The following is a 52,566-nucleotide window of genomic DNA, read 5'->3' on the forward strand; positions in this document are numbered from 1 at the left end:
GGCGACGCCATCCTGACCGGCGACGTGAACGGCGACGGCAAGGCCGATTTCGCCGTGCTGCTCGACGATGTCACCAGCCTCAGCAAAGGCTTCTTCCTGCTGTAAGGCGGGCCCGATCACCTGACAGGCCGGGGTTCTGCAGCAGAGCCCCGGCCTGCGGCGTTTCGGGCGGGACGGGGGGCGAAGAAATCAATTGCGGCAACCCGGCGCAGGTCGACATTTCGTGCGCAGGTGGGGCGCGCGGGTGCAACCAACCGTCGCACCGCCCGCCGGTGACCGATCGCGGGGACTGTCTGCCCCCGGACCCCCGAGGATATTTGGGAACAGATGAAGACTGGGGGCGGGAGGATGGATCGGTCACTGGAGGGGGATGGGATCGATCACCGGCTGACGCAAGGATCATGGATCAGCGGTGGAAGGTGCCTTTTCGGTGATGCCCATGCGGCACCAAGGGCAGACCCGGCACCAGTGCCAGGTCCGCAAGGAATGCCGTCCTGATGCCACGCCCCAGGGTCGACAGCATGGCGCAGGCGGCGTGGATCTGTCGATCCGGGCGCTGTCGATCCGGGGGCTGTCACGGCGGGGTCTGCCGATGAGCGGGCACACGGACGGTCGCCTCGGCGGCGGTATCCGGGCCGCATTGGCGCGCCGTGTATTGCCTCCGCCGCTTGCAAGCCGGAGGCAAATCCGTCAGCGTGGTGGGGCCACGCGTTTTGCGCCAGCCCATCCCATCTGGCCGCCTGCATCTGCTGGATCGCAGGCCCCGGCATCAAAGGCCGCCCGCGCGCATGAATCTGATCGAACCCCATCGTTTCACCCCTTTCGAGGCCGGTGCGCCGACCTCAGTCACGCTGCCAGGCGTGAAGCAGGGCACGCATGTCGATGTGCTGCGCCTCAATGCCGGACTGGTGCTGGCGCAGAGCCATTTCTCACCCGCGATCCGCCATGATGACGAGATCCGCCGCCCCGAGGATCAACTGATCCTCGCCTTCAACCTGTCAGGGCGCATGGTGCTGATCGATCCGCGCGGCCAGCACCATGTCATATCGGGCGGGCAGGGCTGGATCATCCGCTCGGGCGGCAAGCGGTTGCAGCGCATCGTGGAAAAGGGCGAGGGGTGTTCCAACCTCGTGATCGCGCTGGCCATCCCGCATTTGCCGCAGCCCTTGGCGGCCCTGCTGGGCACCACCCTGCCGGACCGCGATCCTTTCCGTAGGTTGCGCCTGCCAGTGCCGGGAAGCGCTGTGCTGGAGGCGCTGCTGGATGGCCGCACCGGCCCTGCGGCCCTGTTGCGCAAGGAGGGGCAATGCCTGTCGCTGATCGGTCACGCGCTGGAGGAGCTGGACGCGCAGCCGCGCGCGGCCGAGGCCGCCGGCGACCCCGCGCTGCTGGTGGGGCGTCTGACTGCCTTCCTGTCCGAACGGCTGACCGAGACCATCGCCATGGCGGAGCTGGAACGTGAATCCGGCCTGAGCCATGTGACGCTGAACCAGATCTTCCGGGCCGAGATCGGGATGACCGTCTTTGAACGGCTGCGTGCCCTGCGGCTTGAGGCGGCGGAACGGCTGGTCCGCCATACTGATCGCAGCTTTACCGAGATCGCCGGGGAATGCGGCTTTTCCGATGCAAGCCATCTGTCCAACGCCTTTCGCAAGCGGTTCGGCATGACCGCCAAGGCCTGGAGGCGCGCCGGGCGGCAAAGTTCGTAGCGGCTTCGCCAAATTCAAGACTGTTTTCGTCAGTTACAAGATTCGGGGCCGCGCGCGTGGCAGGGAGCAGTCCAAAGGAGCCCGTCCCATGCCTCGCACCCAGTTGTCTCATTCCCTGCTGCCCCATACCCCGCGGACCCGCGCCGCGATCTTTGGCGTGACCATGACCCTTGCAACCGGGCTGTTCCCCCTGCAATCCCGCGCGCAAGACGATGCCGTCCTGCTGGACGAGGTCACGCTTTACGCCAGTTTCTGGGAAGAGGTCGCGCGCAAGGCCGCGGTCAGTGCCACGGTGCTGGATGCGGGCGTGCTGGCCGATGCCGTGTCGCCCGATGCCGCGATTGTCGCGGCGCGTTCCGCCAATACCGTGTTCCAGCGCGCCAATTCGCAGGCGCGGCTGGTGGTGCGCGGCATGTCGGCCTTTGACAATGCGCTCTCCGATCCGGTTGGCTATCTGGTGAATGGTGTGCCGCTGCCGATGGGCACGATCCAGCTGCCGCATTTCTTCGGGGCCGAGAATGTGACGCTGTTGAAGGGGCCGCAGGGCACCACGCTTGGCCGCAATTCCGAGGCGGGGTTGCTGAGCTATGACACCATCACCCCCGGCAGCCGCGAAGGCGGCGAGATCAATCTGGGCCTGTCCGGTTCGGATGCCGGGGCGCAGCCCTTGGGCGGCAATGCCGCGATCAAATGGTCGGGGCAGGCGGCCACCGGCCCGGCGCTTGCCCTGGGGCTTGAGGTCGCGCGCGATCCGGGTGTGATCTCCAACCCGGTGACCGGGGCGGAAGTTGGCAGCAAAAGCCGCCGTGCTACCGGCTTTGCCGGCATCACATGGGATTTGCAGGATGGCGGCAGCGTGACGCTGCGCACCGTGCTCGAGGATCAGAAGTTCAACAAGGAACAGTTCCGCTATATCAGCGGGCCGCTGGCGACCGGGCGCTATGAAAGCGTCTATTCCGATCCGTCATGGGAAACCCGCCAGATAAGCGTGACCGCGCTGGAATATGGCAAAGGCTTTGACGGGTTCGATCTGACCGCGATCACAGGCTTCACCACATTTGATCGCGCCTTCGTGCTGGATTTCGACAGCTCGGCCCTGCCGTTGGGGGTGACGGAACTGGATGTGCGGGACCGCACATTTTCACAAGAATTGCGGCTGACTTCCAACATGGAAGGTCCGCTGAAATGGTCGCTCGGGGCCAATGTCTTCAAGCAAAGCACCAAGGCCGATTTCAACCTTGGCGCCATGTCGACCGACCGTCACACCGAGATCGACCAGAGGGGAGCGGCCCTTTACGGCTTTGCCGAATATGCGATCACCAGCCGGTTCAGGGTCGGGGCCGGGCTGCGCGCCGATCATATCTCCTCCGATGGGTGGCAAAGCCTGACCTCGCCGATGGCGGCGCTGCGCTATGAGGGCCGCGAAAGCGCGACCACGCTGCTGCCCAAGCTGACGCTGGCCTATGACCTGAGCGATACGACCTTGCTTCATGCAAGCTATGCGCGCGGCTATATGCCGGCAGGCTATAATTACGGCTTTGCCAACAGCGCCGCGAGCCTGGTCTACAAGGGTGAATATAGCTGGAGCGGCGAGATCGGCGTGAAGCACGAATTTTTCAATGGGGCGCGGGTCAATCTTGTGGCCTTCCACACCCGTGTCACCGACAAGCAGATCACCGAGACCATCCCGGGGGCGGCGCAGTTCATCTCCAACGCGGGTCAGGCGAAAAGCTATGGAATTGAGGCCGAGCTGGCCGCGCCCATCGGTGACAGCTGGCAGATCGGAGCCAATGCGGGCTGGCAGCGGGCGCGGGCGACCTCGTTCCTGACCACTTCGATGAACCCGGCACTTGGCACGCTGGTGCCGGTGGATTGGTCCGGCAATGACTTGCCGATGGCACCCGAGGTGACATGGGGCCTGTCGCTGGCGCATCAGGGCGATGTCTGGCGCGGTAAGGTCAGCCTGCAAGGCAGCGGCAGCTTCTGGTTCGACCCGGCAAATACTCTGCGCCAGCCCGGTTACATGACGGTCGATGCCGAGGTGACGCGCATGTTTGCCAGCGGCGAGCTGACGCTTTGGGCCAGGAACCTGCTGGATGAAGAATATTACAGCACCGCCGCCAACACCCTTCGCGGCGTGGTGGTCGAGGATGGCAGCCCCCGGACCATTGGGGTCAACTGGCGCATGACATGGTGATGCAGGATTTGAATCCCGATCCGGCCCCGCTTTCGCGGCGCGCGGGGGCGGGCCTTCTGCTCGACACGCTGGAAGGCCCGATCCGCCACGCCCTGCTGCACTGGGCGCTGGATTGCGGGGTGTTTGATCTATCTGCGGAGCCGCAGGATGAGGCCGCGCTGGCCGCGCGTCTTGGTCTGCCACCCGCAAGGCTGGGCATCGCCTTGCGGGCGCTAGTCGCGGCGGGGTTCATGATGCGCGAAGGTGCGGGGTTTCGGACATCGCCCGACATCCTGCCCTTTGTCGCCGAGGGCAGCCCGCAAAACATGGTGGCAACCCTGCGTGGCATGGCGCAGACCCGTCATGCGGGGCTTTCGCAGATCGCCGATCTGATCGGCGGCACCGCTGCGCCCGCTGGGCCGCGCCTTTTTGACGATGCGCATTGGGATGGCAATCACCGGGCCCTTGCGGGATTTCACGCGGCGATTGCTGCGGACGCCACCTTGCCCTGTCTGACCGCGCTGCCGGAATGGCCGAAGGTGCGGCACCTGCTGGATGTCGGGCCGGGTTCTGCCGTGCTGGCGCGCAGGTTGCTGGCGCAGCGCCCCGATCTGGCGATCACCCTGTTCGATCTGCCGCCCGTTGCACAGCGCATCGCGCAAGAGGCGGCTGACCTGCCGCTGTCCGTCATCGGTGGCAATTACAACAACGCCCTGCCGGAAGGGCTGTTTGACCTGATCTGGTGTTCGATGACGCTTTATTTCCACGATCAGGGTCTGCCTGCGCTTGTGGCCCGTCTGGCAGACCGGCTGGCACCGGGCGGTGTGCTGCTCAGCTTTCATGAGGCGCTGGAGGCGGATCGCACCGCCCCGGCCGAGCATGTGATTGGCCGCCTGATGCCCGCCTTGCGGCAGGGCGATGTGTCCTTTGCGGCAGGCCAGATGGCGCAGGCCATGGCGGTGGCCGGGCTGATCCGTGCGGAAAGCCGCATCCTTTCCACCCCTTTCGGGCGCTTCCGGCTGGATGCGGCCCGCCGCGAGGCCTGATATGCGTATCGCCCTGTTCCTGCTTGCCCTGCTGCCCGGCCCGGTTCTTGCGGAAGAGATCCTGCTGACCGGCCCGCCGATCTGGGAAAGTGCGCCTCTGATCGCGCTGGCCGAGACGCAGCCGGTGGAAGGGATCACTTTCACCTTCGCGCCATGGTCGACGCCCGAGGGGCTGCGCAAGGTTCTGGCCTCGGACGCGCCGGTGATGGCGGTGATGCCCGCGCCGATGGCTGCCATTCTGGATGCGACGGGGATCAAGGTTCAGGTCATATCGGCCACGGTCAGTGCGGGCAGTATCGCGATTATCGGGCGCGGCGCACCGATGACCACGCCGAAGGATCTGCGCGGGCGGGTGTTGGCCTTGCCGTTTCGCGGCCATCTGCCCGACCTGATGATGCAGCGCATCGCCCCGCCGGGGGCCGAAGGGTGGCAGCCGCATTACACCGGCACCCTGTTGGCCGGGATGCAGCTTTTGCTGGCGGGCCAGATCGACGCGGCCCTCTTGCCCGAGCCGATGGCGACATTGGCACTGGCGCAAGATCCGGGCCTGCAGCGTCTGGCCGATATCTGCACATTGTGGCAGGTGGCGACCGCGCTGGCCGATTGCCCGCCTGCCGGCGTCGTGGTGGTCAATCCGGGCTTTGGTGTGCGGTCCGAGGTGCTGACCGCCTATCACGCGGTCTTTGCGGATTTGGCCGGTGATCCGGCGCGGGCCGCCGGGCTGCTTGCCCATCATTTCCCCGATATGGCGCAGGCTGGTCCGGGTTTTGCCGGGATCAGAGCGCAGGATCTGGCCATGCCGGAGCAAGCACAGGCCGTCGCCGACTTTCTGGCCCAGATCCATGCTGTGGAGCCCGCCGCCATCGGTGGCAAGCTGCCGGGGCCGGGGTTCTACGGCCAGTGAGGCAATCGGGGATGCAGCACGCGATACCGCCGATGATGCGGCCGATGATACGGATGGCTGCCTTCGGGGCGGGGCTTGCCGGGTTGGTCGCGCTTTGGGCCTTTGCTGCGCAGCAGAACCTGCCCGCGATCCTGCCCGGGCCGCTGGCGGTGGCGCGGGCGCTGCTTGATCTTGTGCAGGATGCGGCCTTCTGGCGTGACGCGCTGTTGCCCAGTCTGGGCCGCGCGGCGGCAGGGCTTGGGCTGGCCAAGGCGCTTGGCGCGCCGCTCGGGTTGGTTGGCTGGCACCTGCCGCTGGTCTCGGCCTGCCTCGCGCCCGCGCGGCTGATCCTGATGGGTGTCCCGGCGCCGGTTCTGGCGATCCTGTGCATCCTGTGGTTCGATGGTGGCCCGATCACCATCGTTCTTTGCGTCTGCGCGCTGCTGCTGCCGGTGTTCCAGATCGCCGTAGCCGAGGGGCTGTCGGCCATCGACCCGCAACTGGCCGAGATGGCGCGCGTCTTCCGCCTGCCGCTGCGGCGGTGCCTGCGCTGGATCATCTGGCCCGCGCTCTGGACGGCGCTCGGCCCGGCCTTGCGGGTGGCGATGGCCAATGCGCTGCGGGTGTCCTTGCTGACCGAACTGCTATCGGGCACGCCGGGCCTCGGGGCCGAGGTGCAAGCGGCACAAAGCTGGTTGCAGACGGATCGGCTGTTCGCGCTGGTCCTTGTGATCCTTGCGCTGATCGGGCTGATCGAGGCCGCCCTGAGCGCCATCGCGGGGCGGAGACGGCCATGAGCGTGCTGTTCCATGCCGACCGCGTCGCGTTGCAGTATCGTGGCAGATCTGCGCCGACCCTTTTGGACCTGACGCTGATGATCCGGCAGGGGGAAACTCTGCGGCTGGATGGCCCAAGCGGGGCGGGCAAGACCAGCCTTCTGCGGCTGATCGCCGGGCTGGAACGCCCAACCTCCGGCCGGCTGCACCATCTGCCGCAACGGATCGGCATGTGCTTTGCCGAGGCACGGCTGATCCCGCAGCTTTCCGTGACGGGCAACCTGCAGCTTGTGGCCCCAAGGGCGGGGGCGATGATGGAGGACATGCTGCAAGCCCTCGGTCTGGGCGATGTGCAAGGTAGTCCGGCGCAAAGTCTGTCCAAAGGGCAGGCGCAGCGGGTGGCGTTGATCCGGGCGTTGCTGGTGCGCCCCGATATCCTGCTGCTGGATGAGGGGTTTGGCGGGCTCGATCCGAGGACATGGCAATTGGCGCGGGATCTGATCCGAAAGCATCACAATCAGACCGGCTTCGCCGTGGTCGAGATCAGCCATGATCCCGCCCGGCTTGTGGTGCCGGACGGGCCTTGCCTTAGACTGGGGCCTTAGACTGGGGCCTTAGACTGGGACCTTGAACCGGGGCCGCCACAACAGGGCGGCCCGGCCTGATCGGTCAGCGCAGGTGATGCGGTGCCTCCAGCCCCCAGACGGGGGTGTCGATGCCCGCATGTCGCGCCTTCAGTTGCAGCGACAGATAGCGCGAATAATGCCGTGACTGGTGCAGGTTGCCGCCATGGAACCACAGGCCCTCCTGCATCGTGGGCTTCCACATGTTGCGCTGCTCGCCCTCCCACGGCCCCGGATCCTTGGTGGTGTCAGAGCCAAGGCCCCAGCATTTGCCCACCTTGTCCGCCACATCCTGGCTGATCAGATCGGCCGCCCAGCCATTCATCGACCCATAGCCCGTGGCATAGACCACCAGATCGGCGGGCAGTTCGGTGCCATCGTCCAGAACCACCGCATTTTCCGTCAGATGGCTGATACCCTTGCCCGATTGCAGCTTGATGGAACCATCGATGATCAGATCGCAGGCACCGACATCGATGTAATAGCCAGACCCGCGGCGCAGATATTTCATGAACAGACCGGACTCGTCATCGCCGAAATCCAGCATGAAACCGGCCTTTTCCAGCGCCGCATAGAAGCCGGCATCGCGCTTCTTGATCTCGTCATATTGCGGCACATGGAAATCGGCCATGATCTTGTAGGGCACACTTGCGAAGATCATGTCGGCCTTGTCATGGGTGATGCCATTGGCCACAGCCTGTTCCGAATAAAGCCCGCCAAGGCAGACTTCCATCAGACTGTCCGATTTCACGATATGGGTCGATGAGCGCTGCACCATGGTGACATCGGCACCGTTTTCCCAAAGGGCGGCACAGATATCATGGGCGGAATTGTTCGCCCCGATCACCACCACCTTCTTGCCGCGATAGGCATCCGGGCCGGGATGCTGGCTGGAATGCTGCTGTTCACCCTTGAACACATCCTGCCCCTTGAAGACCGGCACATTGGCCTTGCCCGACATGCCGGTCGCCAGCACCAATTGCTTGGGGCGCAGGGTGACGGGCTGACCGTCGCGGATCAACTGCACCTCCCATTCGCCCTTTGCCGCGTCATAGCGGGCCGAGGTTGCGGTGGTCAGCGACCAATAGTTCAGCTCCATCACGCGGGTATACATCTCCAGCCAGTCCCCGACCTTGTCCTTGGGCGCAAAGACCGGCCAATTGTCGGGGAAGGGGATATAGGGCAGGTGGTCATACCAGACCGGATCATGCAGGCAGAGCGACTTGTAGCGATTGCGCCACTGATCGCCGGGGCGGGGGTGCTTGTCGATCACGATGGTCGGCACCGACAATTGCCGCAGCCGCGCGCCAAGCGCGATGCCGCCCTGCCCGCCGCCGATCACCAGAACATAGGGCTGCTCCTCATAGCCAAGGCGCGCGGCCTCGGCCTCACGCTTTTCCTTCCAGGTCTGACGTTCGGGGTCGTGGCCGTGCTCGGCCCCCATCGGGCGGCGCAGTTTGCGCGGCTCTTCATGGCCCTTCAGTTCGTGCAGGGTGGTCAGCAGGGTCCAGATCCGGCCGTCCTTCATGCGGATATAACCCTGACCGCGCCCGGTTGCGGTTTCCAGCAACAACCAGCCTTCGGTGATGCCGCCCGCCTCCATCACCGTTTCTGTGGGGTCAAGCATCAACGACCCCGGCACCACCTTGGGCAACTGCGCCCGTGCCATGGCGGCGATCTGGCTGCGCCCCTCACAGGTTTTCAGGTTCCAGGTAAAGGCCGCCAGATCGCGCCAGAAGCCGGTTTCCAGAAACAGATCGGCCACCGCATCGGCATCCTGTGCAATCAGCGCGCGTTCCAGATCGGCCACGAGCGCCGCAAGCGCGCCATGGGCTGTGGTATCAAGCATGGTTTCCTCCCTCATGCGTCATGATAAAGTTCGGCCTGCGCAAGCGGGGCCTCCCAACCCCGGTGCTTGCCTGCGCAGGCGGGTTTCGTCAGGTCAGATCGATCAGGATCTTCAACTGCGTTCCGGCGGGATCGAGCAGGGTGTCGAACCCTTCCGTCACCGCTTGATCGAGGCGGATCTTCGTGGTCACCACCTTCATTGCCGGGATCGCGCCGGTCGCGATCATGTCGATCACGCGCGGCCAGAGATGCGTCGGATAGGCCCAGGACCCCCGCACATCCACGTCCTTGAAGGTGACATTGTGCCAGTTCAGACCGGAATTGCCGGGATGCAACCCGACCTGCACGATGGTGCCCTGCTTGCGCACCGCATCAAGGCAGCTTTGCAGCGCCTTTTCATTGCCCACGCATTCCAGCGCCACATCGACGCCCACGCCGCCTTCGGTCTGCGCGCGGATCACGGCCCCGATATCGTCGCGCTTGGGGTTGAGGGTGATGACCTCCGGCAGGATCTGGCGGGCAAGCTCCAGCCGTGTGTCGTTCAGATCCGACAGGAACAGCTTGGTCGCACCAAAGGCCTTCGCCGTCAGCAGCGTCAGGATGCCGATGGGCCCCGCGCCGGTGATCAGCACCGAGTTTCCGGCGGTGACCTGACCCCGGTCACAGGCATAGACGGCAACCGCGGTGGGTTCGACCAGGGCCGCCTCTTCATCGCTCATGCTGTCGGGGATTTTCACCACGTTGTAATCGTTCAGCAGCGCAGCCTCGGCCATGCCGCCGGAAATCCAGCTCAGGCCCGCCAGTGCCAGATCCTCGCTCAGATGGAACAGCCCGCGATCGGCAAAGTAATCGCCCGAACGGGGCATGATCAGCGGTTGCACCGAAACCCGGTCGCCCGGTTTCACATGGGTGACACCCGCACCGATCGCCGTCACCACGCCGCCAAACTCATGGCCCAGAACCTGCGGCCCCTGCGCGCCGGTGAAGGGGTGGGGTGCTGTCGGCACGAAGATCGGGCCATAGGCATATTCGTGCAGATCGGTGCCGCAGATCCCGACAAAGCGGTTCTGGATCGCCACCTGACCGGGGCCGGGAGCGGGAATCGCCGCGATGTCTTCGATCCGCAAATCCTTTGCGGCATGGAAACGCAGGGCCTTCATCTTCTGTCCTCCTGAAATGCGGCTCTCAGGGTGGCCGCTCGGCCGGTTGCGGCGAACCGGGAAAATCGCGATCAATGATTTCAGGGACTTGGCGCAGCCCCCTGTTGCACCACCCGCAGCACCTGTTGCATTGGGCTGCAACACATTCGCTGCATCGCGGCGGAATGCTGCATCGCGCAGACACCCCGGTTCTGCACCGGGCGATTGTCGGCTAGGATCGGGGCGGTTCGGGCCACTTGGCCGGGCGGGAGGATGGATGCAGACCGATATCGACCATATCCGCGAGATCGAGGTCGTGGCGCAGCGGGGCAGCGAGACCCGCGATCCGGTTGTGGTGCAAAGCTGGCTGCGCTGTCTGGAAAAGCACGGGCTGGACCCGACCGCGCGGGCCGAGGCCTATATCGTGCCCGATGCGGCCCTGCGCCAGCATCGCCAGCGGTCCGAGGATCTGATCCGCATCGCCCGGTCGGGCATCGATGATCTTTACAAGCTGGTGGCAGGGCAGAATTATGTGCTGCTGCTGTCGGATGCGGCGGGGGTCACGGTCGAATATCTGGGTGAGGACGGCCAGAAGGCCGATCTGCGTCGATCCGGCCTCTATCTTGGCGCGGAATGGTCCGAGGCGCGGGCGGGCACCTGTGCGCTGGGTGCCTGTATCGAAACGGGCGAGCCGCTGATCATCCATCAGAGCGACCATTTCGACGTGACGCATGGCGGGCTGTCCTGCACCGCAGCCCCGATCTATGACACCGAGGGGCAGCTTGCGGCGGTGCTTGATATTTCGTTGTTGTCCTCGCCCTTGGCGCGGGCCAGCCAGTTCCTTGCGCTCAATCTGGTGCGCCAGACCGCGCGGCGGATCGAGATGGCCAATATCATGGCCGAGGCGCGGGCCGACTGGGTGCTGCGGCTGGCAGGCAGCCCGGATTTTCTGGATGTCGATCCGCAGGCGGCGTTGCGTCTGGATCAGGGCGGGCGCGTCATCGGCATGACCAATGGCGCAGCACGGTTGATGGCGCGCAGTCTGGGACAGGACTGGCGTCGGGGCGGCGGCCTGATCGGGCGTCATATCTCCGATGTGTTCAATCTGGATCTGGAGCATCTGGAGGACCTGACCCGCCAGCGCGCCCCGCAGGATCGTCTGATCGAGACACGCGACGGCTATCGCCTTTTTGCGCACGCGATCGAGCCGCGCCGCAGCCCGATGCCGATCCTTGCCCCGATGCAGGCCCGTGCACCAAGGATCCCGGCGGCATTGCGGGCGCTGGCGGGGGATGACCCATCGATGCGGGAGATCATCGAACAGGCTGCGGTCCTGGCCGCGACCCGCGCGCCGGTGATGATCGAAGGGCCGGTGGGGTGCGGCAAATCGGCACTGGCCCGGGCCATTCACGATGCCGGGGGGCAGTCTGCCCGCGCGCCCTTTGTCACCGTGGCCTGCGAGACGTTGGCCGAGGACGAGGCGGCGATCCTGTTCGGGCGCGGCGATCCGCGCAGCTATCAGGCAGGGCTGATCGATACCGCCGAGGGCGGAACGCTGGTGCTCGACAATCTGGCGGAACTGCCGCTGCGGTTGCAGGCGCGGCTGTCCACCCTGCTGGCAGAAGGCAGTTATCGCCCGGTGGGGGCGTTGCGCGCGCGGGTCAGCCACGCGCGGATCATCGTCACCAGCCGCGGGGGGGCAGGCACCGGGCTGCGCGAGGATCTGCGTCATCGTCTGGCGGCGGGGCGTCTGGTGCTGCCATCACTTGCCCGGCGGCAGGATCTGTTGGCCGTGGTCGCGCAGGTCCTTGCCCAGGCGGCAGGCTGCCCTGTCAGCTTTGACCGCGCGGCTGTTGCGGCTTTGGCGCGCCACCCCTGGGATGGCAATCTGCACGAATTGACCGGGCTCGCCGCGGGCCTGACCGGCGCGGGGCAGGGGCGCAAATCGCTGGTCCTTGGGGTGGCGCAACTGCCGCTGGCCTTCCGGCAGGAGGCGGAGGCCGCCGCTGAAGGCCCTGCCGTTCTGGCGCATCATCTCGCCCAGCATGGCTGGAACATTTCGGCCGTGGCGCGCGCGATGGCGGTGGATCGCAGCACCATCCATCGCCAGATCCGCCGCTTTGGGTTGCAACGCGGCTGAACTGGCGCTGCGAAAACTGCGACTTGCCAAGGTAAGATTTCCTCCCTAGGTTGCCCGTCGAATACTCGTTGGGGTGTCCCGGGCAACCGGGGCTGAGAGGCGGCAGCCAACCCATCGAACCTGATCCGGTTCATACCGGCGGAGGGAACGGGTAGCTTGATGATGCGGGGCCGCAATCGGCCTGCGCAAAGCCCCCAATACCAGTCCGTCGGTGCATTTGGGGGCGACGTGACATCCATTGCATTGACCATAGCAGGGTCCGATAGCGGCGGTGGGGCCGGGATTCAGGCCGATCTGAAGACGTTTTCCGCGCTTGGCTGTTATGGGGCCAGCGTTCTGACGGCGGTGACGGCGCAGAACACGCAGGCCGTGCTGGCGGTGGCGGCGCTTGCCCCAGATCTGGTGCGGATGCAGCTTGAGGCGGTGTGCGACGATCTGCCGGTGCGGGCGGTGAAGATCGGGATGCTGGGCGGCCCCGATATCATCCGCACCGTGGCCGAGGTGCTGCGGAATCGCGATCTGCCTGTGGTCCTTGATCCGGTGATGGTGGCCAAATCCGGCGACCGGCTGCTGGCAGCCGATGCCATCGCAGCCTTGCGCGCCGAATTGCTGCCATTGGCAACCGTGCTGACCCCCAATCTGCCCGAAGCGGCGGAGCTGCTGCAAGCCGCTCCGGCAACCGACCTTTGGCAGCGGGAACAACAGGGGCAGGCCTTGCTGGGGCTTGGGCCCCAATGGGTGCTGATGAAGGGCGGCCATGCCGATGGCGCGATCTGTGAGGATTTGCTGCTTGGCCCGGCGCGCGTCGTGCTGACCGCGCCGCGTCACCCCACCCGCAACACCCATGGCACCGGGTGCACCTTGTCGGCGGCAATTGCGGCAGGACTTGCGCAGGGGCTGGCGGTCAAACCGGCGGTCCAGCGCGCCCATGCCTATCTGCAGGGCGCGATTTCGGCGGCGGACCGGCTGCGCATCGGGCGCGGTCACGGGCCGGTGCACCATTTCCATGCGCTATGGCGGCCCGAGGCATGAGGCGCGTTCGCATTCTCGGCGCGGGCGTCATGGGCCTTGCGATTGCGACGGAACTGACTGCGCGTGGGCATCAGGTGGAATTGGTCGATCCCGCCCCGGAGCCCGGCGCGCATTCCTGTTCCTGGTGGGCGGGCGGAATGCTTGCCCCCTGGTGCGAGGGGGCCTCGGCCCCCGAAGCGGTGGAGCGGCTGGGGGCGGGCGCGCTGGACTGGTGGGCGCAGCATACCGGCCTCGTGCAGCGCAAGGGCACGCTGGTGGTGGCGCAAACCCGCGATCAGGCGGAACTTGCGCGCTTTGCCCGCCGCAGCCGCAGGCATCAGACGCTGAACGGGGGCGGCATCGCCGCGCTGGAACCCGATTTGCAGGGGCGCTTTCCTTCGGCGCTGTTCTTTGAAGATGAGGGCCATCTGGCCCCCCGCGCGGCGCTGATCGAATTGCGGCGGCGGCTGTGTGCCAAGGGCGTGACAGTCCACGCTGCCGCGCCGGAAACCCAAGCCCAGATCATCGATGCGCGTGGCCTTGCCGCCCGCGACAGCCTGCCCGATCTGCGCGGCGTGCGCGGCGAGATGCTGGTTCTGCGCTGCCCTGACGTTACGCTGCACCGCCCGGTGCGGCTGCTGCATCCGCGCATCCCGCTTTATATCGTGCCGCGTGGCGACGGCATCTTCATGCTGGGTGCGACGATGATCGAAAGCGACCGGCGTGGCGGCGTCACGGCGCGGTCCGTGCTGGAATTGCTGTCCGCTGCCTATGCCCTGCACCCCGCTTTTGCTGAGGCCGAGGTTCTGGAAATGGGCGCGGATGCCCGGCCCGCCTTTCCCGACAACCTGCCCCGGTTGCGCAGGCAAGGGGCCACGCTTTTCGTCAACGGGCTCTATCGCCACGGATTTTTGCTGTCCCCCGCCATGGCAGAGATGGTGGCGGCGCATCTCGAAAGCGGCATTTCCCCTGAGTTTATGCACCCGGATTCTATCAACGAGGTTTCCGCATGAAGATCACCCTGAACGGGGCCACGCATGAGGCGCAGGCCCAGACCCTTGCCGATCTGCTGATCGAGGTTGGCATATCCGGCAGGGTGGCGACTGCCCGCAATGGCGATTTCGTGCCCGCCGCAGCCCGCGCCGCGACCCCGATCCATGACGGCGACCGGATCGAGGTTCTGGCCCCGATGCAGGGGGGCTGACCCATGCCGGTCTTCTATGGCGTCCCCGTCGAAAGCCCCCTGATGCTTGGCACGGCACAGTATCCTTCCCCCGCCATTCTGGCGCAGGCGTTTCAGGTCTCGGGCGCCGGGATCGCGACTGTCAGCCTGCGGCGCGAACAGGGCGGGGGCCAGGATTTCTGGGCGCTGATCCGTGGCCTGCAAACCCGTATCCTGCCCAATACCGCCGGGTGCCATACGGTGAAAGAGGCGGTGACCACCGCCCATATGGCGCGCGAGGTCTTCGAGACAAATTGGATCAAGCTGGAGGTGATCGGCCATGCCGATACGTTGCAACCCGATGTGTTCGGGCTGATTGAGGCCGCGCGCATCCTGACCGAAGACGGCTTTGCGGTCTTTCCCTATTGCACCGAGGATCTGACCGTCTGCGCCCGTCTGCAAGAGGTGGGCTGTCAGGTTCTCATGCCCTGGGGCGCGCCAATCGGATCGGGGCTCGGGCTGAACAACCCTTACGGATTGCGCAGCCTGCGGGCGCATTTTCCCGATGCGCCGCTGGTGATTGATGCCGGGATCGGCCTGCCTTCACATGCGGCGCAGGCGATGGAGATGGGGTTTGACGCGGTGCTGATGAACAGCGCCGTGGCACAGGCCGGTGATCCGGTGGCGATGGCGCGGGCCATGGCGCAGGCCATTGAGGCCGGGCGTCTGGCCTATGGCGCAGATCCGATGGGCGCGCGCGATATGGCCGCCCCATCAACCCCCGTTCTTGGAAAGGCATTTCTCGCATGATGCTGCCACGGTTCTATCCGATTTTCGACAATGCGGACTGGGTCGCGCAGATGCTGCCGCTTGGCGTGAAGCTGGTGCAACTGCGCCTGAAGGATCGCACACAGGATGATCTGCGGGCCGAGATCGCCCGCGCCCGCGATCTGTGCCGCGCAGCAGGGGCCATTCTGGTGGTCAACGATCATTGGCAGATCGCGATCGAGGCAGGCTGTGACTGGATCCATCTGGGGCAAGAGGATCTGGATACCGCGGATCTGGGCGCCATTCGGGCCGCCGGCTTGAGGCTTGGCATTTCCACCCATGACGAGGACGAGCTTGCCCGCGCGCTGGCCTTGCGGCCCGATTACATCGCCCTTGGTCCGATCTGGCCGACCATCCTGAAACAGATGAAATGGCATCAGCAGGGCACGGCAAAGCTGGCCGACTGGAAAGCCCGGATCAGGGATATTCCGCTGATCGCCATCGGTGGACTGACGCCAGAGCGCGCGGCCGAGGCCTTTGCCGCCGGGGCGGATGTGGTCTCGGTCGTGACCGATATCACGCTGAATCCGGACCCGCAGGCACGGGTGCGCGACTGGCTGGGGATCACGGCATGAGCCGCTATGCCCGCCAGACCATGCTGCCGGGGCTCGGTGCGGCGGGGCAGGCACGGATCACGGCGGCGCATGTGCTGGTGGTGGGGGCGGGCGGACTTGGCGTGCCGGTGCTGCAATATCTGGCCGGGGCTGGTCTGGGCCATATCGCCCTGATCGACCCAGATCTGGTCGAGGAAAGCAACCTGCACCGCCAGCCGATCTATGGCGCGCATCTGGGGCAGCCCAAGGCGCGCGCGGCGGCGCAATATCTGGCGGTGCTGAACCCGCAGGTGCGGGTTGATCCGCGGGTCGACTGGCTGACGCCCGCCAATGCGCCGGGGCTGATTGCACAGGCCGATCTGGTGCTGGATTGCGCCGACAGTTTCGCGGCCAGCTACACGCTGTCGGATCTGTGCCTGCAGATGTCCAAGCCGCTGATATCGGCCTCGGTTCTGGGCTTCGGCGGCTATGTCGGCGGCTTTTGCGGCGGCGCGCCAAGCCTGCGCGCGGTCTTCCCCGATCTGCCGGAAACGCTTGCGACCTGTGCCACGGCGGGGGTGCTGGGGCCGGTGGTCGGCATGTTCGGCACGCTTCAGGCGCAGATGGCGCTGGCGGTGCTGACCGGCCTGCGCCCCTCACCGCTTGGCCAGATCCTGCGGTTTGATCTGGAGGGGTTCCGCATGGCGGGCTTCCGCTTCGACCATGCGCCGGAACCGGATTACAGGCATCCGTTCATCGCCCGCACCGATCTGGATGCGGGCGATCTGATCGTTGATCTGCGTGACGCAAGCGAGGCCCCGCAGGCCGTGCATCCCTCAGCACGGCGTTTGACTTTGGCGCAGATCACCCAGAACAGCCTGCATCCCGCAGCCGGGCAGCGCGTGGTCTTCGCCTGTCGCTCCGGCCTGCGGGCATGGCGCGCAGCGGACCGGCTGCGCGCCCATTGGCCGGGTTCCATCGCGCTGCTGGCCGACACACCCATCCTGACGACAAAGGACATTTCATGAAACAGCATAGCCTTACCCTTGGTCTTGCCCTCAGCCTCGCGCTTGCCTTGCCTGCATCGGCACAGGATCGGCTGACCCTGATCCTTGACTGGTATGTGAACCCCGACCACGCCCCGATCATTCTGGCGCGCGACAAGGGCTTTTTTGCCGAACAGGGGCTGGAGGTGGAGGTGATCGCCCCCGCCGACCCGTCGGAGCCCCCCAAGCTGGTGGCCGCTGGCAAGGCCGATCTTGCGGTCAGCTATCAGCCGCAACTGCATCTGCAAGTGCATGAGGGGTTGCCGCTGGCCCGTGTCGGCACGCTGATTGCCACGCCGCTGAATTGTCTGATGGTCAAGGCCGATGGCCCGGTACAGGCGCTGTCGGACCTGAAGGGCCGCAAGATCGGCTATTCGGTCGCGGGAGTCGAAGAGGCGGTGATGGGCGCGATGCTCGGCTCGGTGGGCCTCGGTCTTCAAGATGTGGAGATGATCAACGTGAACTGGTCGCTGACGCCCGCGCTATTGACGGGGCAGGTGGATGCGGTGATCGGCGCCTTCCGCAATTTCGAGATGACACAGATGCGGCTGGCGGGTGCCGAAGGGCGTTGCTTCTACCCCGAGGAAGCGGGGCTGCCATCCTATGACGAGCTGATCTTCGTGGCCAATACGAATGCCGTGGATCGTGACGGGCTGACGCGCTTCATGGCAGCAATCGAAAAGGGCAACGCCTACATGCTGAACCATCCGGACGAGGCCTTTGCGATCTTTGCCGCCAGCGGCCCGGATCTGACCGATGATCTGAACAAAAGTGCATGGGCCGATACCTTGCCGCGGTTTGCCCATAGCCCGGCGGCGCTGGATCACCGGCGCTATGCGCGGTTCGAGGCGTTTCTGCACGAGGCCGGGCTGATCGACAGCACCCTGCCGGTGTCACGACTGGCGCTTGATCCGGGGGCGGCGGAATGACGGTGGAAGGTTACGGGCGCAGCTTCGCGCTGTGGCGGGCGGCCTGTCCCGTGCCATGGGCGACCTATACGCGGCACGCCTTTGTCGAGAGGCTGGGCAATGGCACCCTGCCAGGCGCGGCTTTCCTGACCTATCTGCGGCAGGATTACCTCTTCCTGATCCATTTCGCCCGCGCCTGGTCTTTGGCGGTGGTCAAGGCCGGATCGCTGGCCGAGATGCAGGCGGCCAGTGCCACGGTCCATGCGCTGCTGCATGTCGAGATGGCGCTGCATGAAGGGGTCTGTGCGGCTGCCGGCATCGGCCGCGATGCGCTGGAGGCGACCGAGGAAACGCCCGAGACCCTCGCCTATACCCGCTATGTGCTGGAGGCAGGCTATAGCGGGGATTTTCTGGATCTGCTGGCGGCGCTTGCGCCCTGCGTGCTGGGCTATGGCGAGATCGGCGCGCGGCTTTTGCCGCAGGCCCGGGGCAATCCCTATGGTGACTGGATCCGAACCTATGGCGGGACGGCGTATCAGCAACTGTGCCGCGACACCGGGGCGATGATCGACCGGGCGGTGGCCGACCGTCTTGGCCCCGCGCCGGAGGCCTTGCCGCGCTGGCAGGGGATCACGGACCGCTTTACCACCGCCACCCGGCTGGAGGCTGCGTTCTGGAACCTTGGCCGGGCATGAGCGGCAAGGTTGTCCTGACGGGTCAGGTGCATCTGGGTGGGCGGGCACTGTTCGCGCCGCTGCGTCTGGTGCTGGCACCGGGTCAATGGACGGCGTTGCTCGGCCCGTCGGGCGTGGGCAAATCCACCTTGTTGCGGCTGATCGCCGGGCTGCCCATCGGCGGAACGTTTGCGGGGCAGGTGGAGAACCGCCTGCCCGTGGCGCTGATGGCGCAGGATGCCGGGTTGTTGCCCTGGCTGACGGTGCGGCAGAATGCGGGCCTTGGAGCAAGGTTGCGCGGCGGGCAGATCGATGCCGCGCGGCTGGAGGATATCCTGCAAAGCTGTGGCCTTGCCGACCATGCTGGCGCCTATCCCGCCACGCTGTCGGGCGGGCAACGCCAGCGGGTGGCGCTGGCGCGGACCTTGATGGAGGATCGCCCGCTCGTGCTGCTGGATGAGCCCTTTTCGGCGCTGGATGCCCGGATGCGGCTGGCGATGCAGGATCTGGCAGCGCGGTTGCTGAAAGGCCGCACGGTGCTGATGGTGACGCATGACCCGGCCGAGGCCGCACGGCTGGCCGATCATATAGTCCTGCTGGATGAGACCGGGCTGACCGAATTGCCCGCGCCGCAGACACCGGCACCCCGTGCGGTGCTGGATCGCGGGGTGCTGGACTGTCAGGCGGCGCTGTTGGTGCGGCTCGTCGCATGATGCGCGGGCTGTGGCTGATCCTTGCGGTTCTGGCGCTGTGGCAGGGGCTGATCTGGGCCACCGGCCTGCCACCCTTCCTGCTGCCTGGCCCTGTCGCGGTGGCGCAGGCGCTTTATGGCCATCAAGCGGTGCTGGCTACAGCGCTTGTGCAAACCGGGGTCGAGATCGTGGCGGGATTTCTGCTTGGGGCCGGGGCCGGGGCAGGGCTTGCCGTTGCGATGGCCGCATTCCAGCGTCTGGCTGTCACGTTGCGCCCGGTCCTGCTGTTGTCGCAGGTGATCCCGATTTTTGCGCTGGCCCCGATCCTGACGCTGTGGCTGGGCTATGGCATGGCCCCGAAGATCGTGGTGGCGGCGCTGATCTGCTTCTTTCCGGTGGCCTCGGCCTTTCTGGACGGGTTGGAGCGAACCTCGCCCGCCTGTCTGGATCTGGCGCAGACCATGGGGGCCAGCCCGGCCGGCACCATGTGGCATATCCGCATTCCGATGGCGCTGCCGATGCTGGGAAGCGGGTTGCGGCTTGCCGCGGTCTATGCGCCGGTTGGGGCGGTGATCGGCGAATGGGTCGGCGGATCGGAGGGGTTGGGCGCGGTGATGATCCATGCCAATGGCCGGATGCGGATCGATCTGACCTTTGCGGCGCTGACGCTGGTGACGCTGACGGCGCTTGGCTTTCATGCCCTGATCTGCCTGCTGGTCGGGCGCGGCTTGCGTCGCTTTCACTAGGGTCGTGCGCCGTCCGGCAATGGAATGCCGCATCTCGTGAAGTGCCAAAAGAACAGGCCGCAGGACATGCGTGGCGGATGGTCCAGACCATGCGGCGTCTGGATCGCGATCCGAGCCAGATCGTGGAATGATCTACTGCGCGTGGGCGCTGCGCCCTGCATGGGTGACAATCCGCGATCTCTTGCCGGGCAGGTCGCCCAAGCCTTTACACCGTCTGCGCATTTTGCGATTCCTTGACCGGCGGGTTTCCCCGTCCGAGGAGCATTGAGATGCGCGTCGCTGCAGCCGGTCTAACCCTTTGTCTTGCCATGATGGCCGCACCCGCCATGGCCGATTGCGACGAAGGGTTCGCGCTGTTGTTTGCTTGCAGCTTTCCCGAGCGCAATGCCGAGGTGGAGCTGTGCCGCCGTGACGGACTGGGCCAGACATCGGCCCTGCGCTACAGCTACCGCACCGCGGGCGAGGCAGAACTGGAGTTCGAGACCAGCGAATGGACCAGTTTCTTTCGGGAACAGGTGCGCGGCATCAACGGCCTAGGCTATGGCACCGCCGCCTCCAACAAGGGCACATGGTATGGCATTCTGGTGGATGAACGCCTGATGTTCCGGTCCTCCGAGGGGACGCCCTCGCCCAACCCGGCAGTTCTGGAAGTCTATGCCAGCGAGGCGCAGATGCAGGATGATGCCGCCGCGCCGATCGCGCGCAGGGTCTGCGACCCGAACAGTATCGAGATGGATCATGACAGGTTCGGGCCGGGTTGAGCGGGGAAAGGTGATGTTGAAAGAGATGGGCGTCGCGGTGGCCCTGGTCGTGGCTGACGCAGGCATGGCTGCGGCCAATTGTGTGCCGCCTGCCTCGACCATGTTTGCCTGCACCCTGCGTGACAGCGAAAGGCGGGTGGAGTTCTGTCAGGGTCCCGCCCCGCAAGACGGGGTGCCGGATTTCTACAGCTATAATTTTGCCGATGGGGCGGCCCCGTCAGAGCTGTATTTCACCACCGACGCGCCGTGGTTCTCGATGAAATATTATCGCGGCACCCAGAATTTTGCGGGCGAGACGCTGGGCATGGCTCTGGAACACGAAGGGTATTTTTACGCCTTCTACATTGCCGGGGCCTTTGGCAGCCCGATCCGCTCGGCGCAGCTGCATGTCTTTGACAGTCAGGACGCGTTCCAGAGCGAGGCGGGCGAGACCGAGATGCTACGCTATTATTGCAAGCCGGAAACGGTGCTGGTCGACTGGACCTTTATCGGTCCCTGACCCCCACGCATCGGTGGGGCCAAATGCACCGGGGCCGCAATGCGGCCCCGGCTTGGGTTTTGACAGGGGGGCGATCTCAGGCGGCCAGCCCGCCATGCGGATCAAGCACGAATTTCTTCGCGACACCCTGATCGAAGCTTTCATAGCCCTGCACCGCCTCATCCAGCGGGATGATCGTGGCATTGACGATATCGGCGATCGGCAGACGGTCATGCAGGATGGCCTGCATCAGCTGACGGTTATACTTCAGCACCGGGGTTTGTCCGGTATGGAAGCTTTGCGCCTTGGCCCAGCCCAGACCGAAACGCATCGACAGGCTGCCTTCCTTGGCGGCGGCATCCACAGCACCCGGATCGGCGGTGACATAAAGGCCCGGAATGCCGATATTGCCGGCGGCGCGGGTGATCTCCATCATCTGGTTCAGCACGATGGCGGGCTGTTCGCCGCCGGAATGGCCGCGCGCCTCAAAGCCCACCGCGTCGATGGCCGCATCGACCTCGGGGCTGCCGGTGATCTCGGCAATCATGTCGCCCAGGCGGTCGGATTTCGACAGATCGACCGGCTCGAACCCGACCTTCGCGGCATGGGCCAGACGTTCCTTGTTGAAATCGCCAACCATGACCACGGCGGCACCAAGAATGCGAGCCGAGGCCGCCGCCGCCAGACCAACCGGGCCCGCGCCTGCAACATAAACCACCGAACCCACGCCGACGCCTGCCTTGTAGGCACCGTGGAAGCCGGTCGGCAGAATGTCCGACAGCATGGTCAGATCGCGGATTTTCGACATGGCGCGATCGCGATCGGGGAATTTCAGCAGGTTGAAATCGGCATAGGGAATGGTGACATAGCGCGCCTGCCCGCCGATCCAGCCGCCCATATCGACATAGCCATAGGCACCACCGGCCCGCGCCGGGTTTACCGTCAGACAGACGCCGGTATCGCCCGAACGGCAGCAACGGCAACGCCCGCAGGCCACGTTGAACGGCACCGAGACGATATCGCCGATCTGCAACATCTCGACATCTGCGCCCTTTTCGATCACTTCGCCAGTGATCTCATGGCCAAGGATCAGCCCGGCCTCGGCGGTGGTGCGCCCGCGCACCATATGCTGGTCAGAGCCGCAGATATTGGTGGAAATGACCTTGAGGATCACCCCGTGTTCAATCCGGCGGCCATCGGGGGCCTCCAGCTTGGCATCGGGGATATCCTGAACCTCGACCTTGCCGGGGCCAATATAGACGACGCCTCTGTTGGTGCTCATGATCCGCTCCTCCCTTGCGGCGGGCGCGCGGGCCTCCTCGCCCTTTGGCCCAGATCAAACTGCCTGCATCGCGTCAGGCCCGCTTAGGCTACGCGCAAAGCCGGGGCAAAAGGGTGCAGATGCGACGCCCTGCGGGGAAAACCTGACATGCACGGCCCGATGTGGCGGCTGTGACGGGCGCGCCATATGTCCCTTGCCAGTGCAATCCACGCCATGCACAACTGCGCTGATCGAATTCATCTTCTGTATCCGACGTTTCGTGCCGCAATCGGTCTATCCAATCTGCAATGTCGAAAGGGACGGTCGCATGGCTGACAAAAGCGCGCTGCACCTGATCGCCATGGGCGACAATTGCCTGGATGTCTATCTGACGAAGGGCCGGATGGCGGTCGGCGGCAATGCGCTCAATGTTGCGGCGCATTGGGGCCTGCAGGGCTTTTCGGCGCGCTATTTCGGCGTGGTTGGCGATGATCTGGAAGGCGAGATGATCTTGGCCGCGCTTGCCGCTGCCGGATTGAACCCTGCGGATTGCGCATCTCTGCCGGGTTCCACGGCGGTGACGCTGCTGCGCGATCATGACGGGGATCGGCATTTCGTGCTGGAGGATCTGGGTCTCGGCCTGGGCTATCTGCCCGATCCTCCACGATTTTCAGCAATGGTTGCCGCGGATTGGTTGCATCTGGGAACGAATACCGATGCAGGGCTTGTCCGCCGTCTGGTCGAGGCGGGTGCGCGGTTCAGCCTTGATCTGTCCACCCGGCATGACGGGACGGACTTGCAGGGTGTGCCGTTTGTCTTTGCCTCTGGCCCCGAACTGGAAGATGATCCGGTGGCCCCGGTTTTCGATCATCTGCGCAGCCTTGGGGGGCGGCGGATTCTGCTGACCTGCGGCCGACGGGGGGCGTTTTACAGCGATGGCGGTCCGATCCTGCACATGCCGGCGCGGGCGATTGCCGTGGTCGATACCTGTGGTGCGGGCGACAGTTTCATCGCGGCATTCCTGGCTGCGATGGTGGTGGATCAATTGCCGCCCGAGGCTGCATTGCAGCGCGCAACAGAGGCAGCTGCCGTGACCTGCCAGCATGAGGGCGGATTTCGGCAAGTTCTGCGCCCGATCCCCGCATGGCTTCTGGCAAAGTATGCCGATGTGATCGCCGCCGCGGGTTAAGTTTGTCTGACAAGCCTTGTGCTACTTGCGCACGAAGCTGAAGGAAAACGCCGATCCGCGATGGTAATCCATCGCATAGATCACCCGCGTGCCATCGCTTGCATAGCAGATTTCCTCGATCAGCAGGGCGGGGCCAAAGCCGTCCAGCCCGTGCAGCGTGCTGACTTCCTGAGGCAACAGGGTGGCGCGGACATTGGCGGTGGAAGCCACCGGCCCGCGCTCGATTCCCGCCAAAAGCGCCACGATGGAGCCGCTCCAGTCCGGCGTTGTGGCGGGATCTGCATCGAACAGGGCCTTCGGCAGCCAGTCCAGCGAATAGACAAGCGGCTGGCCGTTGCTGTGGCGCAGCCGCTCTACCCGGATCAGCGGGCTGCCCGGCGGCACCGACAGTCGTGCGGCAATGTCCGGATCGGCGGGCACGGTCGCAAAGCCCAGCAACCTGGTTTGCGCGCTATATCCGTGGCTTGCCACCATTTGTGACACGCTTTCGAATTTGGTGATCGGCCGCGCGATGCTGAGAAGGGCCCCCGCTGCCAGAAAGCGGCCCTTGCCCTGATGCACATCGATCACCGCTTCCTGTTCCAGAAGTTTCAGTGCCTCGCGCAGCGTCGGGCGCGAGACCTGAAAGCGTTCCGACAGCTCCTTTTCGGTGGGCAGCTTGTCCCCAAAGGACAGATCCAGATCGCGGATCAGATCCAGAATGCCGCTGCGCAACCGTTCCACGCTGCTTTCCTTCGGCTTTTCCATGGTCGTCTCCTGGCTGGGCGTCGGCGATCATCGCCCAATCTGCGGTGAATTTCGCCTGCTGGCCAGCCTGTAATCCGGGGGCTCGGTCGTGACTGCAGGGGGGCTGGCGGGAGGGATGGCGTTTGATCAACGGTTCAACGAATGGGGTGTCTGACAAAAACTCAAGGAATGCATCATGTGTTTAGGTCAATATATATAAATAGTTCAAGGCGATATATGCATTTCGCGAAGGGTGCAGAATTGTAGTTGACAGATGGGTCGTTCCATTTTCATTTACTTGTCAAACAAGATGATTCAGCCGTCCACCCTGACAAAACCTTGCCCAAGTCTGGGGCGTGCCTGGGGCCTGGCGGGTGTCGTGACGGTCGATCCGACCTGCCCGAAACCGGGTGGGGAACCAAAAGGACCCTTTATGTTCAACCTAGACGAAGCCCGGTTTCTGGCCATCCAGCAGGGGGCGGTCGGTCTGGCCCCGCGGATCGATCAGGCGATTTCCGCAGCGATCCGCGCGGGCGCGACCAATCTGTTCTTCCTTGGCACCGGCGGCGTCGCCTATCTGATGGAACCGGCGGTGCAATTGCTGCAACGCCGCTCCGGCTTTGCGGTTTACAAGGATTACCCAGCAGAACTGATCCTGACCGGATCGACGCATCTGACTGCGAAATCCATCGTCGTCATGCCCTCGCTTTCGGGCACCACCAAGGAAAGCGTGGCGATGCTGGCGCGTCTGCAAGAGGTCGGCGCGACCGTGATCACGCTGGTTGGCGATATCGACACGCCGCTGGGGCAGGGCGGCACCCCCGCGCTGGTGAATGCGGCAGCCGATGACACATCCTCGGAATCCTTCTACATCCAGTCGCTGCTGGTTGCGCTTTCTGTCATGAAAGCGAGAAGAGAGATTGCTGATTATGATCAGTTAGTTGGCGAGATGGCGGCCGTTCCGTCCGCATTGCTGGCCGCAAAAGCCACCTTCGAGCCGCAGGCCGAAGCATTTGCCAGGATTATCGCCGGTTCGGATTACCATATGTTCTGTGGTGCCGGAAACATGTGGCCCCAGGCGCTGTATTACGCGACCTGCATCCTTGAAGAGATGCAGTGGATCCGCACCCGCCCGGTGCACGCCGCGGACTTCTTCCATGGTCCGCTGGAGTTGATCGAGCCGGGTGTCAGTTTGATCCTGTTCCGCGGCGAGGATGCTTGCGATCCGTTGGCCGAACGCGTTGCGCAATTCGCCGCCCGCTACACGGATCGGCTGACCGTCATCAACACCGCCGATTACTGTCCGCGCAACCTGTCGCCCACATTGCGGGCACTGCTGTCACCTGCAGTCATGGCCACGCTGATGGAACGCCTGAGCGCGCATCTGGAGGTGATGCGCGACCACCCGCTGACCACGCGGCGCTATTACAAACGCGTCGCCTATTGATGGGTCAGGCCCGGTTTGCCGCCGGGCCTGATCGAACACGCCGGAAATGTCAGGACACAATCCCTTGCTTGACAGGATTTCCGGCCTCGTCTTCAAATGATCAAAAAAGTTGTCTGACAACGTGAGGTCGGAATCGGCCCGCATCCAACAGGAGGAATTCATGAAGAAACTGGCAACGGGCATTTTTGCGAGCCTGCTGGCGCTGGCAGCCACCCAAGCCGCCTTTGCGGGCGAGACGCTTGACCGCGTGATGGGCAAGAAGGAGATGGTGGTTGCAACCAATGCAAGCTGGCCGCCGCAATCCTTCCTCAATGACGCCAATGAACTGGTGGGCTTTGACATCGATGTTGCGCGCGAAATCGCCAAGCGTCTGGGCGTTGCGGTGCGGTTCGAGACCCCGGATTGGGCGACGCTGACCGGCGGTCGCTGGGCGGGGCGCTACGATATCGGTGTGGGGTCGGTGACGCCGACCAAGGCGCGGGCGCAGGCCATCGATTTTGCCGGGATCTACTATTACAGCCCCTATGTCTATGTCGTTCACAAGGATAGCGCGGCCACCGGCGTGGCCGACCTGAACGGCAAGAAAATCGGGGTGGAAACCGCCACCACCTCGGAAGACTTCATCAATCGCCGGCTGGAGATCGATGCCCCCGGCCTGCCGCCGATCGACTACAAGCTGGAGCCGGGCGAGGTGATGACCTATGCCGATTCCATGCTGCCCTTCGATGATCTGCGTCTGGGCGACGGTCTGCGCGTCGATGCAGTGATCGCGCCGGAACAGACCGCGATGAATGCGGTGAAAAACGGCTATCCGGTGAAGATCATCGAAGGCGAATACGCCTTCCGCGAACCGCTGGTGGTGATCGCCGAAAAGGTCGACCCGGATTGGACGGCCAAGGTTGGCGAGATCATCGAGGCGATGAAGGCCGATGGCACGCTGGGGGCGCTGACCACCCAATGGTATGGCAAGGATTACAGCGCCGATTGATCGGGTGCCGTGCCGCCCCGGTTCCGCAAGGATCGGGGCGGTTTGCTTTCACCGTCACCGCTGTTTGCGGGTTTTCCGGACATATCATGGCCTATCCTGATACCTATTATCGGCGCAGCATCGCCGATACCCATGCGCGTGCGGCGCTGAGTGGCCGCGCAGATTGCGATACCGTCATCGTGGGCGCGGGCCTTGCCGGGCTGACCACCGCGCTGGAGCTGGTTCGGGGCGGGCAATCCGTCATCGTGCTGGAACAGGAAAGCGTGGGCTTTGGGGCTTCGGGGCGCAATGGCGGTTTCGTCAGCCCCGGCTTTGCGGCGGGCGATGACCAGATCGCCCGGATTGCCGGGGCTGCGACCGCGCGCGATCTGTTCAAACTGTCCATCGAGGGCGTGGACTATATCCGCAAGGCGATCACCGAGATTGGCATGGCGGGTGTCGCACCCGAACCGGGCATCCTGAGCGTGCGGCGCCATGACGGCGATGGGGCCAGCCTGCGCGCCCATGCCGCGGCGATGCAGCGCGATTTCGGCTATCGGCTGGATTATCTGGAAACCCCGCAGCTGCGCGAACTGCTGCATTCGCGCCGCTATTTCCAGGCGCTGCGCGATCCCAATGCCTTTCATATGCATCCGCTGAACTATCTGCGTGGCCTTGCCGCCGAGATCGAGCGACTGGGCGGGCGCATCCATGAAATGACCCCGGCAACCGGCGCCGTGCTGGAGGGGGCGGAGAAGATCATCCGCACCCCGGGTGGCGAGGTGCGTGCGGCGCGTGCGGTCATCACCACCGGCGGCTATACCGGGGCGCTGGTGCCAAAGATGCAGCGCGCTTTCCTGCCGATTGCCACCTATGTGATGCTGTCGGAACCTGCGCCGGATCTGATTGCCACCGCGATTGCCACCCGCCATGCCGTGGGCGACAATCGCCGGGCGGGCGATTACTATCGTCTGGTTGATGGCGGGCAGCGCATCCTGTGGGGCGGGCGCATCACCACCCGCGCGGCATCGACCGAAGGGTTGGTGCGTGAATTGCGCCACGAGATGCTGACCGTCTATCCGCAATTGAAGGGGCTGAAGACCGAACTCGCCTGGTCGGGCCTCATGTCCTATGCCCGTCACCTGATGCCGCAGATCGGCGAGATGGCACCGGGCGTCTGGCATTGCACAGCCTTTGGCGGCCATGGCCTGAACACCACCGCCATTGGCGGCAAGGTGGTGGCCGAGGCGATCCTTGGCCAGTCTGACCGGGCGCGGTTGTTCAAGCCCTTCGGTCTGGTCTGGGCGGGCGGTCCGGCGGGCCTTGTCGCGGCACAACTGACCTACTGGAAGCTGCAGGCGCAGGACTGGTGGCGCGAACGCGGCTCGGCAGAGGTGGCATCATGATCCGGTCCCTGCTTCTGAACAACCCCGATGCCGTGCGGCGGGCGGGTCTTGCGTTGATCCTGTCCCTGGTGACGGCGGCGCTATATGGCATGGGCATCAGTTCCGCCTGGCTTGGCAAGATGGTGCCGCCATTGGCGGGCTGGCTGAGCGAAAGCCCGGCGCTGGGGCGTCTGCTGGCGGCCATGCTGCTTGCGTTGGCGATCTATGCCAACTGGAAGGCGCTGCGGCTTTTGTCGCGGGGCTGGCAGATTTTCGGCGTCTGGCTGGAGCTGTTCATCCTGCTGATGCTGTTCTTCTATTCCTTTGACCTGTCGCTCGGCTTCATCGCGAAGAAGATCGGCTTCATGATCTCGCAAGGCGTGGTGACCACGCTTTACATTTCGGCCATCTCCATCGCCATCGCCACGGTGATCGCGCTGGTGGGCGCGATCGCGAAACTGTCGAAGAACGGCGTGATCTACGGTCTTGCGACCTTCTACACCTCGCTGTTCCGCGGGCTGCCACTTCTGATGCAGATCTATATCATCTATCTGGGTCTGCCGCAGGTCGGCTATGTGATCAGCGCCATTCCGGCAGGCATCCTGGCGCTGTCGCTGTGCTATGGTGCCTATATGACCGAGATTTTCCGGGCGGGCATCGAAAGCATCCCGCGCGGTCAAAGCGAGGGCGCAACAGCGCTTGGCCTGTCGCCCGCCCAGACCATGGGCCTTGTGGTGCTGCCGCAGGCGATGCGGGTCATCATCCCGCCGACCGGCAACCAATTCATCGCCATGCTGAAGGATTCGTCGCTGGTCTCCGTCGTCGGCGTCTGGGAGCTGATGTATCTGGCGCGGACCCAGGGCCAGACCGAGTTTCGCCATATCGAGATGCTGATCACCGCCTCGATGATCTATTGGGTCCTGTCCATCGGGCTGGAACTGGTGCAATCGCGGATCGAGAAGCGCTTTGGTCGGTTCAATGTCCGTTGACACGCGGGTCCACGCGCCACAGCTGAAGACGGCGGGGCTTGCCATGGCGGGCTTCGGCACCTTCGCGGGAACCGATGCCATCGTGAAACTGATGGCGCAGGGCCTGTCGGTGCCGCAAACCACGGTGATGGTGACGGGTTTCGCGCTGCTGCTGACCCTTGGTTTCACGGCGGTCTGGGGCGATCTGCGGGCCTTGCGCCCGCACCAGCCCGGCCTTGCATTGGCGCGGGGCGGATTGCTCGCCACGGATTCCCTGCTGATCTATTACGCCTTCACCCGGCTGGATCTGGCCGAGGCCTATATGCTGGCCTTTCTGACGCCGATTCTTGTCGCGCTGATGGGGCTTGTCTTGCTGGGCGAGCGGGTCTCGACGCGTGGCTTTCTGGGCATTGGTCTGGGCTTTTGCGGGGTGCTGGTGGCCTTGCAGCCGGGGGCGCGGGCGTTGAACCTTGGCCATGCGGCGGCGCTGGGCTCGGCCCTGGTTTTTGCACTGTCGATTGTTCTGCTGCGACGTATCCGGGTCGGGGAATCCGAGCCTGCGATGATCGTTGTGCTGCTGGCGGTGCTGCATCTGATGGCGCTGGCGCTGATGCTGGCGGGGGGCGGCTTCGCTGCGATCACGCTGATGCAGACAGGCCTTGCCGCCATGGCCGCGCTCTGCATGGTGCTGGGGCACCTGTTCCTGATCCGCGCCGGCCGCAGCGGGGCGGCGGCGATCGTGGCACCCTTTCAATACACGCAGATCATCTGGGCCTGTCTCTTTGGCCTCTTGCTGTTCAACACACCGATCGAGGCCCATGTGCTGGCGGGGGCGGGGATCATCATCCTGTCCGGCTGGCTGGTGCTGAAATGAGGGATAAATTCATGACTGTGCAACCCGAAATCCAGCTTGAGAATGTCCATAAATGGTATGGCAAATACCATGCACTGGCCGAGATCAACCTGACGGTCCGGCAGGGTGAGCGGGTGGTGATCTGTGGTCCGTCCGGGTCAGGCAAATCCACCCTGATCCGCTGCATCAATCGGCTTGAGGCGCATCAGGAAGGCCGCATCACCGTGACCGGGATGGAGCTGACCGATGATGAGAAGACGGCGGGCCATATCCGCCGGGAGGTCGGCATGGTGTTCCAGCATTTCAACCTCTTTCCGCATCTGACCATCGTGGAGAACTGCATCCTTGCGCCGATGTGGGTGCGTGGGCAGCGTCGGGCCGAGGCGATCGAGCGCGCGCGCCACTTCCTTGACCGGGTGCATATCGGCGAACAGGCCGATAAATACCCGATCCAGCTTTCCGGTGGCCAGCAGCAGCGGGTGGCGATTGCCCGGGCGCTGTGCATGGCCCCGAAGGTCATGCTGTTTGACGAGCCGACCTCCGCCCTTGACCCGGAAATGGTGAAAGAGGTGCTCGATACCATGGTCGAACTGGCGCAAGAGGGCATGACCATGATCTGCGTGACGCATGAGATGGGCTTTGCCCGGCAGGTGGCGGATCGCGTGGTGTTCATGGATCGCGGACGCATCGTCGAAGAAGGCGCGCCGCATGACTTTTTCGCAGCCCCGCAAACCGCGCGGGCGCGCGAGTTTCTCAGCCAGATCCTGCATTGAGGCCGGACCGTCGCGCGCCTTGCGGGCGCCGACGCCGGGGATCCGGGGCACGACCATGCGGGGACCCAGTTATCGGCCAGCCGCGCCCGACGGTGCAGCAATGATCCGGGGGCCACGATCTGGCCTGCGGATCGGGCACCACGATGCGCAGATGATGCGGTGTCTGGTGATTGGCTGATCCGGTGCGGTCCGGTCGCGATGGGGCCGAAATGGGGGCAAGCCGCATCATGGCCATCGCCCCTGCCAGGGGCACGCCAAAGATATCGGCGGCAACCAAGCGTTCGGACGCGCTGGTCGCCGTTATGCAAAGCGCAGCTCTCGACCAAATGACCTGCGCCATGCGACGTGTTGACAAGTTGCCGGCCCCGATTTTCGGGCTATAAGCGGCATCGGAGGAGACCCGAGCTTGCGCGCATATCCGGCCAGACTGATCATCCGCGAGACCGGCATGGCCTTGGCTGTGCTGGCGCTCTGGATGTTGTCGTTGCTGGTGCCGCTGCATCAGACCTCGGGCCTGTTGCGCGATCTGGAACGCGCGGGGCACGATATTTCCGGCGCATGGTCGATCTGTGTGACGCTGGCGCAGGATGATGCGGCGGGTGATCAAAAGGTGCCGGTCTGTCCGGCGCAGGCGATCGGCAAGACCGGCCTTGCCATGGCACCGGCACCGCTGGCCCTGGGGCAATTTGCGCCGATGGCCCGCGATGTGCAGCTGGTCACGTCGGTCTCTGTCTTGGTGCCGGCTCGTCTTTGGCGACCGGATCAGGCAAGGGCCCCCCCTTTGCGAAGCTGACTTGTGCCCCCGATGCGGCCCGCCGCAGGGGGGAAATTTCAACAGAACCGCAATTCCGGGTCAGGCCGGTGGCAGCGTTGTCTGCCCGCCTGAACCTGGTCCTAAGACAGAGACAGAACATGATCCGTAATACCCTGATTTCACTGGCCTTCGCGGCCATCGCGGCACCCGCCTTCGCACATGTTTCGCTGGAACAACCCGAGGCCAAGGTCGGCGCAACCTATAAGGCGGTGCTGCGCGTGCCGCATGGCTGTGGCGATCTGGCCACCCAGACGCTGCGGGTGCAGATCCCCGAGGGCTTTTTCAACGTGAAGCCGATGCCCAAGGCAGGCTGGGTGCTGGAAACCGTGAAAGGCAAATACGCCAAGGCCTATGACAAGCACGGCACTGAAGTCACCGAAGGTGTGCAAGAGATCGTCTGGTCGGGTGGCGACCTGCCCAATGAATTCTACGATGAATTCACCTTCCGTGGCTCTTTCGCGGGGGATCTGCCGGTGGGCTCCACCTTCTATTTCCCGGTGGTGCAGGAATGCGCGGGCGCGCAAGAGGCATGGATTGACACCAGCGGTGATGAGAATGCCGAGCTGCCCGCGCCGGGCGTGGTGTTGATCGAAGGCAAAGCCCACTGATCCTGGGGCGCGCGTGGCGATGTCTTGTGGCCACGCGCGTCTGACCCCGGCGCGCAGGCAAATCTTGCGCCCAGTTCGGAAAGACCCCTTGCCATGCTTGGCCTTCTTCGTTCCGGCCTTTTCCGCATCGGAACCCTTCATCTTGCCGCCCTAGTCGGCGTGCTGCTTGTCCTCTGGGCCCCGGCCCTGCAAGCCCATGCCGTGCTGCAATCGGTCACCCCCGCCGATGGCAGCTTGTTGCAAACCGCCCCTGATGCGCTGCGCTTGCGCTTCAACGAGGCGGTGCGTCCCCTGTCGATCCGGTTGATCGGGCCGAATGGTGCGGTGCAGGATCTGACAGCCCAGGTGCCCGGCGCGGCAGAACTGGTGATCCCGCTGGAGGGGATCACGCAGGGCAGTCACGTCCTGTCCTGGCGGGTGGTCTCGGATGACGGGCATCCGATCCCCGGCGCGATGGTCTTTTCGGTGGGTGAGATCACCGGGGCGACCGCGCCTGAGGCGGATGATGGCACGCTCTATCTCGCGATCTGGTTGGCACGCTTTGTGATGGTGGCGGGCCTGATAGTCGGGGTGGGCGGTGCGGCGGCGCTGGCCTGGATCGGCGGTAAGGGGGGGCATCGATCCCTGCGGCTGATGACGATAGCAGGTTTGGTTGCGGCACCTGTCTATCTCGGGTTACACGGGCTGGATGCCCTGGGCCTGGGTTTTGCGGCCCTCGTCTCACCCGCGCCATGGCTTGCCGCGGCTGGGACGAGTTTCGGCCCTGCGATTGCGCTGGCTATGCTGGCCGGGCTTCTGGCGCTCGGTTCAGGGCGTCTGCGCGGGCTGGCCTGGGCCGCGATGGTGCTGCTGGCACTGTCCTTTGCGATCAGCGGCCATGCCGGGGCGGCCACGCCACGCTGGTTGACCCGGCCCATGGTGTTCCTGCATCTGCTGGCCCTCTTGTTCTGGATCGGGGCACTGATCCCGCTGGCGGCCACCTTGCGGCGAAGCGAAGGCTTGCGGCGCTTTTCCTCCCGGATCCCGGTCGCGCTGACGCTTCTGTTTGGCTCAGGCCTCGCGCTGGCGATGATCCAGCTTGGGCCAAAGCCCGCGCATTGGCAAAGCGCCTATGGAGCGATTCTGGCGGCAAAGCTGGGGCTGATTGCACTTTTGCTGGCACTGGCGGGCTGGAACCGCTGGCGGTTGACCGGGCCGGTGCTGGCGGGCGACGATGAAGCGGTGGCCCGGATGCGCCGGGTGATCGGGGCTGAAGTGCTGCTGTCGCTGGTGATCCTTGGCCTGACCGCAGGCTGGCGTTTCACCCCGCCACCGCGTGCCTTGGCGGCGGCTGAGCAGATCACCGCCCCGGCCTTTGCCCATCTCCATGCCGACCCGGTAATGGCCATGCTGAGCCTTGACCCCGGACGGTCGGGGCCAACCCGTGCCGAGATTGATCTGACCGATGCCGAAATGGCACCGATCGAGGCCTTGGCGGTGACGCTGCATCTGTCGCAGCCCGATCAAGGGGTGGAGCGCCTTACCCGGAGCGCCAGCCATGACCCTGCAACTGGCGGCTGGCGGATCGACGATCTGCTCTTGCCCCTGCCGGGCCTTTGGCAGCTGGAAATGGAAATTCGCCTGACCCGCTTCAAGATGATCCGGCTTCAGGGCGAGATCGCGGTGGAATAGCCCGCAGCATATGGCCTTCACCGCAAAGCTGCGGCATCCTCATCCGTGATGACCGCCTGGGGCGGGGGACAGTCGGGGGAAAGATGCGCCTGCTTGCGGTGGAGGATGAACCCGATCTCGCGGAGGCCATTGCCGCTTGCCTGCGCGGCGCGGGCCATGCCGTCGATCTGGCGTTGCGGCTTGAGGATGCGCGCGCGGCCCTTGCGGGCACCGATTACGATCTGGTCCTGCTGGATCTGCATCTGCCGGATGGCGACGGGCTGGACCTCTTGCGGCAGTTGCGGGCCGCAGGGCAGCGCATTCCCGTGCTGATCGTGACCGCGCGGGACCGCATCACCGAACGCATCGCGGGGCTGGAGGCGGGGGCGGATGATTACCTTGTCAAACCCTATGATCTGGACGAGATGCACGCCCGGATCCTGGCCATCCATCGCCGCGCGGCGGCCGCGGCCGAACTGGCGCGGCGCTTTGGCCGCCTGACCATCCTGCCAGAACGGCGCAAGGTGTTGCTGGATGATGCGCCGGTGCATCTGACATTGCGGGAATGGGCGCTGATCGAACGGCTGAGCCGCCGCCCGGATATCACCGTGACGCGGGCGCAGATGGAAGACACGCTCTATGGTTTTGGCGATGAGGTCGAAAGCAATGCGATCGAGGCCCATATCAGCCGCTTGCGCAGCAAGCTGGGGCGCGGTGCCATCGTGACCGAACGCGGCTTCGGCTACCGGATGGGGCAGGTATGAGGCGGCGGCTTCTGCGCGGGGCCAGCCTGTCCCGCCGGGTCACGCTGTTCACCACGCTGGCTCTCGGGCTGGTCTGGGCCATGGCCGTTGCCCTGATGGTCGCGGTGATGGGATCGGAGCAGGAAGAGCTGTTCGATCAGCAATTGTCGGAAACCGCACAGATACTTCTGCCGCTTTTGACGCAGGCCGAGGGGGCGGGGGCCGCCGAGACGGTCTTGCCTGCGGTGCCCAAACTGGATGAGGCGCTGGTCTATCGGTTGATCGGGCCGGATGGCACGGTGTTGCGGCAGGGGGCGCTTGCGGCGCAGGTGCGGCTGCCGGATGTGGCCCCCGGTGCTCGCAAGGGCTTTTCGCGCAGCGCGGATTACCGGATCTTTCTGACCGGCTTCGATGCGCAGGGCCATGCGGTGCAGCTGGCGGCACCGCTGGCCGAGCGGCGCGAGGCGTTTCGCGAAAGCCTGCTGGGGTTTCTGGTGCCGATGCTGGCGCTGTTGCCGCTGACATGGCTGCTGGTCGGCTGGGTCACCCGGCGCGCACTGGCCCCTCTGCGGCAGTTGCGGGCGCAGATCGATGCCCGCGACAGCAGCCGTCTTGACCCGCTGGAGGCCAGCGACTGGCCCGAGGATCTGGCCCGCATCGCGGCCACGCTGAACGGCTTCATGGCGCGGCTGTCGCAGGCGCTGGAGGCCGAGCGCGCCTTTGCCACCAATGCCGCGCATGAGCTGCGCAATCCGGTGGCGATTGCCTTGGCGCAGGTGCAGCAGCTGCGAAATGACGCGCAAGATCCCGCACATCGCGCCCGGATCGAGGCATTGGAGCGCGCCTTGCAACGGATGCGGCGGCTGGTGGCGCGGCTGCTGCAACTGGCCCGGGCCGATGCGGGGATCGGGCAATCGGCCGCACCGCATGATCTGGCCATGCTGACGCGGCTGGTCTTGGGCGATGTGGTGCCCCGTGCACAGGCCGACCGTATCGCAACCGACCTGCCGCCTGTGCCCGTGCCTGCGCGGATCGATCCCGATGCCTATGCGATCCTGTTGGGCAATCTGGTGGAGAATGCCTTGCAGCATGGCCCGGCTGGCGGCGTGATCGATCTGCGGCTCCGCCCGACCACCCCCGTGGGCGCGGTGCTGGAGGTCTGCAATGGCGGGGCCGCGATCGCGGCGCCCGAGACGCTGGCCCGCCGCTTTGACCGCCGCAATAGCGATGGCTTCGGCCTTGGATTGCATATTTGTGGTCAGATCGCCGCACAGGCAGGCGGGCACCTCGCGGCGATGTCGCCCTGTCCCGGGCGGACAGACGGGTTTCTGGCACGGGTGACCCTGCCGGGCTGAGGCCTGGGCATTTCGCGGGGCTGCGGTTTTTGTTTGCCAGAAGCGTCAGTTTTGTTAGGCAGACTCCCGAACCGGGGGGCGCGATGTATCGGATCTGGAATTTTATCACCCAATATTCGCTGCTGCTGGTCGGTGGCGCATTGGCCGCATTGATCTGGGCCAATATGGCACCCGACAGCTATCACCATCTCGTGCATCTCCCGCTTTGGATCGATGCCCCCATCGGCCTGATTGAACAGCATGACGGCCAGCCGATGCGGGTTCTGACCCTGCATTTCCTGATAAATGACGTGCTGATGGCGCTGTTCTTCGCCATGGCCGCGAAAGAGGTCTGGGAGGCGGTGATCCTGAAGGACGGATCGCTGCGCGGGCGGCGGGCCTTGACGCCGCTGATCGCCACACTGGGCGGGATGGCCGGGCCGGTGCTGGTCTATCTGACGCTGGCCGCAAGCCTTGGCATTCTGGCCGAGGTGGGCCGGGGCTGGGCGATCCCGACCGCGACCGATATCGCCTTTTCCTATCTGGTCGGGCGCATCGTGTTTGGCGCCCGCCACCCCGCCATCGGATTTCTGCTGTTGCTGGCCATTGCCGATGATGCAGGCGGGCTTGCCATTCTGGCGGTGTTCTATCCGACCGGCGATGTTGTGCCGCTGTGGCTGCTGGTTTCGCTTGCGGCGGCAGCCGGGGTCTGGCTGCTGGCGAATTGGCTGCCGCGGTGGCTCGATGGGGACGATCCTGCGCGGGGCTGGTCGACGCGTGCGCGCAGGGTATTGGCGGCATGGCCCTATATCATCGCGGGTTGCATCAGTTGGTATGCGTTCTATCGCGCCGGGCTGCACCCGGCGCTTGGCCTGCTGCCGATCATCCCCGCCATCCCCCATGCCGAGCGCGATTTCGGCGTCTTTGCCGCCGATGAGGCCGGGGCCACCGACCTGCTGAACCGGATGGAACATGCCCTGAAACTGCCGGTGCAATTCGTGCTGCTTGCCTTTGGCCTGATGAATGCGGGGGTGGAATTCAGCGCGATCTCGGCACCGACATGGCTGGTTCTGGCCGGTTTGGTGATCGGCAAGCCGCTGGGTATCACGCTGTTCGGGTGGTTTGCGGCCAATGTGCTGCGGCTCGGTCTTCCCGAGGGGATGGTGTTGCGCGATCTGCCGGTCGTGGGCTTGGTTGCGGCCATCGGCTTTACCGTGGCACTGTTCGTGGCGGCGGTCGCCTTCCCGTCGGGGCCGGTGCAGGATGCAGCCAAGATGGGCGCGCTGTTCAGTCTTGGCAGCGCGGTGCTGGCCATTGCGGCGGGACGGATGATGCGGATCACGCGGCAAGGGTGATCCGCCTTGCATTGCGGTGATGTCAAACCGTTGGCGGGGCCACGACCCAGATCACCTCGCAATCCTCCGGGCCTTCTGCCCAAAAGCGCACCTTCTGGCGGGCGTCAAAGGCAAAACTGTCGCCCGTTGCAATGCTGAATTGCCGATCGTCCAGCGCAAGGCCCAGCCTGCCGCGCAGCACGATGCCGCATTTTCCGCCCGCGTCATTGCTGTAGGGATCGCCCGAATCCGCCCCGGCTTGCAGCACGAATCGCAGCATCTGGATATGCGGCTGGCTGTCGGGGGTCAGCAATTCCTTCTGGATACCATTGTCGGAATAGGCCAGACGCCGTCGCGCGGGCTGGCGCACCACAATGTCGGCCTCCTGCGCGGCCTCGCCCTCGCCGCCCTCGAACAGCCAGAGCACCGGCATATCCAGCGCCCCGCAGATCGCCCGCATCGAGCGGACCGAGGGCATGGTCAGCCCGCGTTCCACAAGGCTGAGCAAACCGATGGAAAGCCCGGATTTTTCCGACACCTCCTTCAGCGAAAGCTGACGGCGCTTGCGGCGCAGCCGTAGCTTGCGCCCGATCTCGGCGGCCTCAGCCGAGGCCAGCGGCGCCCGGCGCGGCGACGGCTCGGTCGCGGATGGATCAGAGGGGGGAAGGGCGGTCATCGGCCAGTCCAGTTCAGGGCATCAACCAAAGCTAACCTGAATTTCCTGAGTATCAATTAAATTTTCTTGCCAAAAATTTCATCCTTTGTTCAATTCATCTCAGGGGCATCTGCCACCAGCCGGCATTGAGGAGTGTCGGGACGAATCGTTCCCCGGAGAGACCGCCGGGGGGCATCAGGGAGGATAACATGGTCAGACATCTGAAGCTTGCGGCCGTTTCGGCCGTGGCCCTGTTTGCTGCACAGGCGGCGGGCGCGCGCGATCTGGTGATTGCCGGCTGGGGCGGAAACTATCAGGACGCGCAGCGCGATGCCTATTTCCAGCCTTTCGCGACGGAGAAGGGCATCAAATTCACCGAAACCACCTATCTTGGCGGGTTGGCCGAGGTGAAGACCATGGCCGATACCGGCGATGTGACCTGGGATCTGGTCATCGTTGAAGGTGCCGATCTGCAGGTGGGCTGTGACGAAGGTCTGTTCGAGGAAATCGACTGGGACGCGGTGCCGCTGAAGGATCAACTGGTGAAGGATGCGATCCAGCCCTGCGGCGTGGGCAATGTGGTGATCGGCACCGGCCTTGCCTATAACAAGGACACCATCGGCGAAGCCCCCGCCAATCTGGGCGATTTCTTCAACACCGAGAAATGGCCGGGCAAGCGCGCCATGCGCACCGGGCCGAAGTTCAACCTGGAACTGGCACTGATGGCCGATGGCGTGAAGCCCGAGGAAATCTATACGGTGATGAACACGCCCGAGGGCATCGACCGCGCCTTCGCCAAGCTGGATACCATCAAGAAAGACCTGCAATTCTGGGATGCCGGTGCGCAGCCGGTGGAATGGCTGGCGGCAAACAACGTCGTCATGACCTTCTCGTATAATGCCCGCATCACCGCGGCCAAGCGTGAGGGCAAGCCGCTGGAGTTTCTCTGGGTGAACCCGATCTATTCGATCGACGCTTGGGCGATCCCGGCCAATTCGCCGAACAAGGAACTCGCTTTCGAATTCCTGAACTACGCCAATGATGCGGCACGTCAGGCCGAGTTTTCCAAGAAGATGCCCTATGGCCCGACCAATATCGAGACCCCGGCCCTGATGTCGCCCGAGGATGCGGCGGAGCTGCCGGCGGGCAAGAATATCGAGACCGGCCTGTTCTTCTCGGATGCGTTCTGGATCGATCATAACGACGCGATCTCGGAACGCTGGAACAACTGGGTCACCCAGTAATCCTTGCCCGACCAAACTGGCCCCGCGCAGGCAGATCGACCTGCGCGGAGCCGCCCCAACAGCAATCCACCTGAACCGGAGTTCCCCGGATGCAGAAGGCCCCAAGCACCCTGTTGGCAGCGATCACGCTGCTTGTCCTGCCGGTTGCTGTCTACATCGCGCTTTATCTTTTGCCGCTGATTTCCATCGGCGGTCTCAGCGTCGACAATGGTGCGCTGAGCACCCGCTTTCCGGCCCTTTCCGCGCATTTCAGCGACAGCGCTGAGGTGGATGACCCTGCCGCCGCCGCCCTGCTCAGCGATTTGCAGGCCATGGCGAAAAAGGACCGGGCCGAGGTCGGGCGCATGTTCAACCAGGAATTGGGGGGGATGCGGTCGCTGATCATCGACACCGGCAATGAAGCAGATGAGATCGTGCCGACCGTAGCTGGCCTGACCGCCTTTGATCCCCGCTGGGGCGATCCTGCGATCTGGGATGTGGTGCGCCGCAATGTGGAGCCGATCACCTGGCGGCATTTCCAGAAGGCCACCGGGGTCAAGCCCGGTGCCGATGGCGGCTATAGTATCGCACCGGGCGATGACATCTATTTGCGCATCCTGCTGCGCACCTTTGTCATCGGCCTGCAAGTGACCCTGCTGACCCTGCTGATCGGCTATCCGCTGGCCTATGCGGTGGCGACCGGGTCCAGCCGGGTGCAGGCCATCGTGCTGATGGCGGTGCTGTTGTCGTTCTGGACCTCGATTCTGGTGCGGACCACGGCCTGGGTCGTGCTGTTGCAGACCAATGGTTTGCTGAATGGCTTCCTGATCTGGCTGAACCTCATCACCGAGCCGCTGCAACTGATCTTCAACCGCTTCGGCACTGTGGTCGCAATGACCCATGTTCTGCTGCCCTTCGCCATTCTGCCGATGATCAACGTGATGCGCACCATTCCGCCCGCGCAGGCGCAGGCTTCGCGCAGCCTTGGGGCCGGGCCGATTGAAACCTTCCTGCGGGTCTATTTCCCGCAATCGCTGCGTGGTGTGGCGGTTGGGGGCGGCACCGTTTTCATTCTGGCGCTTGGCTTCTATGTCACACCGGCGCTGACCGGCGGCCCGGGCGACCAGATGCTGTCCTATTACATCGCCGATTTCGTGCGGAAGGGGCTGAACTGGGGCATGGCCTCGGTGCTGTCGCTGCTGCTGCTGGTCTGCGTGGTGGGGCTTCTGGTTACCGGCGCGCTGCTGCGCCGCGCCTTCGGCTGGAACAAGGCCGCCAAACCGGAAGCGGAGGCCGCCTGATGTCGCGCATCATCTATTGGTCCTCGCTGGTCTTTGCCTTCTTCTTTCTGGTGGCACCGCTGTTGATCGTGCTGCCTTTGGCGTTCAATGACAGCTCTTTCCTGACCTATCCGATGGACGGGTTCACCTTCCGCTGGTTTGAGGTGTTCTTCACCGCACCGCCATGGCTGGCCTCGCTGATGAACAGCCTGAAAGTGGCGCTTGGCACGATGATCGTGGCGCTGCTGGTGGGCGGAATGGCTGCCATGGGCACTATGCTGATGGGCAAATGGGGGCAACTGGTGCTGTCGGCGCTGTTCGTCTCGCCCATCGTGATCCCCTCGGTCGTGCTGGGGGTTGCCATGGCCTATGCCTTTGGCCGCATGGGTGTGGGCGGCGGCTATCTGTCGCTGGTCATGGCGCATACGATCCTGGCCGCACCTTTGGTATTTCTGTCGGTGATGACCTCGCTGAAGGGCTTGGACCCCGAGCTGGACCGCGCCGCCGCCTCAATGGGGGCATCGCGCTGGTATCGCTTTCAAACCGTGACGCTGCCGCTGGCCATGCCGGGCTTTGCCACCGGGGCGCTGTTTGCCTTCATCACCTCGTTTGATGAGGTGGTGGTGGCGCTGTTCCTTGCCTCGCCGCAATCACAAACCCTGCCAATCACGCTGTTTTCCAGCCTGCGTGACCGGCTGGAGCCGACCATCGTCGTGGTGGCGCTGCTGCTCTCCATCGTCTCCTGCCTGTTCATCATCGCGCTGAACCGGCTGCAAAAACGCGGGGAGACCCGGAATTGATGACCGATCCCAAAGTTCAGGATTTTGCCCATGGCCTCGCTTGAAATCAGCCATATCAACAAGTTCTATGGCGCAACGCAGGCGCTGTTCGATGTCTCGCTGTCGATTGGCAAGGGCGAGTTCGTCACGCTGCTCGGCCCATCCGGTTCCGGCAAGACCACGCTCTTGAAGATCCTTGCGGGCTTTGAAAGCGTGTCGGACGGGGCAATCACCCTCGGGGGCCGCAACATCACCGAACTGAAGCCAGAGGTGCGCAATTTCGGTCTGGTATTTCAGGGCTATGCGCTGTTCCCGCATATGACGGTGCGCGACAATATCGCCTATCCGCTGAAGGTGCGCCGCCTGCCGCGCGACCAGATCGAGACCCGCGTGCGCGAAATGCTGGATCTGGTGCAACTGACCCGCTTTATCGACCGCCGCCCGTCGGAACTGTCTGGCGGGCAGCAACAGCGCGTGGCGCTGGCACGCGCGCTGGTCTTCAAGCCCGATGTGCTGCTGCTGGACGAGCCGATGTCGGCGCTGGACAAGAAGCTGCGCGTCGATCTGCAGGAAGAGCTGCGCCAGATCCACCAGACCCTTGGCACCACCTTCATCAACGTGACCCACGATCAGGAAGAGGCCATGCATATGTCCGACCGGATCGCGGTGATGAACCATGGCCGGATCGAACAGTTCGACACCGCCTTCAACCTCTATCGCAATCCCGCCTCGCGCTTTACGGCGGATTTCATCGGAAAGTCCAACATCTTCGCGGGCGAGATGGTGCGTGGCGCGTCGGGCCTCGATTTCCGCGGCGACGCGCTTGAGGTGCAGCTGGGCCTGACGGACCGCCCGCAAGGCCGCGTCGATCTGATGGTGCGGCCCGAGGATATCACCATTCTGACCGAGGCCCCGGATGCGGGCCGCGTGGCCTTGGCCGCCGAGGTGCTGCATTCCACCTATTCCGGGGACCGCGCGCTTTATGCGCTGCGGCTGGGATCGGGCAAGGAGATCAGCGCCTATGGAGCGGCGCGGTCGGGCATTCACGCGGCCGGGGCGAAGGTCTTTGCAAGTTTTGCGCCCGGTGACGTGACATTGATTGGCTGAGGGGGGCAGAATGGGCCTGATCGAAAGCATCGCAACGGCAGATCTGGGGGCGGGTGTTACCGCGCGCCCGGCAGCAGAGCGGGTGGTGGAGGGTGATCCGGTTTTCACCACATGGGAAATCTCGGATGTCCCGGCCGCGACCGGCTTCTGGTCAGGCACGCCCGGCGCGCATCGTATGGCGCGGGATGCCCAGACTTGGGAGCAGTTCCATATTCTGCAAGGCGAGATCGAACTGACCGCCGATGGCGGCGCGCCGCAGCGCTTTGGGGCGGGCGATGTGGTGACCATCCCGCCCGGCTTTCACGGGCTGTGGCGCACGCTTGTGACGGTGCGCAAATACTATGTCACGCTGACGCTTTAGGGGGTTCGCGATGAAGACGACCCCGTTCTGGTGGGAGGATGCGCCGCCCGAGCAGGGGCTGGCATCGCCACCACCCGAATCCCCCTCGGCGCTGATCGTGGGGGCGGGCTATACCGGCCTGTCCGCAGCCATCACGCTGGCCGAGGCGGGCATGTCGAATATCGTGGTGATCGATGCCGGGCGCATCGGCGAGGGCGCAAGTTCGCGCAATGGTGGCCAGATCGGCAATGGTGCGAAATTCACGCTGAAACAGGCCGAGCGTCGTTTCGGGCCTGATCGTGCCCGCCAGATCATGGAGGATTATGACGGCGCGATGCCCTTCCTGCTGGACCGGGCCAAGACGCTGTCCGATGATTTCGACCTCAATCTCTGCGGGGCAGTGACCGGGGCGCATACGCGCAACGATCTGGCCTCGCTTACGGCATGGCGCGCAGATCTGCCACAGACAGAGCGTGACCGCGTGACGATCCATGGGGCAGATCAGGTGAACAGGCTGATCCAGACCGACATCTATCGCGGTGCCATGTTGCAGGAAGGGTGGGGGGCGCTGCATCCCGCGAAATATGTGCGGGCGCTTGCGCGGCGGGCGCGGGAACTGGGGGTGGCGATTCATACCGGCTGGCGCTGGATCGGCGGCACGGGCGGCATTGCCCGCCTGCAAGGGCCAGAGGGCACGGTGGTGCTGCGCCCCGATATGGTGCTGATCGCGGTCAACGGCTATGCCGGGCCGGAACTGCCATGGCTGCGTCGGCGCATCGTGCCGGTGCAAAGCTATATGATCGCAACCGCCCCGCAGCCATTTGACGCGATGGAGGCGCTGATCCCCGGTAACCGGGTCGTCGCCGATACCAAGCATGTGCTGTATTACTTCCGCCGGTCGCCCGATGGCACGCGGATGCTGTTTGGCGGTCGCGCGCGGTTCCGCAGCTCGACCGAGGTGCAATCGGCGGAAGGGCTGCGCGCCTTCATGGCGCATACCTTCCCGTCTCTGGCGCGGGCCGAGATCAGCCATAGCTGGCTGGGCAATGTCAGCTTTGCGATGGATTTCTGCACCCATCTGGGGCGGATGCCGGACGGGGCGTTCTATTCCAGTTGCTACAATGGCAATGGCATTTCGATGGCGACCTATATGGGCCACCGCATTGCCGAGGCCATGCTGGGCCGATCAGGTCATGACCGGGGCGTGATGAACACGCGCTTTCCGGCGCTGCCAGCCTATGATGGCAGGCCGTGGTTTCTGCCGATGGTCGGCAGCTGGTATCGCTTTCAGGACAAATGGGCGCGCTGGCGGGATTGAGCCCGCCCGTATACGGGCCGGCTGTTTTCACGCGGGCCGGCCATATGCAGGCTGCCCGACTTTGGAAAATCCGCGTCTCAGACGGCACGCCCGGCCAGCATCCCCTCATAAACGGCCTCTTCGGCGGTACGCGGCGTCAGGCAATCGCCCGCCGGGTGACATTCAAGCCCAAGTGCCGCGATCTCGGCGGCCAGCCCGTCCACCGGCAGATGCCCGGTTGACAGGACCAGCGTGTCGACGCCCTCGAACTCCATGATCTGCTCGGACGCCGTGTGCTGCATGAAGACGGTATCGCCAAAGGTGCCGACAAGGCGCGCATAAGGTGTGACCGCCACGCCCAGCCGGTGCAGGTTGCCTGCGATGGTGTCGCGCACATAATAGGGCAGGGTTTCGCCCATATGCAGACCATTCACCGCCAGATCGACGCGGCTGCCCGCGCGGGCCAGCATTTCGGCCACGCCCGGCCCGATCCAGTCAGCGCGCCAATCGGCGACCAGCACCCGCCCGCCGACCTTCACCTGACCCTGCAAAACCTGCCAGGCCGTGACCACCTGCATTTCCTCATCGGTCTCAAAGCCGGGCACATAGGGCGTGGCACCGGTCGCAAGGATGACCGCATCGGGGGCGAAGTCGCGCAAAACTGCCGCATCGACCCGGGCATTGCGGCGGAGGGTAACGCCTGCCAGCTCGCATTCGCGGGTCAGGTTGGTGGCGATGCCGCCAAATTCGGCGCGATGTGGCAAAAGCTGCGCCAGCAGGGCTTGCCCGCCGATGCGGGGGGCGGCTTCGAACAGCGTCACGTCATGACCTCGCGCGGCGGCGACGGCGGCGGCCTTCAGCCCGGCAGGGCCGCCGCCCACCACCATCACCCGGCGCTTGGTCGCAGCCTTGGGATGCTGACCGAAAACAAGCTCGCGCCCCGATTCCGGGTGCTGGATGCAGGAGACCGGCAACCCGCGATGGAAATGGTGGATACAGGCCTGATTGCAGCCGATACAGGCGCGGATATCGTCAAACCGCCCTTCCTCGGCCTTGGCGGGCATTTGCGGGTCGCAGATCAGCGCCCGCGTCATGCCGCAGCCATCGGCCTCGCCGCGCGCCACCACCAGCTCTGCCTCTTGCGGCTGGTTGATCCGCCCCACCACGAAAACCGGGACAGATAGCGCCTGTTTGTAGGACTTGGCCTCGGGCGCGGCATAGGCGGCCTGAAAGTTCATCGGGGCTGCGATATGGATCGCGCCGCCCAGACTGGCCGAGGTGCCCACCGTGATCGACAGGTAATCGATGCGGTCGCCCAATGCGCGGCAGGCAGACAGCGTCTCGGCATGGGTCAGACCTGCCTCGTCACGCTCATTGGCGGAAATGCGCAAGCCGATGATGAAGTCATCGGAGGTGGCGGCGCGCATCGCCTCCAGCGCCTCGACCAGAAAGCGCAGCCGGTTTTCATCGCTGCCGCCATAATCATCGGTCCGACGATTGACGCGCGGGTTCAGGAATTGCGCGGGCAGATAGCCGTGGGAGGCCACAAACTCCACACCATCCATGCCCGCCTCAAACATCCGGCGCGCAGCCCCCGCATAGCCCCCGACGATCTCGGCGATCATGGCGCGATCCATCGTGCGTGGCATCATGCGAAAGCGTTCATTGGGGCTGGCCGACGCGGAATAGGCCACCGCCAGCATCCCGTTCGCGCTTTCCATGATCTCGCGCCCGGGATGGAACAGCTGCGACACCACCACCGCGCCATGGGCATGGCAGCGCCGCGCCAGCTCGCGATAGCCGGGAATGCAGGCGTCGCTATCGGCCATGATCAGATGCGAGGTATAGCGCGCGGTTTCATGCACCCCGGCCACCTGCGTCACGATCAGCCCGACGCCCCCCTTCGCCCGCGCCTCCTGATAGGCGATATAGCTTTCGGTCACCTGCCCATTTTCGGGCAGGCAGGTGTCATGTCCGGTCGACATGATCCGATTGCGCAGCGTGGTGCCACGCAGGGCCAGCGGGCGGAACAGATGGGGGAAAAGTGCGACGGACATCGGGGCAGCCTGGCTGATGGGGTGGCATGGGCAACGGCGTCCGGTGGAAGGGCAGGGGGCATGGGGCCGTGCCCCTTGGGGCGAGCCAATCCTCCCGTTCCGCCCTCCCCGACGGATCAGCATCAGGAATGACAGGGCTTGTAAAAAAATCAACATCAATTTTTACTAGAACTGAATAAGCGCCCGCGTTTATCTTGCAAGCACGCAATTGGGGATGTGCCGATGAAACCAGATCAGCCGCCGGTCCCATCCATCACCGACCTGTCGGAAGGGTCGGATCGGATCCTGGGGGAGCGTTTGCGCCAGTTGCGCAAGCGGCGGAAGATGACGCTGGCGCAACTGGCCGAAGGCTGCGGGCTGTCCATCGGCTATCTGTCGCAGATCGAGCGCAATCTGGCGGAGCCTTCGATCAATGCGCTGTTCTCCATCGCGCATCATCTGGGCGTCACGGTGCAATGGTTCTTTTCCGGTGAGGAAGAGGCGGTCCCGGTTGAGGAGCACGGCTATGTCATCCGCCGCGCCAACCGGCTGCGGGTGAATTACGAACAGGGCATCGTGGACGAACTGCTGACCCCGCGCATGTCGATGACGCTGGAAATGATCCAGTCGCATATGCCGCCGGGCAGCGAGGTGGCGCAGGCCTATAGCCATGAGGGCGACGAGGTCGGGCTGGTGATTTCGGGCCAGATGGAGCTGTGGGTGGGGGAGCGCCATTTCATGTTGCAGGCGGGCGACAGTTTCTCGCATTCCTCGCGCGAGCCGCATCGCTATCGCAACCCCGGCCCGGGCGATACGGTGGTGGTCTGGGCGATCAGCCCGCCGAGCTACTGAAGCGCCTCGATGATCTTTGCCACCGCAACCTCAGGCGCGCTTTGATAGGGGATGGTGCCGGTGAAGCGCCCGCGCGCGTCAAACACCAGGACCGAAGCGGAATGATCCATGGTGTAATCGCCGCCTTCCATCGGCACCTTGCGGGCAAAGGCGCGGAAGGCGGTGATGGCGCGATCCGTCTCGGCTTGCGATCCGGTGACGCCCTGAACGCCTGTCAGCCAGCCGGTATAATCCGCCAATCGTGCAGCCGTATCGCGCGCAGGGTCGACGGTGATGAAGAAAACCCGCAAGGCCGCCGCGCGATCCCCCAGCATGTCCTGCCACAACGCGATATCGCCCAGAGTCGTCGGGCAGACATCGGGGCAATGGGTGAAACCAAAGAACACCAGTGACGGCTGACCCTTCAGGCTGTCTTCGGTGAAATCCTGCCCTGCGGTGGACTGCAACATATAGGCGCCCTGCCCGACCTCTTCCGGGATCAGCGCCTGCCGTGCCTCTGGCCCCATCGCCCAGAAGCCAAGGCCCGCCAAGCCCATGGCCAGCATGGCCAGCCCGGCAATCAGCAGCCCCGCGCGCAATCCGGTCATGTTGCCCCCTCCAGCACCGGACGCAGCTTGGCCAGAACCTTCGCCGCATCCTCCTGATAGCCAAAGGCCGCGCGATACCGGCCATTTGCGTCAAACAGCAGGACAGGCGCGCTGTGATCCATAGAATAGTCGCCCGCGCCAAGATCGACTCTGCGGGCGGTGATGCGGAAGGCGGCAAACGCCTTTTCGACCTCTGCCGGGGCACCAGTGACGCCTGCGGCATTGGGCAACCACGAGACGTAATCGCGCAGCGCATCAACGGTGTCGCGTTCAGGGTCGACGGTGATCAGCCAGACCCGCAGCCCATCGGCCAGCGGTCCGAGTTCCTCTTGCCAGAGCGCAATCTCGCCCATCGTGGTGGGGCAGATATCGGGGCAATGGGTGAAGCCGAAGAAAACCAGCGCGGGCTGGCCTTGCAGGCTTTCCGCCGTGAAGGGCGTGCCAAGTGTGGTTTCCAGCCGATAGGCACCTTGCCCCAGAGCTGCGGTCTCTTGCGGCGCGCCGGGCGGCGATGCGATCAGGAACAGCCAGGTCGTGGCCACCCCGGCCAGCAGCACGAAGCCCCAAAGGGCTGCGCGCAGGGCCTTCACGCCGGATGCTGTGCGGGCCTTCGCCAAGATCCTCTCCCTTTGTCTGCCGCAAGCGCGGTCTGTTACCGGCTTTTCGCGCCGCGATGCAGGGCAGGTCAAGGGCGACATGAACCCGGGGGTGCTGTCGTAAACCCCCGGCACTGTCGCATCACTGTCTTTAACACCTCACCGAAGCGTTACAGCGCGACGCTAAGGACGGGGCATCCCTTGCGCCCCAATCGAGAGAGACGATGCAAAAGATCCTCAAGACCCTGATGCTCGGCACCAGCCTGACCGCCGTGACCGGCGCCGCCATGGCCGAAGGCCTTGTCCAGCAAGCTGGCGATTCCTATTACGTCGCGGCCCAGGCACAGCTGATGCAAAAGCTGTCGGACCAGCCCAATACCCGCCGCGCCAAGAACGTGATCCTGTTTGTCGTCGATGGTCTCTCGGTGCCGACGATCACCGCCTCGCGCATCCACGAAGGCCAGCTGCGCGGCGTGGACGGCGAATCGAATGTGCTGTCCTTCGAGGCGCTGCTGCCCTACACCGCCCTGTCCAAGACCTATACCCATGATAGCCAGGTGGCAGATTCCGCCCCGACCGCGACCGCGCTGGTTTCGGGCGTGAAGTCGGTCAATGGCACCATCGGCGTGACCCAGGCGATCAAGCTGGAAAACTGCGCCAGCCAGAAGGGTGCCGAAGTCACCACCATCTTCGAACTGGCCGAACAGGCGGGCCTCTCGACGGGGATCGTGTCGACCGCGCGCATCACCCACGCCACCCCGGCTGCGACCTATGCCAAGGTGGCCGGGCGTGACTGGGAAAACAACAGCAACCTGCCCGAAGAAGCCGTGCAGAATGGCTGCAAGGACATCGCGGCCCAGCTGATCGACTGGCCGGCAGGCGACGGGTTCGAGGTCGTCATGGGTGGGGGCCGTGGCAACTTCATGCTGGAAAGCCAGGCTGACCCGGAAGACGAGACCAAGATGGGCGCGCGCACCGATGGCCGCGATCTGGTCGCCGAATGGCTCGCCAAGGGCAATGATCGCGTCTTTGCCTGGAACAAGGAAGGCTTTGATGCCATTGACCCGGCCAAGTCCGGCAAGGTCTTCGCGCTGTTCAACCGCAGCCATATGCAATACGAGGCCGACCGCGCCAAGGATGCGGGCGGCGAGCCGTCGCTGGCCGAAATGTCGGTGAAGGCGTTGGACGTGCTGGCCAAGAACGAAGACGGCTTCTTGCTGATGGTCGAAGGTGGCCGGGTAGATCATGCCCACCACGCAGGCAATGCCGCCCGCGCGCTGACCGATACCATCGCTGTCGCCGAGGCTGTGAAAGCGGTGTCGGAAAAGGTCGATCTGGACGAGACCCTGATCATCCTGACCGCCGATCACAGCCACGTCTTCTCGATCGCCGGCTACCCGACCCGTAACAACCCGATCCTCGGCATCGCGGGCACGGCGGATGACAACAAGCCCTATACCACGCTGGGCTACCAGAATGGTCCGGGCGCCAAGGTTGACGCGCCGCGCGCTGATCTGACCGGCGTCGACACCACCGATATCGATTTCCTGCAACAGGCCCTTGTGCCGCTGGGCGAAAGCGAAACCCATGCCGGAGACGATGTTGCGATCTTTGCCCAAGGCCCCTGGGCGCATCTGTTCCACGGTGTGGTCGAGCAGAACCTTGTCTATCATGTGATGGATCACGCAACCGGCCTGTCGACCCGCGCAGCCCTGGCCGCTGCGGGCAAGTAAGCCACAGGGGCATGACCGAAACCGCCGGGCCTACCGGCGGTTTCCCCTTTTCCCGATCAGCCAGGATGCTTTCTGATGGATCGCCGTTCTTTCCTTGCCGCCATGGCGGCCGCCAGTTTGCCGCTGCGGGCGCAGGCCGCGCCCGAAACCCTGAAATTCCGTGACCTTTACCTGCGCGGGCGCACCCTGACCGAGCGCGCCATTGGCCTTGCGGGGCAAGAGGTGCAGATGATCGGCTATATGGCACCGCCGCTGAAGCCGGAAATCAGCTTTTTCGTGCTGACCAAACTGCCGATGTCGACCTGCCCCTTCTGCGAGACCGAGGCGCAATGGCCCGATGATATCGTGCTGGCGCTGACCGACGGCCCGGTCGATCCGGTGCGCTATACCGATCTGATCCGCGCGACAGGCACCTTTGAAGCCGGCTTTGAAACCGATGCCGAGACCGGCTTTCTGAGCTTCGTCCGCCTGCGCGGCACGCGTTTCGAGAAGCTGTGATGGCGGGTGCAACCAAATCGGGGGCGCGCCTTGATGTAGACAGCCTGCAGCACGATCTGCGCCCCGGCGAGCGGCTGTTGTCGCTGGCGGGACTGAAGATCGTGCCGGGGCAGTTCGTGGTGATCACCGGCCCGTCGGGGGGCGGCAAATCGACCCTGCTTTATCTTCTGTCGGGCCTGATCGCGCCGACGCAAGGACGGATCAACTGGGATGGCACCCATCTGCAATCGCTGTCGCAGACCTCACGCGATCGCTGGCGGCGTGAGCGCGCGGGGTTTGTGTTCCAGGATTTCCACCTGATCCCGGAACTGTCGCCGCTGGACAATGTGCTGGTGCCGGTCTGGTTCTCGGCCTTTTCCGCGGGGGCTGCGCGCAGCCGGGCGGCGGCGTTGCTGGATCGCTTTGGCGTGCCGTCCCGCCGCCGGGTATCGATGCTGTCGCGGGGCGAGCAGCAGCGTGTGGCCATCGCGCGCGCGCTGATCCGCAGCCCCGCGATCCTGTTTGCAGACGAACCGACCGCCAGCCTCGATGCGGGCGCGGGCGCCGAGGTCATCACCATGCTGCGCGAGGAAGCGCGCGCCGCCGGCCGCACCGTCATCGCAGCGAGCCATGACCCGGCGCTGATCGACTGCGCCGACCTGCGGCTGCGGCTGCAGCGCGGATGCGAGGTTACGACCCTATGAATCCCCTTCCCGTTCTTCGCGCGACCTTGGCGCGCAACCCCTTTACGGTGGTCTTGTTCACGCTGCTTGTCGCGGTGACGGTGGCGCTTGGTATCGCGATTTCGGTGCAGGAACGCGCGCTGCGGCAGGGCTCTGCCCGGGCGGCGGACAAATTCGATCTGATCGTGGCAGCGCCGGGCAGCCAGACCGATATCCTGTTCGCCAGCGTCTTTCTGCGGCCCACAGCGGTGGAACTGCTGCCCGGTCCGGTGGCGCATCGGGTGCTGACCGATCCTTCGGCAAGGTTCGCGGCCCCCATCGCCTTTGGTGACAGCCACGGCAATTCGCCGGTGGTGGGCACCTCGCCCGCTTTTGTCACCCATCTGGGCGGTGGTGCACTGGCCGAGGGCCGGGTGTTTACCAGCCGCAACGAGGCGGTGGTGGGCGCGCTGGTGCCTGCGAAGATGGGGGCCGCACTCGAGATCCGCCATGGCGATGCCGATGACCTGAGCGGCGGCATGGATGCCGACAGCTTCGCGGCTGAGGACGAGCATGGGCATGAGGGGCACAGCCAAAGTGACCACGCGCAAGATGAACAGGGCCACACGGATCATGGGCATGGCGAAGAAGGGCATGGCGAAGAAGGACATGACGAACACGCCCAGGCCGATGATGGCCGCGCGGATGATGGCCACGGTGCCGGGGATCACGGCCATTTGCATGACGATGTGGTGGTGACGGGCCGCCTGCCCGCCACCGGAACCCCATGGGACCGCGCGGTGATCGTGCCGGTTGAATATATCTGGTTGTCCCATGCCATGGGCACCGGCCATCCGGCGGGCGATGAACGGATCGGCCCGCCATGGGACCCCGCGTTGCTACCCGGCCTGCCGGCCATCGTGGTGCAGCCCGAAAGCGTGGCGGCCGCCTATGGCCTGCGGTCGCGCTACCGCGATGCGGAGACGATGGCCTTTTTTCCCGCCGAGACATTGGTGGATCTGTATCAGGTGATGGGGGATGCCGCCCGCATCATGTCGGCGTTGACCATGGCGGCGCAGGTGCTGGTGGTGGCCGCGATCCTGACCGGGCTTCTGGCGGTGCTGGATCTGCAACGGCGGCGCTTTGCGGTGCTGCGGGCGCAGGGGGCACCGGCGGTTTTCATCTTTCTGGTGGTCTGGCTTTATGTGGGCGCAATGATCCTGACTGGCGCAGTATTGGGCCTGCCGCTGGGCTGGCTGGGTTCCAGCATTGTCTCGGATCTCATCGCACAGGAAACCGGCGTGGCGATGCGGGCCCAGTTGGGTCTGCGCGAGGTCGGCATGGTGGCGGGGCTGGTTGGACTTGGTCTGGTTCTGGCTGTGCTGCCGGGCCTGCGGCTTTACCATATGTCGCCGCTGGACGGGTTGAAATAGCCCGCCTCTGATCTGGCAGGGCGTGGGGCGAGGCTGGTCCGGCTTTGCAACGGAGAGCTTTGCGAAGGGCAGCTCTGCTGCGGGCAGGGCCGTGAAGGGCCGCGTTGCGAAGGGCGGGGGCGTGCGGCCCCCGCCCAAGCCGTCAGGCCGGGATGCCTGCACGCGCGGCCTTGCGGCGGGCCACCCTTTTTCGGATTTCGTTCACATCTGTTACGGGTGTTGCTGCGAAGAGTTGTCGGGTATAGGGGTGCTGTGGGTTGGCGAAGAGGTCATCGCGG

At 64.7% G+C, this 52,566-nt stretch carries 53 protein-coding genes and 1 riboswitch; of the genes, 44 read left to right on the forward strand and 9 right to left on the reverse strand.

All coding sequences use genetic code 11. The features are described 5' to 3' along the window. The 7 genes from GBJ34_RS21190 to GBJ34_RS06160 all read left to right on the forward strand — a co-directional run. Nucleotides 1-105 (forward strand): hypothetical protein (locus GBJ34_RS21190; RefSeq protein ID WP_404811407.1); only part of this gene is annotated, 105 nt, incomplete at its 5' end. A gap of 683 nt (nucleotides 106-788) precedes the next feature. Beyond that, nucleotides 789-1,709 carry an AraC family transcriptional regulator gene (locus GBJ34_RS06135; RefSeq protein WP_151718393.1) on the forward strand — a complete coding sequence of 307 codons (921 nt, stop codon included), beginning with the start codon at nucleotides 789-791 and terminating at the stop codon, nucleotides 1,707-1,709. 88 nt (nucleotides 1,710-1,797) lie between these two features. After that, nucleotides 1,798-3,906 carry a TonB-dependent receptor gene (locus GBJ34_RS06140; RefSeq protein ID WP_151718394.1) on the forward strand — a complete coding sequence of 703 codons (2,109 nt, stop codon included), beginning with the start codon at nucleotides 1,798-1,800 and terminating at the stop codon, nucleotides 3,904-3,906. Beyond that, on the forward strand, nucleotides 3,906-4,931 hold the full coding sequence (locus GBJ34_RS06145) for a class I SAM-dependent methyltransferase (RefSeq protein ID WP_151718395.1): 1,026 nt from the start codon (nucleotides 3,906-3,908) through the stop codon (nucleotides 4,929-4,931). The genes GBJ34_RS06140 and GBJ34_RS06145 overlap by 1 nt, the downstream gene beginning before the upstream one ends. A gap of 1 nt (nucleotide 4,932) precedes the next feature. Further along, nucleotides 4,933-5,835, forward strand: a complete 903-nt coding sequence (locus tag GBJ34_RS06150; RefSeq protein ID WP_151718396.1) for a substrate-binding domain-containing protein — start codon at nucleotides 4,933-4,935, stop codon at nucleotides 5,833-5,835. A gap of 44 nt (nucleotides 5,836-5,879) precedes the next feature. After that, nucleotides 5,880-6,611 carry an ABC transporter permease gene (locus GBJ34_RS06155; protein WP_226341067.1) on the forward strand — a complete coding sequence of 244 codons (732 nt, stop codon included), beginning with the start codon at nucleotides 5,880-5,882 and terminating at the stop codon, nucleotides 6,609-6,611. Then, on the forward strand, nucleotides 6,608-7,195 hold the full coding sequence (locus GBJ34_RS06160) for an ATP-binding cassette domain-containing protein (RefSeq protein ID WP_151718397.1): 588 nt from the start codon (nucleotides 6,608-6,610) through the stop codon (nucleotides 7,193-7,195). The genes GBJ34_RS06155 and GBJ34_RS06160 overlap by 4 nt, the downstream gene beginning before the upstream one ends. A gap of 64 nt (nucleotides 7,196-7,259) precedes the next feature. Here GBJ34_RS06160 and GBJ34_RS06165 read toward each other — a convergent pair whose 3' ends face one another. Both GBJ34_RS06165 and GBJ34_RS06170 read right to left on the reverse strand, forming a co-directional pair. Then, on the reverse strand, nucleotides 7,260-9,062 hold the full coding sequence (locus GBJ34_RS06165) for an NAD(P)-binding domain-containing protein (protein WP_151718398.1): 1,803 nt from the start codon (nucleotides 9,060-9,062) through the stop codon (nucleotides 7,260-7,262). An 88-nt stretch (nucleotides 9,063-9,150) separates the two neighbouring features. Further along, on the reverse strand, nucleotides 9,151-10,221 hold the full coding sequence (locus GBJ34_RS06170; protein WP_151718399.1) for a 2,3-butanediol dehydrogenase: 1,071 nt from the start codon (nucleotides 10,219-10,221) through the stop codon (nucleotides 9,151-9,153). 256 nt (nucleotides 10,222-10,477) lie between these two features. On the opposite strand from GBJ34_RS06170, the gene GBJ34_RS06175 reads away from it, so the two are divergent. From GBJ34_RS06175 to GBJ34_RS06235, 13 genes are all read left to right on the forward strand, one after another. Continuing rightward, nucleotides 10,478-12,340: a sigma-54-dependent Fis family transcriptional regulator gene (locus tag GBJ34_RS06175; protein WP_151718400.1), complete on the forward strand. Its 1,863-nt coding sequence runs from the start codon at nucleotides 10,478-10,480 to the stop codon at nucleotides 12,338-12,340. A 59-nt stretch (nucleotides 12,341-12,399) separates the two neighbouring features. After that, a riboswitch (TPP riboswitch) is annotated at nucleotides 12,400-12,504 on the forward strand. Nucleotides 12,505-12,568: 64 nt separating this feature from the next. Then, a complete protein-coding gene (gene thiD / locus GBJ34_RS06180) occupies nucleotides 12,569-13,372 on the forward strand; it encodes a bifunctional hydroxymethylpyrimidine kinase/phosphomethylpyrimidine kinase (RefSeq protein WP_151718401.1) in 804 nt (267 codons plus the stop codon). Further along, nucleotides 13,369-14,364 carry a glycine oxidase ThiO gene (gene thiO / locus GBJ34_RS06185; protein WP_151718402.1) on the forward strand — a complete coding sequence of 332 codons (996 nt, stop codon included), beginning with the start codon at nucleotides 13,369-13,371 and terminating at the stop codon, nucleotides 14,362-14,364. The genes thiD and thiO overlap by 4 nt, the downstream gene beginning before the upstream one ends. Continuing rightward, nucleotides 14,361-14,555, forward strand: a complete 195-nt coding sequence (gene thiS, locus GBJ34_RS06190) for a sulfur carrier protein ThiS (RefSeq protein WP_151718403.1) — start codon at nucleotides 14,361-14,363, stop codon at nucleotides 14,553-14,555. Before thiO ends, thiS begins: the two co-directional genes overlap by 4 nt. A gap of 3 nt (nucleotides 14,556-14,558) precedes the next feature. Next, nucleotides 14,559-15,323, forward strand: coding sequence for a thiazole synthase (locus GBJ34_RS06195; RefSeq protein ID WP_151718404.1), 765 nt, complete (start codon nucleotides 14,559-14,561; stop codon nucleotides 15,321-15,323). After that, the gene (locus GBJ34_RS06200; RefSeq protein ID WP_151718405.1) at nucleotides 15,320-15,916 is read left to right on the forward strand and encodes a thiamine phosphate synthase; all 597 of its coding nucleotides are present in this window, start codon (nucleotides 15,320-15,322) and stop codon (nucleotides 15,914-15,916) included. Before GBJ34_RS06195 ends, GBJ34_RS06200 begins: the two co-directional genes overlap by 4 nt. Beyond that, nucleotides 15,913-16,902, forward strand: a complete 990-nt coding sequence (locus GBJ34_RS06205; RefSeq protein ID WP_192931121.1) for a HesA/MoeB/ThiF family protein — start codon at nucleotides 15,913-15,915, stop codon at nucleotides 16,900-16,902. Before GBJ34_RS06200 ends, GBJ34_RS06205 begins: the two co-directional genes overlap by 4 nt. Beyond that, nucleotides 16,899-17,849 (forward strand): ABC transporter substrate-binding protein, encoded by a 951-nt coding sequence (locus GBJ34_RS06210; protein WP_151718406.1) that lies wholly within the window; start codon nucleotides 16,899-16,901, stop codon nucleotides 17,847-17,849. Before GBJ34_RS06205 ends, GBJ34_RS06210 begins: the two co-directional genes overlap by 4 nt. Continuing rightward, nucleotides 17,846-18,523 carry a TenA family protein gene (locus GBJ34_RS06215; protein WP_151718407.1) on the forward strand — a complete coding sequence of 226 codons (678 nt, stop codon included), beginning with the start codon at nucleotides 17,846-17,848 and terminating at the stop codon, nucleotides 18,521-18,523. The genes GBJ34_RS06210 and GBJ34_RS06215 overlap by 4 nt, the downstream gene beginning before the upstream one ends. Next, complete coding sequence (locus GBJ34_RS06220; RefSeq protein ID WP_151718408.1) at nucleotides 18,520-19,215, forward strand: ABC transporter ATP-binding protein; 696 nt, start codon at nucleotides 18,520-18,522, stop codon at nucleotides 19,213-19,215. Before GBJ34_RS06215 ends, GBJ34_RS06220 begins: the two co-directional genes overlap by 4 nt. Then, on the forward strand, nucleotides 19,212-19,940 hold the full coding sequence (locus GBJ34_RS06225; protein ID WP_151718409.1) for an ABC transporter permease: 729 nt from the start codon (nucleotides 19,212-19,214) through the stop codon (nucleotides 19,938-19,940). Before GBJ34_RS06220 ends, GBJ34_RS06225 begins: the two co-directional genes overlap by 4 nt. Nucleotides 19,941-20,209: 269 nt before the next feature. Next, nucleotides 20,210-20,701, forward strand: a complete 492-nt coding sequence (locus GBJ34_RS06230; protein WP_151718410.1) for a hypothetical protein — start codon at nucleotides 20,210-20,212, stop codon at nucleotides 20,699-20,701. A 13-nt stretch (nucleotides 20,702-20,714) separates the two neighbouring features. After that, a complete protein-coding gene (locus GBJ34_RS06235; RefSeq protein WP_151718411.1) occupies nucleotides 20,715-21,200 on the forward strand; it encodes a hypothetical protein in 486 nt (161 codons plus the stop codon). A gap of 76 nt (nucleotides 21,201-21,276) precedes the next feature. On the opposite strand, the gene fdhA is transcribed toward GBJ34_RS06235, so the two are convergent. Then, nucleotides 21,277-22,461, reverse strand: coding sequence for a formaldehyde dehydrogenase, glutathione-independent (gene fdhA, locus GBJ34_RS06240; RefSeq protein ID WP_151718412.1), 1,185 nt, complete (start codon nucleotides 22,459-22,461; stop codon nucleotides 21,277-21,279). Nucleotides 22,462-22,768: 307 nt separating this feature from the next. On the opposite strand from fdhA, the gene GBJ34_RS06245 reads away from it, so the two are divergent. Further along, nucleotides 22,769-23,629: a PfkB family carbohydrate kinase gene (locus tag GBJ34_RS06245; protein ID WP_151718413.1), complete on the forward strand. Its 861-nt coding sequence runs from the start codon at nucleotides 22,769-22,771 to the stop codon at nucleotides 23,627-23,629. A gap of 21 nt (nucleotides 23,630-23,650) precedes the next feature. On the opposite strand, the gene GBJ34_RS06250 is transcribed toward GBJ34_RS06245, so the two are convergent. Further along, nucleotides 23,651-24,376 (reverse strand): GntR family transcriptional regulator, encoded by a 726-nt coding sequence (locus GBJ34_RS06250; RefSeq protein WP_151718414.1) that lies wholly within the window; start codon nucleotides 24,374-24,376, stop codon nucleotides 23,651-23,653. 412 nt (nucleotides 24,377-24,788) lie between these two features. Between GBJ34_RS06250 and GBJ34_RS06255 the strand changes: the two genes are divergently transcribed. The 12 genes from GBJ34_RS06255 (at nucleotide 24,789) to GBJ34_RS06310 (ending at nucleotide 37,252) form a co-directional block, all read left to right on the forward strand. Further along, on the forward strand, nucleotides 24,789-25,802 hold the full coding sequence (locus tag GBJ34_RS06255) for an SIS domain-containing protein (RefSeq protein WP_151718415.1): 1,014 nt from the start codon (nucleotides 24,789-24,791) through the stop codon (nucleotides 25,800-25,802). 160 nt (nucleotides 25,803-25,962) lie between these two features. Next, nucleotides 25,963-26,790 (forward strand): transporter substrate-binding domain-containing protein, encoded by an 828-nt coding sequence (locus GBJ34_RS06260; protein ID WP_151718416.1) that lies wholly within the window; start codon nucleotides 25,963-25,965, stop codon nucleotides 26,788-26,790. Between the two features lie 86 nt (nucleotides 26,791-26,876). Continuing rightward, a complete protein-coding gene (locus tag GBJ34_RS06265; protein WP_151718417.1) occupies nucleotides 26,877-28,175 on the forward strand; it encodes an NAD(P)/FAD-dependent oxidoreductase in 1,299 nt (432 codons plus the stop codon). Further along, the gene (locus GBJ34_RS06270) at nucleotides 28,172-29,143 is read left to right on the forward strand and encodes an amino acid ABC transporter permease (RefSeq protein WP_151718418.1); all 972 of its coding nucleotides are present in this window, start codon (nucleotides 28,172-28,174) and stop codon (nucleotides 29,141-29,143) included. Before GBJ34_RS06265 ends, GBJ34_RS06270 begins: the two co-directional genes overlap by 4 nt. After that, nucleotides 29,133-29,996 (forward strand): DMT family transporter, encoded by an 864-nt coding sequence (locus GBJ34_RS06275; RefSeq protein WP_151718419.1) that lies wholly within the window; start codon nucleotides 29,133-29,135, stop codon nucleotides 29,994-29,996. The genes GBJ34_RS06270 and GBJ34_RS06275 overlap by 11 nt, the downstream gene beginning before the upstream one ends. 11 nt (nucleotides 29,997-30,007) lie before the next feature. Then, on the forward strand, nucleotides 30,008-30,748 hold the full coding sequence (locus tag GBJ34_RS06280) for an amino acid ABC transporter ATP-binding protein (protein ID WP_226341068.1): 741 nt from the start codon (nucleotides 30,008-30,010) through the stop codon (nucleotides 30,746-30,748). A 406-nt stretch (nucleotides 30,749-31,154) separates the two neighbouring features. Then, on the forward strand, nucleotides 31,155-31,541 hold the full coding sequence (locus GBJ34_RS06285) for a hypothetical protein (RefSeq protein WP_151718421.1): 387 nt from the start codon (nucleotides 31,155-31,157) through the stop codon (nucleotides 31,539-31,541). Nucleotides 31,542-31,660: 119 nt separating this feature from the next. Further along, nucleotides 31,661-32,170: a YcnI family copper-binding membrane protein gene (locus GBJ34_RS06290; protein ID WP_151718422.1), complete on the forward strand. Its 510-nt coding sequence runs from the start codon at nucleotides 31,661-31,663 to the stop codon at nucleotides 32,168-32,170. 93 nt (nucleotides 32,171-32,263) lie between these two features. Next, nucleotides 32,264-33,841: a copper resistance CopC/CopD family protein gene (locus GBJ34_RS06295; RefSeq protein ID WP_151718423.1), complete on the forward strand. Its 1,578-nt coding sequence runs from the start codon at nucleotides 32,264-32,266 to the stop codon at nucleotides 33,839-33,841. An 83-nt stretch (nucleotides 33,842-33,924) separates the two neighbouring features. After that, a complete protein-coding gene (locus GBJ34_RS06300; protein ID WP_151718424.1) occupies nucleotides 33,925-34,584 on the forward strand; it encodes a response regulator in 660 nt (219 codons plus the stop codon). Then, nucleotides 34,581-35,918: a sensor histidine kinase gene (locus tag GBJ34_RS06305; protein ID WP_151718425.1), complete on the forward strand. Its 1,338-nt coding sequence runs from the start codon at nucleotides 34,581-34,583 to the stop codon at nucleotides 35,916-35,918. Before GBJ34_RS06300 ends, GBJ34_RS06305 begins: the two co-directional genes overlap by 4 nt. Nucleotides 35,919-36,001: 83 nt before the next feature. After that, nucleotides 36,002-37,252 (forward strand): Na+/H+ antiporter NhaA, encoded by a 1,251-nt coding sequence (locus GBJ34_RS06310; RefSeq protein ID WP_151718426.1) that lies wholly within the window; start codon nucleotides 36,002-36,004, stop codon nucleotides 37,250-37,252. A gap of 22 nt (nucleotides 37,253-37,274) precedes the next feature. Here GBJ34_RS06310 and GBJ34_RS06315 read toward each other — a convergent pair whose 3' ends face one another. Next, nucleotides 37,275-37,907, reverse strand: a complete 633-nt coding sequence (locus GBJ34_RS06315; protein ID WP_151718427.1) for a helix-turn-helix domain-containing protein — start codon at nucleotides 37,905-37,907, stop codon at nucleotides 37,275-37,277. 188 nt (nucleotides 37,908-38,095) lie between these two features. On the opposite strand from GBJ34_RS06315, the gene GBJ34_RS06320 reads away from it, so the two are divergent. From GBJ34_RS06320 to GBJ34_RS06345, 6 genes are all read left to right on the forward strand, one after another. Further along, complete coding sequence (locus GBJ34_RS06320) at nucleotides 38,096-39,130, forward strand: ABC transporter substrate-binding protein (RefSeq protein ID WP_151718428.1); 1,035 nt, start codon at nucleotides 38,096-38,098, stop codon at nucleotides 39,128-39,130. An 89-nt stretch (nucleotides 39,131-39,219) separates the two neighbouring features. After that, on the forward strand, nucleotides 39,220-40,410 hold the full coding sequence (locus GBJ34_RS06325; RefSeq protein WP_151718429.1) for an ABC transporter permease: 1,191 nt from the start codon (nucleotides 39,220-39,222) through the stop codon (nucleotides 40,408-40,410). Continuing rightward, entirely contained in the window at nucleotides 40,410-41,189 is a 780-nt protein-coding gene (locus GBJ34_RS06330; RefSeq protein WP_151718430.1) for an ABC transporter permease, read from the forward strand. Before GBJ34_RS06325 ends, GBJ34_RS06330 begins: the two co-directional genes overlap by 1 nt. A 30-nt stretch (nucleotides 41,190-41,219) precedes the next feature. Continuing rightward, nucleotides 41,220-42,275 carry an ABC transporter ATP-binding protein gene (locus GBJ34_RS06335; protein WP_151718431.1) on the forward strand — a complete coding sequence of 352 codons (1,056 nt, stop codon included), beginning with the start codon at nucleotides 41,220-41,222 and terminating at the stop codon, nucleotides 42,273-42,275. A 10-nt stretch (nucleotides 42,276-42,285) separates the two neighbouring features. After that, the gene (locus GBJ34_RS06340; RefSeq protein ID WP_151718432.1) at nucleotides 42,286-42,636 is read left to right on the forward strand and encodes a cupin domain-containing protein; all 351 of its coding nucleotides are present in this window, start codon (nucleotides 42,286-42,288) and stop codon (nucleotides 42,634-42,636) included. A gap of 10 nt (nucleotides 42,637-42,646) precedes the next feature. Further along, nucleotides 42,647-43,933, forward strand: a complete 1,287-nt coding sequence (locus tag GBJ34_RS06345) for an NAD(P)/FAD-dependent oxidoreductase (RefSeq protein WP_151718433.1) — start codon at nucleotides 42,647-42,649, stop codon at nucleotides 43,931-43,933. 77 nt (nucleotides 43,934-44,010) lie between these two features. Here GBJ34_RS06345 and GBJ34_RS06350 read toward each other — a convergent pair whose 3' ends face one another. Continuing rightward, nucleotides 44,011-45,969 carry an oxidoreductase gene (locus GBJ34_RS06350; protein ID WP_151718434.1) on the reverse strand — a complete coding sequence of 653 codons (1,959 nt, stop codon included), beginning with the start codon at nucleotides 45,967-45,969 and terminating at the stop codon, nucleotides 44,011-44,013. A gap of 222 nt (nucleotides 45,970-46,191) precedes the next feature. Here GBJ34_RS06350 and GBJ34_RS06355 point away from each other — a divergent pair, with 222 nt between their 5' ends. After that, nucleotides 46,192-46,800, forward strand: a complete 609-nt coding sequence (locus tag GBJ34_RS06355; protein WP_151718435.1) for a helix-turn-helix domain-containing protein — start codon at nucleotides 46,192-46,194, stop codon at nucleotides 46,798-46,800. Here the strand turns inward: GBJ34_RS06355 and GBJ34_RS06360 are convergent. Beyond that, complete coding sequence (locus tag GBJ34_RS06360; protein ID WP_151718436.1) at nucleotides 46,794-47,387, reverse strand: SCO family protein; 594 nt, start codon at nucleotides 47,385-47,387, stop codon at nucleotides 46,794-46,796. The genes GBJ34_RS06355 and GBJ34_RS06360 overlap by 7 nt on opposite strands. After that, nucleotides 47,384-48,004 (reverse strand): SCO family protein, encoded by a 621-nt coding sequence (locus GBJ34_RS06365; protein ID WP_226341069.1) that lies wholly within the window; start codon nucleotides 48,002-48,004, stop codon nucleotides 47,384-47,386. The genes GBJ34_RS06360 and GBJ34_RS06365 overlap by 4 nt, the downstream gene beginning before the upstream one ends. Nucleotides 48,005-48,207: 203 nt before the next feature. On the opposite strand from GBJ34_RS06365, the gene GBJ34_RS06370 reads away from it, so the two are divergent. The 4 genes from GBJ34_RS06370 (at nucleotide 48,208) to GBJ34_RS06385 (ending at nucleotide 52,288) form a co-directional block, all read left to right on the forward strand. Next, nucleotides 48,208-49,716 carry an alkaline phosphatase gene (locus GBJ34_RS06370; protein ID WP_151718437.1) on the forward strand — a complete coding sequence of 503 codons (1,509 nt, stop codon included), beginning with the start codon at nucleotides 48,208-48,210 and terminating at the stop codon, nucleotides 49,714-49,716. 75 nt (nucleotides 49,717-49,791) lie between these two features. Next, nucleotides 49,792-50,214, forward strand: a complete 423-nt coding sequence (locus GBJ34_RS06375; RefSeq protein ID WP_151718438.1) for a hypothetical protein — start codon at nucleotides 49,792-49,794, stop codon at nucleotides 50,212-50,214. Continuing rightward, nucleotides 50,214-50,897 (forward strand): ABC transporter ATP-binding protein, encoded by a 684-nt coding sequence (locus tag GBJ34_RS06380; RefSeq protein ID WP_151718439.1) that lies wholly within the window; start codon nucleotides 50,214-50,216, stop codon nucleotides 50,895-50,897. The genes GBJ34_RS06375 and GBJ34_RS06380 overlap by 1 nt, the downstream gene beginning before the upstream one ends. Continuing rightward, nucleotides 50,894-52,288, forward strand: coding sequence for an FtsX-like permease family protein (locus GBJ34_RS06385; protein ID WP_192931122.1), 1,395 nt, complete (start codon nucleotides 50,894-50,896; stop codon nucleotides 52,286-52,288). Before GBJ34_RS06380 ends, GBJ34_RS06385 begins: the two co-directional genes overlap by 4 nt. A 142-nt stretch (nucleotides 52,289-52,430) precedes the next feature. Here the strand turns inward: GBJ34_RS06385 and GBJ34_RS06390 are convergent. Next, the coding region (locus GBJ34_RS06390; RefSeq protein WP_449727758.1) for an ABC transporter ATP-binding protein at nucleotides 52,431-52,566 on the reverse strand (136 nt) is incomplete at its 5' end.

The organism is Gemmobacter serpentinus, assembly GCF_008973825.1.
GTDB classification, from domain to species: domain Bacteria; phylum Pseudomonadota; class Alphaproteobacteria; order Rhodobacterales; family Rhodobacteraceae; genus Gemmobacter; species Gemmobacter serpentinus.

Coding starts and splice junctions, on each gene's coding strand:
- GBJ34_RS06135 (WP_151718393.1), top strand. CDS start 789: ATGAATCTGATCGAACCCCATCGTTTCACCCCTTTCGAGGCCGGTGCG.
- GBJ34_RS06140 (WP_151718394.1), top strand. CDS start 1,798: ATGCCTCGCACCCAGTTGTCTCATTCCCTGCTGCCCCATACCCCGCGG.
- GBJ34_RS06145 (WP_151718395.1), top strand. CDS start 3,906: ATGCAGGATTTGAATCCCGATCCGGCCCCGCTTTCGCGGCGCGCGGGG.
- GBJ34_RS06150 (WP_151718396.1), top strand. CDS start 4,933: ATGCGTATCGCCCTGTTCCTGCTTGCCCTGCTGCCCGGCCCGGTTCTT.
- GBJ34_RS06155 (WP_226341067.1), top strand. CDS start 5,880: ATGATACGGATGGCTGCCTTCGGGGCGGGGCTTGCCGGGTTGGTCGCG.
- GBJ34_RS06160 (WP_151718397.1), top strand. CDS start 6,608: ATGAGCGTGCTGTTCCATGCCGACCGCGTCGCGTTGCAGTATCGTGGC.
- GBJ34_RS06165 (WP_151718398.1), bottom strand. CDS start 9,062: ATGCTTGATACCACAGCCCATGGCGCGCTTGCGGCGCTCGTGGCCGAT.
- GBJ34_RS06170 (WP_151718399.1), bottom strand. CDS start 10,221: ATGAAGGCCCTGCGTTTCCATGCCGCAAAGGATTTGCGGATCGAAGAC.
- GBJ34_RS06175 (WP_151718400.1), top strand. CDS start 10,478: ATGCAGACCGATATCGACCATATCCGCGAGATCGAGGTCGTGGCGCAG.
- thiO (WP_151718402.1), top strand. CDS start 13,369: ATGAGGCGCGTTCGCATTCTCGGCGCGGGCGTCATGGGCCTTGCGATT.
- thiS (WP_151718403.1), top strand. CDS start 14,361: ATGAAGATCACCCTGAACGGGGCCACGCATGAGGCGCAGGCCCAGACC.
- GBJ34_RS06195 (WP_151718404.1), top strand. CDS start 14,559: ATGCCGGTCTTCTATGGCGTCCCCGTCGAAAGCCCCCTGATGCTTGGC.
- GBJ34_RS06200 (WP_151718405.1), top strand. CDS start 15,320: ATGATGCTGCCACGGTTCTATCCGATTTTCGACAATGCGGACTGGGTC.
- GBJ34_RS06205 (WP_192931121.1), top strand. CDS start 15,913: ATGAGCCGCTATGCCCGCCAGACCATGCTGCCGGGGCTCGGTGCGGCG.
- GBJ34_RS06210 (WP_151718406.1), top strand. CDS start 16,899: ATGAAACAGCATAGCCTTACCCTTGGTCTTGCCCTCAGCCTCGCGCTT.
- GBJ34_RS06215 (WP_151718407.1), top strand. CDS start 17,846: ATGACGGTGGAAGGTTACGGGCGCAGCTTCGCGCTGTGGCGGGCGGCC.
- GBJ34_RS06220 (WP_151718408.1), top strand. CDS start 18,520: ATGAGCGGCAAGGTTGTCCTGACGGGTCAGGTGCATCTGGGTGGGCGG.
- GBJ34_RS06225 (WP_151718409.1), top strand. CDS start 19,212: ATGATGCGCGGGCTGTGGCTGATCCTTGCGGTTCTGGCGCTGTGGCAG.
- GBJ34_RS06230 (WP_151718410.1), top strand. CDS start 20,210: ATGCGCGTCGCTGCAGCCGGTCTAACCCTTTGTCTTGCCATGATGGCC.
- GBJ34_RS06235 (WP_151718411.1), top strand. CDS start 20,715: ATGTTGAAAGAGATGGGCGTCGCGGTGGCCCTGGTCGTGGCTGACGCA.
- fdhA (WP_151718412.1), bottom strand. CDS start 22,461: ATGAGCACCAACAGAGGCGTCGTCTATATTGGCCCCGGCAAGGTCGAG.
- GBJ34_RS06245 (WP_151718413.1), top strand. CDS start 22,769: ATGGCTGACAAAAGCGCGCTGCACCTGATCGCCATGGGCGACAATTGC.
- GBJ34_RS06250 (WP_151718414.1), bottom strand. CDS start 24,376: ATGGAAAAGCCGAAGGAAAGCAGCGTGGAACGGTTGCGCAGCGGCATT.
- GBJ34_RS06255 (WP_151718415.1), top strand. CDS start 24,789: ATGTTCAACCTAGACGAAGCCCGGTTTCTGGCCATCCAGCAGGGGGCG.
- GBJ34_RS06260 (WP_151718416.1), top strand. CDS start 25,963: ATGAAGAAACTGGCAACGGGCATTTTTGCGAGCCTGCTGGCGCTGGCA.
- GBJ34_RS06265 (WP_151718417.1), top strand. CDS start 26,877: ATGGCCTATCCTGATACCTATTATCGGCGCAGCATCGCCGATACCCAT.
- GBJ34_RS06270 (WP_151718418.1), top strand. CDS start 28,172: ATGATCCGGTCCCTGCTTCTGAACAACCCCGATGCCGTGCGGCGGGCG.
- GBJ34_RS06275 (WP_151718419.1), top strand. CDS start 29,133: ATGTCCGTTGACACGCGGGTCCACGCGCCACAGCTGAAGACGGCGGGG.
- GBJ34_RS06280 (WP_226341068.1), top strand. CDS start 30,008: ATGACTGTGCAACCCGAAATCCAGCTTGAGAATGTCCATAAATGGTAT.
- GBJ34_RS06290 (WP_151718422.1), top strand. CDS start 31,661: ATGATCCGTAATACCCTGATTTCACTGGCCTTCGCGGCCATCGCGGCA.
- GBJ34_RS06295 (WP_151718423.1), top strand. CDS start 32,264: ATGCTTGGCCTTCTTCGTTCCGGCCTTTTCCGCATCGGAACCCTTCAT.
- GBJ34_RS06300 (WP_151718424.1), top strand. CDS start 33,925: ATGCGCCTGCTTGCGGTGGAGGATGAACCCGATCTCGCGGAGGCCATT.
- GBJ34_RS06305 (WP_151718425.1), top strand. CDS start 34,581: ATGAGGCGGCGGCTTCTGCGCGGGGCCAGCCTGTCCCGCCGGGTCACG.
- GBJ34_RS06310 (WP_151718426.1), top strand. CDS start 36,002: ATGTATCGGATCTGGAATTTTATCACCCAATATTCGCTGCTGCTGGTC.
- GBJ34_RS06315 (WP_151718427.1), bottom strand. CDS start 37,907: ATGACCGCCCTTCCCCCCTCTGATCCATCCGCGACCGAGCCGTCGCCG.
- GBJ34_RS06320 (WP_151718428.1), top strand. CDS start 38,096: ATGGTCAGACATCTGAAGCTTGCGGCCGTTTCGGCCGTGGCCCTGTTT.
- GBJ34_RS06325 (WP_151718429.1), top strand. CDS start 39,220: ATGCAGAAGGCCCCAAGCACCCTGTTGGCAGCGATCACGCTGCTTGTC.
- GBJ34_RS06330 (WP_151718430.1), top strand. CDS start 40,410: ATGTCGCGCATCATCTATTGGTCCTCGCTGGTCTTTGCCTTCTTCTTT.
- GBJ34_RS06335 (WP_151718431.1), top strand. CDS start 41,220: ATGGCCTCGCTTGAAATCAGCCATATCAACAAGTTCTATGGCGCAACG.
- GBJ34_RS06340 (WP_151718432.1), top strand. CDS start 42,286: ATGGGCCTGATCGAAAGCATCGCAACGGCAGATCTGGGGGCGGGTGTT.
- GBJ34_RS06345 (WP_151718433.1), top strand. CDS start 42,647: ATGAAGACGACCCCGTTCTGGTGGGAGGATGCGCCGCCCGAGCAGGGG.
- GBJ34_RS06350 (WP_151718434.1), bottom strand. CDS start 45,969: ATGTCCGTCGCACTTTTCCCCCATCTGTTCCGCCCGCTGGCCCTGCGT.
- GBJ34_RS06355 (WP_151718435.1), top strand. CDS start 46,192: ATGAAACCAGATCAGCCGCCGGTCCCATCCATCACCGACCTGTCGGAA.
- GBJ34_RS06360 (WP_151718436.1), bottom strand. CDS start 47,387: ATGACCGGATTGCGCGCGGGGCTGCTGATTGCCGGGCTGGCCATGCTG.
- GBJ34_RS06370 (WP_151718437.1), top strand. CDS start 48,208: ATGCAAAAGATCCTCAAGACCCTGATGCTCGGCACCAGCCTGACCGCC.
- GBJ34_RS06375 (WP_151718438.1), top strand. CDS start 49,792: ATGGATCGCCGTTCTTTCCTTGCCGCCATGGCGGCCGCCAGTTTGCCG.
- GBJ34_RS06380 (WP_151718439.1), top strand. CDS start 50,214: ATGGCGGGTGCAACCAAATCGGGGGCGCGCCTTGATGTAGACAGCCTG.
- GBJ34_RS06385 (WP_192931122.1), top strand. CDS start 50,894: ATGAATCCCCTTCCCGTTCTTCGCGCGACCTTGGCGCGCAACCCCTTT.